The sequence below is a fragment of the Geodermatophilus siccatus genome (assembly GCF_900103785.1).
In the GTDB taxonomy this organism is placed as follows: domain Bacteria; phylum Actinomycetota; class Actinomycetes; order Mycobacteriales; family Geodermatophilaceae; genus Geodermatophilus; species Geodermatophilus siccatus.
Genome location: NZ_FNHE01000002.1, coordinates 458,442 through 513,588, shown reverse-complemented (window position 1 = coordinate 513,588; position 55,147 = coordinate 458,442). Strand labels below are relative to the sequence as shown.

The 55,147-nt window shown below is 76.0% G+C and carries 52 protein-coding genes and 2 pseudogenes (2 of these 54 only partly in view); 27 read left to right on the top strand and 27 right to left on the bottom strand.

Annotated features, from left to right (window positions below; genetic code table 11):
- Window positions 1-705 carry the 3' portion of an NAD-dependent epimerase/dehydratase family protein gene (locus tag BLS21_RS05590; RefSeq protein WP_091214902.1) on the top strand. 279 nt of this gene lie to the left of the window's left edge, so 705 of the gene's 984 nt are visible here — the last part of the coding sequence; its start codon lies off the left edge, out of view; it ends in the stop codon at window positions 703-705.
- 21 nt (window positions 706-726) lie between these two features.
- On the opposite strand, the gene BLS21_RS05585 is transcribed toward BLS21_RS05590, so the two are convergent.
- The 5 genes from BLS21_RS05585 to BLS21_RS05570 form a co-directional block, all read right to left on the bottom strand.
- Window positions 727-1,926, bottom strand: coding sequence for an MFS transporter (locus BLS21_RS05585; protein ID WP_091214899.1), 1,200 nt, complete (start codon window positions 1,924-1,926; stop codon window positions 727-729).
- Between the two features lie 18 nt (window positions 1,927-1,944).
- Window positions 1,945-2,502 carry a TetR/AcrR family transcriptional regulator gene (locus BLS21_RS05580; RefSeq protein ID WP_091214896.1) on the bottom strand — a complete coding sequence of 186 codons (558 nt, stop codon included), beginning with the start codon at window positions 2,500-2,502 and terminating at the stop codon, window positions 1,945-1,947.
- Window positions 2,499-3,095, bottom strand: a complete 597-nt coding sequence (locus BLS21_RS05575) for a sugar O-acetyltransferase (protein ID WP_091214895.1) — start codon at window positions 3,093-3,095, stop codon at window positions 2,499-2,501. The genes BLS21_RS05580 and BLS21_RS05575 overlap by 4 nt, the downstream gene beginning before the upstream one ends.
- 103 nt (window positions 3,096-3,198) lie before the next feature.
- Window positions 3,199-3,372: a hypothetical protein gene (locus tag BLS21_RS25010; protein WP_175479433.1), complete on the bottom strand. Its 174-nt coding sequence runs from the start codon at window positions 3,370-3,372 to the stop codon at window positions 3,199-3,201.
- Window positions 3,369-4,655 (bottom strand): glycerophosphodiester phosphodiesterase, encoded by a 1,287-nt coding sequence (locus BLS21_RS05570; protein ID WP_091214892.1) that lies wholly within the window; start codon window positions 4,653-4,655, stop codon window positions 3,369-3,371. The genes BLS21_RS25010 and BLS21_RS05570 overlap by 4 nt, the downstream gene beginning before the upstream one ends.
- A gap of 476 nt (window positions 4,656-5,131) precedes the next feature.
- Here BLS21_RS05570 and BLS21_RS05565 point away from each other — a divergent pair, with 476 nt between their 5' ends.
- Both BLS21_RS05565 and serA read left to right on the top strand, forming a co-directional pair.
- Window positions 5,132-5,878 carry an HpcH/HpaI aldolase family protein gene (locus tag BLS21_RS05565; protein ID WP_091214890.1) on the top strand — a complete coding sequence of 249 codons (747 nt, stop codon included), beginning with the start codon at window positions 5,132-5,134 and terminating at the stop codon, window positions 5,876-5,878.
- 97 nt (window positions 5,879-5,975) lie between these two features.
- A complete protein-coding gene (gene serA / locus BLS21_RS05560; protein WP_091214887.1) occupies window positions 5,976-7,184 on the top strand; it encodes a phosphoglycerate dehydrogenase in 1,209 nt (402 codons plus the stop codon).
- 198 nt (window positions 7,185-7,382) lie between these two features.
- Here serA and BLS21_RS05555 read toward each other — a convergent pair whose 3' ends face one another.
- Complete coding sequence (locus BLS21_RS05555; RefSeq protein ID WP_091214885.1) at window positions 7,383-7,652, bottom strand: DUF1876 domain-containing protein; 270 nt, start codon at window positions 7,650-7,652, stop codon at window positions 7,383-7,385.
- Window positions 7,653-7,939: 287 nt separating this feature from the next.
- Between BLS21_RS05555 and BLS21_RS05550 the strand changes: the two genes are divergently transcribed.
- On the top strand, window positions 7,940-8,224 hold the full coding sequence (locus tag BLS21_RS05550; RefSeq protein ID WP_091214882.1) for an SHOCT domain-containing protein: 285 nt from the start codon (window positions 7,940-7,942) through the stop codon (window positions 8,222-8,224).
- Between the two features lie 140 nt (window positions 8,225-8,364).
- Here the strand turns inward: BLS21_RS05550 and BLS21_RS26405 are convergent.
- The 3 genes and pseudogenes from BLS21_RS26405 to BLS21_RS26400 all read right to left on the bottom strand — a co-directional run.
- Window positions 8,365-8,481, bottom strand: a pseudogene (locus BLS21_RS26405) (PEP-utilizing enzyme); the annotation flags it as partial.
- Window positions 8,482-8,630: 149 nt separating this feature from the next.
- On the bottom strand, window positions 8,631-10,871 hold the full coding sequence (locus BLS21_RS05545) for a PEP/pyruvate-binding domain-containing protein (RefSeq protein WP_091214879.1): 2,241 nt from the start codon (window positions 10,869-10,871) through the stop codon (window positions 8,631-8,633).
- Between the two features lie 169 nt (window positions 10,872-11,040).
- A pseudogene (locus BLS21_RS26400) lies at window positions 11,041-11,589 on the bottom strand (CPBP family intramembrane glutamic endopeptidase); the annotation flags it as partial.
- Here BLS21_RS26400 and BLS21_RS05535 point away from each other — a divergent pair.
- Window positions 11,588-13,282, top strand: coding sequence for a flavodoxin domain-containing protein (locus BLS21_RS05535; protein ID WP_139177024.1), 1,695 nt, complete (start codon window positions 11,588-11,590; stop codon window positions 13,280-13,282). The pseudogene BLS21_RS26400 and the gene BLS21_RS05535 overlap by 2 nt on opposite strands.
- 40 nt (window positions 13,283-13,322) lie before the next feature.
- Here the strand turns inward: BLS21_RS05535 and BLS21_RS05530 are convergent, their stop codons facing one another.
- The 4 genes from BLS21_RS05530 to BLS21_RS05520 all read right to left on the bottom strand — a co-directional run bounded on the left by BLS21_RS05530 (window position 13,323) and on the right by BLS21_RS05520 (window position 17,129).
- Complete coding sequence (locus BLS21_RS05530; protein WP_217636001.1) at window positions 13,323-13,868, bottom strand: flavodoxin domain-containing protein; 546 nt, start codon at window positions 13,866-13,868, stop codon at window positions 13,323-13,325.
- Between the two features lie 64 nt (window positions 13,869-13,932).
- Window positions 13,933-15,069: an Acg family FMN-binding oxidoreductase gene (locus BLS21_RS25515; RefSeq protein WP_217636000.1), complete on the bottom strand. Its 1,137-nt coding sequence runs from the start codon at window positions 15,067-15,069 to the stop codon at window positions 13,933-13,935.
- A 308-nt stretch (window positions 15,070-15,377) separates the two neighbouring features.
- The gene (locus BLS21_RS05525) at window positions 15,378-16,157 is read right to left on the bottom strand and encodes a hypothetical protein (RefSeq protein ID WP_217635998.1); all 780 of its coding nucleotides are present in this window, start codon (window positions 16,155-16,157) and stop codon (window positions 15,378-15,380) included.
- 102 nt (window positions 16,158-16,259) lie between these two features.
- Window positions 16,260-17,129: a hypothetical protein gene (locus BLS21_RS05520; protein WP_091214871.1), complete on the bottom strand. Its 870-nt coding sequence runs from the start codon at window positions 17,127-17,129 to the stop codon at window positions 16,260-16,262.
- 176 nt (window positions 17,130-17,305) lie between these two features.
- Between BLS21_RS05520 and BLS21_RS05515 the strand changes: the two genes are divergently transcribed.
- The gene (locus BLS21_RS05515; protein ID WP_139177023.1) at window positions 17,306-17,809 is read left to right on the top strand and encodes a hypothetical protein; all 504 of its coding nucleotides are present in this window, start codon (window positions 17,306-17,308) and stop codon (window positions 17,807-17,809) included.
- A gap of 91 nt (window positions 17,810-17,900) precedes the next feature.
- Window positions 17,901-21,257 (top strand): cation-translocating P-type ATPase, encoded by a 3,357-nt coding sequence (locus tag BLS21_RS05510; protein WP_217635996.1) that lies wholly within the window; start codon window positions 17,901-17,903, stop codon window positions 21,255-21,257.
- Between the two features lie 333 nt (window positions 21,258-21,590).
- On the opposite strand, the gene BLS21_RS05505 is transcribed toward BLS21_RS05510, so the two are convergent.
- Window positions 21,591-22,190 (bottom strand): Rv1733c family protein, encoded by a 600-nt coding sequence (locus BLS21_RS05505; protein ID WP_091214866.1) that lies wholly within the window; start codon window positions 22,188-22,190, stop codon window positions 21,591-21,593.
- A 289-nt stretch (window positions 22,191-22,479) separates the two neighbouring features.
- Between BLS21_RS05505 and BLS21_RS25745 the strand changes: the two genes are divergently transcribed.
- From BLS21_RS25745 to BLS21_RS05490, 3 genes are read left to right on the top strand one after another with little or no spacing between them, the layout of a single operon-like run.
- On the top strand, window positions 22,480-24,048 hold the full coding sequence (locus tag BLS21_RS25745; protein WP_245700078.1) for a DUF4389 domain-containing protein: 1,569 nt from the start codon (window positions 22,480-22,482) through the stop codon (window positions 24,046-24,048).
- Window positions 24,045-24,329 (top strand): hypothetical protein, encoded by a 285-nt coding sequence (locus BLS21_RS05495; protein WP_091214861.1) that lies wholly within the window; start codon window positions 24,045-24,047, stop codon window positions 24,327-24,329. The genes BLS21_RS25745 and BLS21_RS05495 overlap by 4 nt, the downstream gene beginning before the upstream one ends.
- Before the next feature lies 1 nt (window position 24,330).
- Window positions 24,331-25,668, top strand: a complete 1,338-nt coding sequence (locus BLS21_RS05490) for a wax ester/triacylglycerol synthase domain-containing protein (RefSeq protein ID WP_091214858.1) — start codon at window positions 24,331-24,333, stop codon at window positions 25,666-25,668.
- A 56-nt stretch (window positions 25,669-25,724) separates the two neighbouring features.
- Here BLS21_RS05490 and BLS21_RS05485 read toward each other — a convergent pair whose 3' ends face one another.
- Entirely contained in the window at window positions 25,725-26,192 is a 468-nt protein-coding gene (locus tag BLS21_RS05485) for a pyridoxamine 5'-phosphate oxidase family protein (RefSeq protein WP_091214855.1), read from the bottom strand.
- Between the two features lie 289 nt (window positions 26,193-26,481).
- Window positions 26,482-28,896: a phosphoketolase family protein gene (locus tag BLS21_RS05480; RefSeq protein WP_091214853.1), complete on the bottom strand. Its 2,415-nt coding sequence runs from the start codon at window positions 28,894-28,896 to the stop codon at window positions 26,482-26,484.
- Window positions 28,897-29,174: 278 nt separating this feature from the next.
- Between BLS21_RS05480 and BLS21_RS05475 the strand changes: the two genes are divergently transcribed.
- Window positions 29,175-29,846: a response regulator transcription factor gene (locus BLS21_RS05475; protein WP_281241906.1), complete on the top strand. Its 672-nt coding sequence runs from the start codon at window positions 29,175-29,177 to the stop codon at window positions 29,844-29,846.
- 34 nt (window positions 29,847-29,880) lie between these two features.
- On the opposite strand, the gene BLS21_RS05470 is transcribed toward BLS21_RS05475, so the two are convergent.
- The 3 genes from BLS21_RS05470 to BLS21_RS05460 all read right to left on the bottom strand — a co-directional run bounded on the left by BLS21_RS05470 (window position 29,881) and on the right by BLS21_RS05460 (window position 32,952).
- Window positions 29,881-31,602 (bottom strand): GAF domain-containing sensor histidine kinase, encoded by a 1,722-nt coding sequence (locus BLS21_RS05470; RefSeq protein ID WP_091214850.1) that lies wholly within the window; start codon window positions 31,600-31,602, stop codon window positions 29,881-29,883.
- A gap of 124 nt (window positions 31,603-31,726) precedes the next feature.
- Window positions 31,727-32,149, bottom strand: a complete 423-nt coding sequence (locus BLS21_RS05465; RefSeq protein ID WP_091214848.1) for a pyridoxamine 5'-phosphate oxidase family protein — start codon at window positions 32,147-32,149, stop codon at window positions 31,727-31,729.
- A 134-nt stretch (window positions 32,150-32,283) separates the two neighbouring features.
- The gene (locus BLS21_RS05460; RefSeq protein WP_139177022.1) at window positions 32,284-32,952 is read right to left on the bottom strand and encodes a CBS domain-containing protein; all 669 of its coding nucleotides are present in this window, start codon (window positions 32,950-32,952) and stop codon (window positions 32,284-32,286) included.
- Window positions 32,953-33,197: 245 nt separating this feature from the next.
- Between BLS21_RS05460 and BLS21_RS05455 the strand changes: the two genes are divergently transcribed.
- The 4 genes from BLS21_RS05455 to BLS21_RS05440 are packed head-to-tail and all read left to right on the top strand — an operon-like array spanning window position 33,198 to window position 36,941.
- Complete coding sequence (locus tag BLS21_RS05455) at window positions 33,198-34,199, top strand: universal stress protein (protein WP_139177021.1); 1,002 nt, start codon at window positions 33,198-33,200, stop codon at window positions 34,197-34,199.
- A gap of 22 nt (window positions 34,200-34,221) precedes the next feature.
- Window positions 34,222-35,220: a zinc-dependent alcohol dehydrogenase family protein gene (locus BLS21_RS05450; RefSeq protein ID WP_091214839.1), complete on the top strand. Its 999-nt coding sequence runs from the start codon at window positions 34,222-34,224 to the stop codon at window positions 35,218-35,220.
- A gap of 46 nt (window positions 35,221-35,266) precedes the next feature.
- Window positions 35,267-35,752, top strand: coding sequence for a cation:proton antiporter regulatory subunit (locus tag BLS21_RS05445; RefSeq protein ID WP_091214836.1), 486 nt, complete (start codon window positions 35,267-35,269; stop codon window positions 35,750-35,752).
- 7 nt (window positions 35,753-35,759) lie between these two features.
- Window positions 35,760-36,941, top strand: coding sequence for a cation:proton antiporter (locus BLS21_RS05440; RefSeq protein WP_091214834.1), 1,182 nt, complete (start codon window positions 35,760-35,762; stop codon window positions 36,939-36,941).
- 13 nt (window positions 36,942-36,954) lie between these two features.
- Here BLS21_RS05440 and BLS21_RS05435 read toward each other — a convergent pair whose 3' ends face one another.
- Together BLS21_RS05435 and BLS21_RS05430 are read right to left on the bottom strand one after the other, a co-directional pair.
- Window positions 36,955-38,151: a dipeptidase gene (locus BLS21_RS05435; protein ID WP_091214831.1), complete on the bottom strand. Its 1,197-nt coding sequence runs from the start codon at window positions 38,149-38,151 to the stop codon at window positions 36,955-36,957.
- Between the two features lie 21 nt (window positions 38,152-38,172).
- Window positions 38,173-39,651 carry a DNA-binding protein gene (locus tag BLS21_RS05430; RefSeq protein ID WP_091214828.1) on the bottom strand — a complete coding sequence of 493 codons (1,479 nt, stop codon included), beginning with the start codon at window positions 39,649-39,651 and terminating at the stop codon, window positions 38,173-38,175.
- Between the two features lie 122 nt (window positions 39,652-39,773).
- On the opposite strand from BLS21_RS05430, the gene BLS21_RS05425 reads away from it, so the two are divergent.
- From BLS21_RS05425 to BLS21_RS05380, 10 genes are all read left to right on the top strand, one after another.
- The gene (locus tag BLS21_RS05425; protein ID WP_091214825.1) at window positions 39,774-40,934 is read left to right on the top strand and encodes a glutathione-independent formaldehyde dehydrogenase; all 1,161 of its coding nucleotides are present in this window, start codon (window positions 39,774-39,776) and stop codon (window positions 40,932-40,934) included.
- A gap of 164 nt (window positions 40,935-41,098) precedes the next feature.
- Window positions 41,099-41,563: an MSMEG_3727 family PQQ-associated protein gene (locus tag BLS21_RS05420; protein WP_091214822.1), complete on the top strand. Its 465-nt coding sequence runs from the start codon at window positions 41,099-41,101 to the stop codon at window positions 41,561-41,563.
- Window positions 41,564-41,577: 14 nt separating this feature from the next.
- Window positions 41,578-43,308, top strand: a complete 1,731-nt coding sequence (locus tag BLS21_RS05415; protein ID WP_091214819.1) for a PQQ-dependent dehydrogenase, methanol/ethanol family — start codon at window positions 41,578-41,580, stop codon at window positions 43,306-43,308.
- Window positions 43,309-43,313: 5 nt separating this feature from the next.
- Complete coding sequence (gene pqqA, locus BLS21_RS05410; protein WP_139177020.1) at window positions 43,314-43,436, top strand: pyrroloquinoline quinone precursor peptide PqqA; 123 nt, start codon at window positions 43,314-43,316, stop codon at window positions 43,434-43,436.
- A gap of 81 nt (window positions 43,437-43,517) precedes the next feature.
- Window positions 43,518-44,411 (top strand): pyrroloquinoline quinone biosynthesis protein PqqB, encoded by an 894-nt coding sequence (gene pqqB / locus BLS21_RS05405; RefSeq protein WP_091214813.1) that lies wholly within the window; start codon window positions 43,518-43,520, stop codon window positions 44,409-44,411.
- Between the two features lie 8 nt (window positions 44,412-44,419).
- On the top strand, window positions 44,420-45,124 hold the full coding sequence (pqqC, locus tag BLS21_RS05400) for a pyrroloquinoline-quinone synthase PqqC (protein ID WP_091214810.1): 705 nt from the start codon (window positions 44,420-44,422) through the stop codon (window positions 45,122-45,124).
- Entirely contained in the window at window positions 45,111-45,419 is a 309-nt protein-coding gene (gene pqqD / locus BLS21_RS05395) for a pyrroloquinoline quinone biosynthesis peptide chaperone PqqD (RefSeq protein ID WP_217635994.1), read from the top strand. The genes pqqC and pqqD overlap by 14 nt, the downstream gene beginning before the upstream one ends.
- The gene (gene pqqE / locus BLS21_RS05390; RefSeq protein WP_217635992.1) at window positions 45,412-46,521 is read left to right on the top strand and encodes a pyrroloquinoline quinone biosynthesis protein PqqE; all 1,110 of its coding nucleotides are present in this window, start codon (window positions 45,412-45,414) and stop codon (window positions 46,519-46,521) included. The genes pqqD and pqqE overlap by 8 nt, the downstream gene beginning before the upstream one ends.
- A 52-nt stretch (window positions 46,522-46,573) precedes the next feature.
- A complete protein-coding gene (locus BLS21_RS05385) occupies window positions 46,574-47,671 on the top strand; it encodes a sodium:calcium antiporter (protein WP_091214802.1) in 1,098 nt (365 codons plus the stop codon).
- Window positions 47,672-47,730: 59 nt separating this feature from the next.
- A complete protein-coding gene (locus BLS21_RS05380; RefSeq protein WP_091214799.1) occupies window positions 47,731-48,138 on the top strand; it encodes a YkvA family protein in 408 nt (135 codons plus the stop codon).
- Window positions 48,139-48,148: 10 nt separating this feature from the next.
- On the opposite strand, the gene BLS21_RS05375 is transcribed toward BLS21_RS05380, so the two are convergent.
- The 5 genes from BLS21_RS05375 to BLS21_RS05355 form a co-directional block, all read right to left on the bottom strand.
- Window positions 48,149-48,562, bottom strand: coding sequence for a GlcG/HbpS family heme-binding protein (locus tag BLS21_RS05375; RefSeq protein WP_091214796.1), 414 nt, complete (start codon window positions 48,560-48,562; stop codon window positions 48,149-48,151).
- 187 nt (window positions 48,563-48,749) lie between these two features.
- A complete protein-coding gene (locus BLS21_RS05370; protein WP_091214792.1) occupies window positions 48,750-49,454 on the bottom strand; it encodes a hypothetical protein in 705 nt (234 codons plus the stop codon).
- A gap of 11 nt (window positions 49,455-49,465) precedes the next feature.
- Window positions 49,466-50,227, bottom strand: coding sequence for an FAD-binding oxidoreductase (locus BLS21_RS05365; protein WP_091214789.1), 762 nt, complete (start codon window positions 50,225-50,227; stop codon window positions 49,466-49,468).
- Window positions 50,197-50,799, bottom strand: a complete 603-nt coding sequence (locus BLS21_RS05360; protein ID WP_091214786.1) for a molybdopterin-dependent oxidoreductase — start codon at window positions 50,797-50,799, stop codon at window positions 50,197-50,199. The genes BLS21_RS05365 and BLS21_RS05360 overlap by 31 nt, the downstream gene beginning before the upstream one ends.
- A 68-nt stretch (window positions 50,800-50,867) precedes the next feature.
- The gene (locus tag BLS21_RS05355) at window positions 50,868-53,681 is read right to left on the bottom strand and encodes a helix-turn-helix transcriptional regulator (RefSeq protein WP_091214783.1); all 2,814 of its coding nucleotides are present in this window, start codon (window positions 53,679-53,681) and stop codon (window positions 50,868-50,870) included.
- Window positions 53,682-53,950: 269 nt separating this feature from the next.
- On the opposite strand from BLS21_RS05355, the gene BLS21_RS05350 reads away from it, so the two are divergent.
- Both BLS21_RS05350 and BLS21_RS05345 read left to right on the top strand, forming a co-directional pair.
- Window positions 53,951-54,424 (top strand): DUF5709 domain-containing protein, encoded by a 474-nt coding sequence (locus BLS21_RS05350; RefSeq protein ID WP_091214780.1) that lies wholly within the window; start codon window positions 53,951-53,953, stop codon window positions 54,422-54,424.
- Window positions 54,425-54,457: 33 nt separating this feature from the next.
- On the top strand, window positions 54,458-54,754 hold the full coding sequence (locus BLS21_RS05345) for a DUF6510 family protein (protein ID WP_072913449.1): 297 nt from the start codon (window positions 54,458-54,460) through the stop codon (window positions 54,752-54,754).
- A gap of 64 nt (window positions 54,755-54,818) precedes the next feature.
- On the opposite strand, the gene BLS21_RS05340 is transcribed toward BLS21_RS05345, so the two are convergent.
- Window positions 54,819-55,147: the end of an alpha/beta fold hydrolase gene (locus BLS21_RS05340; RefSeq protein ID WP_091214777.1), read on the bottom strand. Its footprint extends 409 nt past the window's final position; only the last 329 of its 738 coding nucleotides appear in the window; the start codon falls outside the window, past its right edge — the gene reads right to left on this strand; the stop codon is at window positions 54,819-54,821.

The window sequence follows — 55,147 nt, the reverse complement described above, 5'->3', positions numbered from 1 at the left end:
CGGTGGACCAGCGAGTTCCCCGTGGTCACCGACGCCCTGGTCGACGCCGCTGCCCGCGTCGGCGCACGTCTGGTGTACGCCGACGACACCTGGATGTACGGGCGGGTCGACGGCCCGATGACCGAGGACACCCCGTGGCGGCCGGTCGCTGCCAAGGGCGTGCTGCGCGCCTGGATCGCCGAGCGGGTGCTCTCCGCCGGCGCGGCCGGACGTCTCCCGGTCGGCGTCGTCCGTGCGGGGGAGCTCTACGGGCCCGGCGTCCGGTCGGTCGTCGCGGGCAACGTGTTCCGCGCCGCGCTGCGCGGGTGGCCGGTGCAGTGGCTCGGGGACCCGGACCTGCCCCTGACGCCCACGTTCATCGACGACTTCGCCGCCACCCTGGCCGCCGTCGGGACGGGGGATGCCCCGGCAGCGGCGGTGTGGCACGTGCCGCACCCGGGCGTGACCACCGGCCGGGCGCTCGCCGCGGAGGCGTGCCGCCAGGCGGGCACCCGGCTGCGGCTGGTGCGGCACGGGAGCCGCCGGGTGCGCGCGCTGGGCTCCGTCGTCCCGCTGGCCCGGGAGGGAGCCGAGCTGGTGTACCAGTTCGAGCAGCCGTTCGTGGTCGACGGCAGCCGGGCCGCCGGGGCCTTCGGCCTCCGGGCGACCCCGTACGAGGAGGGGGTGCGCCGGACCCTGGCGGCGAGCTCCGCTCCCGGCCGCTGAGGCCCGGCCGGCGCTCCGGGTTCAGCCGCCGGGGCGGTCCGCGGGCGGCCGGCCCGGGAGGGCCCGGCCGAGCACGAGCGTGCCCACCCCGGCCAGCACGACGCTGAGCAGCGCGACCCGCAGGCTGGTGACGTCGGCCAGGGCGCCGACCAGCGGCGGGGAGACGAGGAAGCCGATCCGCAGCAGCCAGTTGATGACCGCGAGCCCGACCCCGTGCGGCAGCCCGGGCAGCTCGTCGGCCGCCTGGTAGACGGCCGGGACGAGGGTGGCGACGCCGAGCCCGGCGAGGGCGAACCCGGCCAGCGTGGCGGGCACCGACGGCAGGGCCAGGGCCAGGCCCATCCCCGCGGCGGTGAGCGCCCCGCCGGCCCGGGCCACCCGGCGCCGGCCGAACCGGTCGACGACCCGGTCGCCGGTCAGCCGCCCGACGGTCATCGCCACCGAGAGGGCCACGAAGCCCAGCCCGGCGGTGGCCGCGCCGGCCGCCAGCTCGGTGCGCAGGTACAGCGCGCTCCACGACGCGCCGGCGTCCTCGACGAACGCGCCGCACGCGGCGAGCACGCCGAGCACCGCGAGCGCCGGGACGGCGGCTCGCCGGCGCGGGCGCTCCCGCGGTGCGGCGGTGGTGACCGCGTCGGGCTCGTCGCGGCCGGGCAGCACCGCCCGCGAGGCGATCAGCGCGACGGCGCCGAAGACGACGGCCGAGGCGGCGAGGTGGCTCCCCAGCGGCACCCGCAGCCCCGCCGCGGCCGAGCCGAGCAGCCCGCCGACGACCGCGCCGACGCTCCAGACGCCGTGGAAGGCGTTGATGATCGAGCGGCCGTAGAGCCGCTGCACGCGCAACCCGTGCGCGTTCTGCGCGACGTCGACGACCGCGTCCAGCGCGCCGAGCACCAGCAGCGCCGCGGCGAGGCCGAGCCAGTTGGGCGCCACCGACACCGTCCACACGACGACGCCGAGCAGCACCAGGCCGTAGGAGGCGACCCGGCCGGAGCCGAACCGGCGGATGAGGGCGGCCGAGGAGAGGCCGGCCAGCAGCGCACCCAGCGGCACGGCCGCGAGCGCGGTGCCCAGCGCGGTGCTGCTCAGCCCGAGCTGGGCCTTCACCTCCGGCAGCCGCGGGACGAGGCCGGCGTAGAAGACGGCGTTGAGGAGGAAGCAGGCGGCGACGGCGGCGCGGGCCCGGCGCAGGGCAGCGGTGTCGGTGCCGGTGACGGTCACGGGGGTCCTCGGGAGGGGTCAGCCGGCGAGCCGGTGGAGGGCGGAGCGGATCTGGTCGGCGGTCATCGGTTCGGTGGACAGGGCACTGTGCAGCACCAGCCCCTCCACCAGCGCGTCGACCTCGCGCGCGGTCACCGGGTCGAGGTGGCGCTCCAGGCTGCGGCGGCTGCGCGACATCCAGTCCTGGGTGACCGCGCGCAGCGCCGGGTCGCGGGCCGCGGCGACGTAGAGCTCGACGGCGAGCACCAGGTCGCGCTGCGAGCCGAGCAGGTCGCCGGTGAGGTGCTCGACCAGCGCCTCGAGCGCCGCCGTCCGGTCCGGCGCGGCGCGCATGCGCTCGTCGAAGCGCTCGGCGACGGCGTCGACGTGCCGGGTGAACGCGGCGGCGAGCAGCTCGGCCAGCGAGGCGAAGTGGTAGGTCAGCGACCCCAGGGGGACGTCGGCGGCGCGGGCGATCGCCCGGTGCGTGGCGGCCGTGACGCCCTGCTCGGCGATGACGTCGAGCGTGGTGTCGACCAGCCGGTCGCGCCGTCCCGGGTCGTGCCGCCGGGCCCGCCGCGCCGGGGCGGAGGTCACCGGCCGGACCCGTCCAGGGTGCGGACGACGCGAGCGGGGTTGCCGACGGCGACCACGTTCGGCGGCAGGTCGCGGGCGACCACCGCTCCCGCGCCGACGACGGTGTTCTCGCCGATCGTCACGCCGGGCAGCACGATCGCCCCGCCGCCGAGCCAGACGTCGTCGCCGATGGTGATCGGCTCGGCCGCCTCCCACGTGGCCCGCCGCGGCTCCGGGTCGACCGGGTGGGTCGGGGTCAGCAGCTGGACGTTGGGCCCGATCTGGACGTCGTCCCCGATGGTGATGGGTGCGACGTCGAGGGCGACCAGCCCGACGTTGGCGAAGCAGCGGGCACCGATGCGGATGGAGCTGCCGTAGTCGACGGAGAACGGGGGCCGGATCTCGGTGCCCTCACCGACGGCGCCGAGCAGCTCCTCCAGCAGCCGGCGGCGCAGCGGGCCCTGGCGGACCGTCGTCGCGTTGTAGGCGTCGGCCAGGTCCAGCGCCCGGGTGCTGGCCTCGCCGAGCTCGGGGTCGTCGGCGATGTAGAGGTCGCCGGCGAGCATCCGCTCGCGCATGGTCCTGGTGTCGCCGGGGTCGGGCCGGAGGCTCATAGGAACAACCGTACACAACGGCCGTCGGCAGGGCCGCGGCACGCTCCGGGACCGCGTCGGCGACGGACGACCGTCCGGTGCAGCAGCGCCTGCACCCGCTGCCTCAGGCGGTGCGGTCGGCCTCGGCGGCGGCGACGGCGTCCTCGCGGCAGGGGAACGGCCCCCCGGTGCGGCCGTCGGCACGGCAGGTCCACCGGTAGCCGTCGGCGGTCTGCTCGATGAGGTAGCCCTCCGGGTCGGACGGACCATGGCCCGGGCGTTCCCACGGGTCGGTCATGCGAACTCCACGTTCTTGAAGCGCACTCCGGCGAACGCACCGCCGAGGTGGACGACGGGCACGGGGCGGTGGGTGACGTCCGCGACGGTGACGCCCTCGCCGCCGCCGGCGCCCGTGAAGCGCAGGCCCGAGCCGGTGACGGTGATCCGGAGCGGTACGTAGGCGCCCGTCCTCGGCGCCGGTCCCGCCGTCGAGGACGCCAGCGGGGTGGGGAGTCCCTCGACGACCCGGTGGACGTCCAGGGTGCCGTCCCCCCGCAGGAGGAAGAGGTAGCCGTCGGCGCCGGGTGACTGGTCGGACGACGGCCGGTACGGGTGGTCGTCGGTGCTCAGGAAGACGAACGCGCAGCTCGTGCGGCCGTCTGCGCCGGTCCCGTCCATGCGGAGCTCGAGGCGCAGCGTGAACGCGGCCGGGTCCGGCGGTGCCAGGAAGCCCATGAGCGTGCAGGTGGCGGTGCCGGAGGCGTCGAAGCCCCAGGAACCGTCGTCCGCGTGGAACCGGCCGCGACCGCTGTCCGGCAGCATCCCCGGCAGCCAGACCTGACGGGCGAACAGGTCCGAGGCACGCCGCCCCGCGTCCCCCGCGATGTAGACCGGGTCGTCGGAGAAGATCGCGTCCACGCCGTCGGCGACGAGGACGTCCCGCTGGTGCCGGCGGTTGACCGTGTGGCAGGCCACCTCGATCCCCTCGGCGTGCGCTCGGGCACACACCGCCGGGGTGACCGAGCCCGCCTCCGGGCCGATCCAGCCGATGTCCTCGGCGGCGGCCCGGACGACGTCGGTGCTGCCGAGCCAGATGACGTCCCAGCCCCGGGAGCGCGCCAGCCGGCACTCGGGGAGGGCGTAGGACTGGAGCAGCACGGACGCCGGGCGGACGCCACGTCGGTCGAGCGCGTCGATCACCGGCTGCATCGCGTCGCTGCTCTTGGCCTCGACGCAGAGGAGGACGCGGTTGCCGAACTCCACGAGCACCTCCTCGAACAGCGGAGGGCGCAGGCCGTCGGGCCAGCCTCCGCCGAGGATGGCCGAGGCGTCGATGTCGAGCTGCTTCCAGGACACCGACGTGTGGTCGGCGACGTTGCCGCTGGAGGTGGTCATGCGGTCCACCGTGCCGTCGTGCATGACGCCCAGGCCGCCGTCGGCGAGGGTCGACACGTCCTGCTCGATGACCGGCAGGCCCTGGCCCACCGCGACCCGGTAGCCCTCCATGGTGTGTTCGGGGACCTGCATGGCCCCGCCGCGGTGGGCGATGACGAACGGCCGGCTCAGGTCGGCGAAGTCCATGGGGTGATCCTGGGGCCCCGGCCGCGCGGCCGGGGCGGGAGCGGCCGCCGGGCCCCGGCCTCGTCCCCCGTCCGGTCGGGGGTCCGCCCGCCGGACCGGGCGGGTCAGCCGTGCAGCACGTCCTCCCAGCGCCCGGGCGTCGTGCACGCGGAGGAATGGACCGGTCGCCCGTCGAGGAGGGCCGCGGGCGTTCCCTGGGGGTCCTGCTCCTGGAACACCCGGTCCACCTCGACCACCCCGGCCTCGTACCGTCCCGTCCCTGACCCCGGTCAGGTGTGCCGGGTCGTCCAGGCCCACGCGCTTGCGGAGGACCAGCAGGTCCTCGGCGGTGGAGCCGCCGCTGTGCTCGGGGGTCGGCTCGCGCAGCCCCGTTCGCGCCGGACCGGGCACCGGAGCACGATCGTCCCGGCGGGGCTCCCGGGCGCCGGCCGACGACGCCGCCGGAGCCGGGGACCGGGGGAGAGGTGGGTGCCGGGATGGCGATCAGCGAGGTCGACCTGCGGCGGCGGTGGTCGGACGGGCAAGCCTGCCACGGCCTGTGGAGCACGTTGCCCGGCGCGGTGACCGGCGAGGTGCTGGCGCGCACCGGAGCCGACTTCGTCGTCGTCGACCTGCAGCACGGCGCCGGAGCGGAGGCGGAGCTCCCGGGCGTCGCGGCGGCGGTCACCGCGGCGGGCTCGGTGCCGCTCGTCCGGACCCGCAGCCCGGCCTTCGCCGACGTCGGACGCCCGCTGGACCTGGGTGCCCGCGGCGTGCTCGTGCCCAACGTGCGCGACGCCGACCACGCCCGCGAGGTCGTCGCCGCCTGCCGGTACGCCCCGGCCGGTGGCCGGTCGATCGGACGGCTCTCCGGCGGGGCGGACCAGCCCCTGGTGGTCGTGATGGTGGAGACCGCGACCGCGCTCGACGACCTCGACGCCGTCCTCGCCGTCGAGGGGCTGGACGGCGTGTACGTCGGACCGGGTGACCTCTCCCTGTCGCTGGGGCTGACCGGTGAGCAGCGCCGGGAGGAGCTGCGCGGCGTGCTGTCCTCGATCGTCGCCCGGGCCGGCGCCGCGGGCGTGCCCGTCGGCGTGCACGCCTACAGCGGTGCGGAGGCCGCCGGGTACGCCGCCGAGGGCGCGACGATCGTCACCGTCGCCGTCGACGCGGTGTCGCTGCGCGAGGCCGTGACCTCCCACCTCGGCGTCGCCCGCGGTGGCCCGGAGCCGGACGCGCGCTGACCGCCGGCCACCCGGTCGTTCCCGCCTCCCTCCCGCGACGGGATACTCGTCGCGACGTGGTCCGCCGGCGGTCGCGCGATCGAGGAGGTCCCTGAGCGTGCCGAGAGCCCTGCTGCTGGAGAACATCGACCCGGTGGCGGCCGACCTGCTCGGCACCGCCGGCTACGAGGTCGAGTCGCTGCGGGGAGCGCTGGACGAGGCCGACCTGGCCGCCGCGCTCGACGGCGTCGACGTGCTGGGCATCCGGTCGAAGACCCGGGTGACCGCCGAGGTGCTGCGCCGCCGTCCCGGCCTGGCCGCGGTGGGGGCCTTCTGCATCGGCACCAACCAGATCGACCTCCCCGCGGCCGCGACGGCGGGGGTGGCGGTGTTCAACGCGCCGTACTCCAACACCCGCAGCGTGGTGGAGATGGCGATCGCGGAGATCATCTGCCTGGCCCGGCGGCTGGTCGACCGCGACCGGTCGCTGCACGCCGGGACGTGGGACAAGTCCGCGGCCGGCAGCCACGAGATCCGCGGGCGCACGCTGGGCATCGTCGGCTACGGCAACATCGGCAGCCAGCTGTCGGTGCTGGCCGAGGCGCTCGGCATGCGGGTGCTGTTCTACGACCTGGAGGACAAGCTCGCGCTCGGCAACGCGGAGGCCTGCGGCAGCCTCGAGGAGCTGCTCGAGCGCGCGGAGACGGTGACCCTGCACGTCGACGGGCGGGCCGGGAACGCGGGGCTGTTCGGCGCCGAGCAGTTCGCCCGGATGCGGCGGCGCAGCCTGTTCCTCAACCTCTCCCGCGGGTTCGTCGTCGACCACGAGGCGCTGCGCGAGCACATCCTCAGCGGGCACATCGCCGGGGCCGCGGTCGACGTGTTCCCGGAGGAGCCGCGCGAGCAGGGCGATGAGTTCACCTCCGTGCTGCGCGGGCTGCCCAACGTCATCCTGACGCCGCACGTCGGCGGGTCGACCCAGGAGGCCCAGCACGACATCGGGCGGTTCGTCGCCGGCAAGCTGGTCGACTACACCGCATCGGGGACGACGACGCTGAGCGTCAACCTGCCCGCGGTGGCCCTGCACGGCTCCTCCGCGGCCCGGTTCGCGCTGCTGCACCGCAACGTGCCCGGCGTCCTCGCGCACGTGAACGCGCTGGTCGGCGAGCACGAGCTGAACGTCGACGGCCAGGTGCTGGCCACCCGCGGCGAGCTGGGGTACGCGGTCACCGACATCAGCGCGGCGCTGCCCGCGGACCTGCTGGCCGCGCTGGACGGGCTCCCGGAGACGCTCCGTCTGACGACCTTCGGGAGCCGGACCGGCTGATCCTCCGCCCGGTGCGGGACGTTCGACCTCGGGACCGGAGGAGCAGCTGCTCCGCTGCAGCGCAGCCGCGCCGCCGCCAGGTCCCGAGGACCTCGGGGCCGCCGTGCCGGAGCGCGACGACCGCTCTCCCCGTGACCGGTCCGGGGAACGCCACGCGGGGCGCGGCGCTGCCCGGCACGCGGTTGCCCCGGCCGGCCGTCACATCCGCAGGTGGGCCGGCTCGCCGGTGGACGCCTCGACGTCCTCCGCGGCGGTCTGGAGCAGCCGGTGGCCCAGGTCCGACAGGGCCCGTGCGACGGCGATCTCGTCGCCGATCTCGGGCACGTCCCGGTCGGCCGGGTCGAGTCGGGCGAGCCCGACGCCGACCATCCGCTCGGTGGCCCGGATGTGCAGCCGGGCCACCGCGCGGGTGTGGCCGTCGTGCTCGTCGATGTCGATGGTGACCGTCCACCGCGCGACCTGGTCCACGTCGTCCTCCCTCGTCGGGTGTCCGCGCACCGACCATCCAGACCGCGCCGGGCCGCGACACGGCCGAACGGCCACGCGACCGAGGCCCTCGTGCCCTCAGCGCACCCGGCTCTGCAGCGGACGTGGTCCGCGGCGGTCCGATCGCCGGCTGCGGGCCGGACGAGGACGTAGGTCGCTGGTGGGAGGGACCTCTGCTCGGTGCGCCGCGGGAGCCCGCTGCCCGAACATCGGGCGCGCCGGGGCTCCGGGAGCGGCTCGGGGCCCGGCCGATCGAGGAGTGGGTCCGCATGATGGGCTGGAACGGCTGGGGTCACATGACCGGCTGGGGCTGGGCGGCCACCACGCTCGCCAGCCTGCTCTTCCTCGCGCTGCTCGGACTCGTCGCGTGGGTGGTGGTCCGCGCCGTCCGGCGCCCCGGGGACGGCCCCTCCCGGGCGCCGCGCACAGCCGGGCCGGACACGGCGGAGCGACTGCTCGCCGACCGGTTCGCCCGGGGTGAGATCGACGAGGACGAGTACCGCAGGCGGCTGGCCACGCTGAGGAGCGTCGGCACGGTTCCCGGCACCTGGTGAGCCGGGCTGCCGCAGCGCCTCGGCCACGCCTCAGGAGCCGTCCAGGACGGTGACCGTCCCCGCGCCGCCGTCCACCCGCACCCGCTGGCCGGTGCGCAGCCGCCGGGTCGCGTCGGGCACCGTGGCGACGCCGGGATGCCGTACTCCCGGGCCACGATCGCCCCGTGGGAGACGACGCCGCCGACCTCCATCACCAGGGCCCCGGCGAGGTGGAACAGCGGGGTCCAGCCGGGGTCGGTGCTGGCGGCGACGAGCACCTCACCGGGAGCCAGCGCGGCGCCCACGGGGGAGTCGAGGACCCGCACGACGCCCTCGTGCACCCCCGGGGACACCCCGGTGCCGACGAGGGTGCCGGGTGCGCTCCCCGCGGGTGCGGTCGGGGCGTACACCGTCTCGCCGTCGCTGGTCAGGACCGACGGGACCGCCCGCCGGCCGAGCTCCCGCTCGTACTCCCGACGCCCGCGCTCGGCGCGCCGGCGCAGGCCCGGCGCCGTCCCGTCCACCCCGGCGCGCAGGTCGGCCGGGTCGAGGAAGAAGACGTCGTCGGCGTCGTCGAGGTGGCCGGCCGCGACGAGGGCGGCACCGACCTGCTGCAGCAGGCTGCGGCCCTCGGCGAGCACCCGCACCAGGTCGAACTTGGCCGCTCCCGCAGGCCGCCGAGGGCCCGGTACCGGGCGAGCACCGCGCGCAGCACCAGCGCGCGGACCGGGCCGCGGGCGCGGCGGACCGCGGCGACCAGGTCCCGGACGGCGGCGTCGGCCTCCTCGGCACCGCGCCGGTGCCGGGCCAGCAGGTCGGCCGGGTCGCCGGCCGCGAGGTAGCCGCGGACGAGCTGCACCACGTAGGACGGGTCGTCCCGGAAGCGTGGCAGGCCCAGGTCGATCTCCCGGTCCGGCGCCCGGTGCCCGAAGGTGTCCAGGAACTCCTGCATGCCCGGCGCGGTCGGGAACGGTTCTCCGCCTGCCTCCCGGCAGGTCCGCGCCAGGCGGGCCAGCGCGGCACCCATGGCGACCGTCGGGTCGTGGGGCAGCCAGCGGCGCACCGGCTCGAGCCCGGCGGAGGACCCCAGCCACCGCTCGCAGAGCCAGGCGGCCAGCGCGCCGGCGAGCAGGCCCACGTACACGGGCGGCAGCTGGGCCCAGGCCACGTCGAGGGTGCGCCTCGGCAGGGCCCGGAGGACGAACTCCACCTGCTCCCGGGGCCCCGCCAGGCCCGCGGCCTCCCGGCGGAACCGCTCGACCTGGTCCTCCACCTGGGCGAGCAGCCTCCGGCGTGCGCGGTCCGGGGCGACGGCCGCCGCGAGCAGCCCGGGGACCTCGCGGGCGACCCACACCGCCAGCCCCGCCGGCAGGGCCACCCCGCGCGGGCGGTCCAGACGGGAGCCCTCCCGGTCGAGCCACTCGTGCAGGGCGGCCGAGGTCGCGGGGTCCTTGAGCGCCATCCGGTCCGCCAGGCGCCGGCCCAGGCGTGGCGAGGCCAGGAGCGGGGTGACGTCGTAGAAGAGGCGCCCGGCGGCCAGGGAGACCCACGGCGGCAGCTCCTGGCGCGGACGGCTCCGGAGGGACCAGAGGGACGACACGGCCGTGGCCAGCCCGGCGAACACCGCGGTGCCGGCGGGGGTCAGGGGCTCGGCGATGCCCTGCGAGGCGAGCGTCAGCGGGATGTACACCCGCAGGCCCGGGCCGGCCGGCGGTCCGGAGGGCAGGGGGAAGAGGGTGGTGATCGGCCGCGCCTGCAGGAGCCAGCAGCGCTCGCCGGCGGTGGCCCACTCCACGTCCTGGGGTCCGCCGGACAGCGTGGCAGCGGCCAGACCGAGTCCCGCCAGCTCGCGGAGGCGCTCGCCGTCCAGCAGGTGCCGGCCGGCGCCGTCGGGTGCATCCAGGACGGCGCGCGTGCCGGCGTCGAGGACCCACCGCTGGGGAGTCACCCGGCCGCTCACCAGCGCGTCCCCCAGTCCGCGCACGGCCTCGACCACCACGCGGTCGCGGCGCCCGGTCAGCGGGTCGGCGGTGAACAACACCCCGGCGACGTCCGCCGGCACCATCCGCTGGACGACGACGGCCACGGCGGTCTGCGCGTGCGGATCTCCCTGCCGGGTGCGGTAGGCCAGGGCCCGCGCCGTCCACAGCGACGACCAGCAGCGCCGGACGGCGTCCACCACCCGCTCGGCGCCGGTGACGTCGAGCAGCGTGTCCTGCTGGCCGGCGGAGCTGGCACCGGGGAGGTCCTCCGTGGTGGCCGAGGAGCGCACCGCCACGGCCTGCCCGCCCAGCCGGCGCCAGGCCGCGACGATCGGGCTGGCGACGTCCTCGGGCACCGGCGCGGCCTCGAAGGCGGCCCGCAGCCTCGCCGAGGCGGCCGTCATCCCATCGGTGTCCCGGGCGTCGAGGTCTGCCGTGACCTGCTCGACGAGCGGGGCGAGGCCGGCGGTGGCAACGAAGTGCCGGTAGGAGTCCGTGCCGACGACGAAGCCGTCGGGCACCGGCAGGCCGGCCTGCCGGAGCCGGGCCAGGCGGGCGCCCTTGCCGCCGGCCAGGGCGAGGTCCGCCGAGCGCGGGTCGTCCAGCCAGGTGACCGTTCCCGGCGGGACACCGGTGGCCCCGGGTGCAGGCGACGGTGCGTGCAGGACCAGGTGCGGCTCGGTCATGGCGTCGGCTCCCTGTGCGCTCGCGGATCCCCCGGCCCCACGGTGGACCCGGCCGGCGGACCGTCCACAGGGCCCGAGGTCCGCTGTCCGACCAGAGGAGCGAGCCGGTCACCACCGGGTCGTAGTGCGAGCCGCAGCGGGGGAAGGCCGCGACCGTGAGGTTCGCCGACGCGTGCATGGCGGCGGCCACCGGCAGGCTCCGGCCGGAGTCGGTGTGCACCCGGACGATCAGCACCCGGAGAGCGACCGTCAGGAGGCACTGGAAGGCCGGCCACGTCGGTCCGTGACCCGCCTGCACGTAGGGCACCAGGTGCCAGGCCGCCCACACCAGTCCCACGGCCAGCGCCGTGGGCAGCGCGCCCCAGCGCTGCAGCCAGGCGTCGAGGAGGTAGCCGGTCCAGCCCAGCTCTTCCGCGACCGCCGCGATCCCGAGCAGGACGAGCAGTCCGGCCGCGGTGGCGAGGGGGAGCTCGGCCCGGGGCAGCTCCTGGCCGAGCGTGCGCTGGAGCGCCCCCCTCGCAGGTGCATGTCGACCCCGGCTGCCGGCCAGCCGATGGGCGCCCAGCACACGGAGGTGGCACAGCAGGCGGCCGGTCACCGGACCGCGCCGTGCCGGGAGGGCACCCGTGGACGGGACCTCCGACCCCACCCCGCCCGTCGACGCCGGTGCCAGCCTGGTCCCTGCGTCCCGCCGACCCTCGAAGGGGTGTCCGACCATGACGTCGTCCCGGCTCCTCGGCGCGCGCCCGGTGGTGCTGTCCCTGAACGTCGGGTCCAGTTCGCTCAAGGCGGCGGTGCGTGACCCGGCGCTGCGGCTGCGGCTGGATGTCGCCGGCCTCGACCGGGGTGCCGGACGCGTCACGGTGGAGGTCCCCGGCTCGCCTGCGGAGGACGCCGGTCCCTGCGCCGGGTGGGACGACGTGCTGACCGTGGTCGCCGCGGCGCTCGCCCGGCGCGGCCTGCGTCCCGACGTCGTCGCCCACCGGATCGTCCACGGCAGCCCGCTGCTGCACGGCGCCGTCCCGGCCGGGGGCGCGCTGCTCGCCCGGCTGCGCGCCGAGGCCGACCTCGACCCGCTGCACCTGCCGCGCCAGCTGGACGTGGTGGACGAGGCGTGCCGGCAGTGGCCGCAGGCGCAGGTGGTGCTCGTATCGGACAGCGGGTTCCACGACCGGCTACCCGACGAGGCCGTCGCCCTGCCGCTGCCGGAGGAGGTCCGCAGCGCCGGGCTGCGGCGGTGGGGGTTCCACGGGCTGGCCGTGCAGAGCGTCGTCGACCTCGTGCCCGGTCTCGGGCGCGCCGTGGTGGTGCACCTGGGCAGCGGCTGCAGCGTCACGGCGGTCGACGCCGGGCTCCCGCGGCACACGACCATGGCGCTCAGCCCCGCCGGGGGTGTGCCGTCGTTGACCCGCAGCGGGGACCTCGACCCGGAGGTCGTGCTCCGGCTGGTGGGGCGGGAGGGGTCTGCCGGCGCCGTCCGTGACCTGCTTAACCGGCGGTCGGGCGTCGCCGGGCTCTCCGGCGGCCGGACCGACCTGCGGACGCTGCTCGAGGCAGAGGACTCCGCCGCCGACCTGGCCGTGCGGGTCTTCGTCCGGGACGTCGCCATGGCCGTGGCCGCGGCCGTGACGACCCTGGACGGCTGGGACTCACTGGTGTTCACCGGGGGCATCGGGGTCCACTCGGCCGCGGTCCGCGAGCGGGTCTGCGCCCGGCTGCTGCCGGTGCGCCCGGGCGCCGCAGCGTTGCACGGGTCGCCGAGCGAGCGGCTGGTGGCGACGGGGCTGCGCGTGCTCGCCGTCCCCGTCGACGAGGAGGCCGTCGTGGACCGCCTCGCCCGGACCGCCGCGGCCCGGGAGGACGAGCCTCCCCCCGGACGGGCGGACCGGGACGGAGGGAGCGGCCCGATCCGGGTGCTGGTCGCGGTCGCCAGCCGGCACGGGGGGACGCGGGGCGTCGCCGAGGCGGTGGCCGACGGGATCCGGCGGGCCGGGAGCGCCGACGTCGAGGTCCGGGACGCCGCGGAGGTGGACTCGGTCCGCGACTGCGACGCCGTCGTGGTCGGCAGCGCCGTCTACCAGGGGCACTGGCTGCCCGTGGCCCGCGACCTGGTCCTGCGCACCGCGATCGACCTGTGGGACCGGCCGGTCTGGGCCTTCTCCAGCGGCCCGGTCGGGACGCCGGGGCGGCCACCGGAGGAGCTGCTGGACGTCGGCGAGATGCTCACCCTGACGCGGTGCCGGGAGCACCGGGTGTTCCCCGGGCGGCTCGACCGCTCCCTCCTCGGCCTCCCGGAGCGGGCCGTCGTCGCGGCGCTGCGCGCGCCGGAGGGCGACTTCCGCGACCTGCCGGCGGTCACGGCCTGGGGCGAGACCATCGGCGCGTCGCTGGCCGCCGCTCCGCGCGTCTGACCTGGCCCGGTGCGGTGCAGCACGGCGTCGGCCTCCGCGGTCACCGCATCCCCTCCTCGGCCGGGAGGGCCGCGCTGGTGAGCGCCGTCGCGATCTCCACCGCCCAGCTCCGGACGGCGTCCCAGTCGCGGAAGTCGCCGACCGGTGCCCGCATCGCGGTCACCACGGCCCGTTCGGGGGCGCTCAGCCGCGACGGCTCCAGCCGTCCGGGGAACACGCGGTGGCCACGGGGAGCGAGCAGCCCGGTCAGCGTGGCGGCGTCGTACGGCTCGTCCGGCGGGTACGGCGGCTCACCGATGGGACCGCTGGAGAACAGCCACACCGGCCGCGCGCGCAGGACGGCGGCGTGCCGGTGGGCGAGCTCCCGGGCCGGCTCCAGCCAGCTGCCGTGGTAGACGGCACTGCCGAGGACGACGGCGTCGAACCCGGCCGGGTCCGGACGGTTCTCCGCGTGCAGGGCGGCCGCGGTGAGTCCCCGGTCCCCGGCAGCCTCCTGCAGCCGACGCGTGAGCGCGTCGGCGATCTCGTGGGTGGACCCGTGCCTGCTCGCCGCCGTCACGAGCACCCGCGGCCGCGCCGGCGTCACCGACTGCACCCTCGACGTCGCACCGGGCCGCGGTGTCCGGGCTCGGTGGGCCGGCTCGGGGACGTCACAGCCACGTCGTCCCCCCGCGGCCGTCCGACACCGGGCGGGGCGCGGGCCGGGGGTCCCGTCGTCCCGGTGGCCAGCTCGTCGGCGTCGGGACCGCCCGGGTGCGCCGTGGCTCGGGCAGCCGGGTGCTGTTGCGCACGACATCGGCGCGGGACCGGCGCGGAGCCGCCGCCAGGTCGTCGGCGTGCCCGATCCTCAGCAGCACCTGGGGGTGGGCGTCCCAGGTCAGAGCCGCCCTCAGCTGGGTACGGGTGAGCGGGACCTCGATGGCTTGCGTGACGGGGCTGGCCACCCATCCGCGCCGGGTCAGCTCCAGGAGCACGTGCTGCAGCGCCTCGCCGCACCTCAGCCAGTCGAGGGGGGAGTCGGTGCGGGTGGCCAGCAGCGCCAGCGTCCGCTCGGCGCTGTCGCCGGGATCCTCGGGCAGCCGCCCCTCGCCGCGGGTGTCGAAGTCCCGCTGCGGCATGTCGACGGGGAACCGGCCCTCCATGCGCGGGACCGCGGACGCCGGCACCCCATCGCCCTCCTCGGCCGGCCGGGTCGTCCAGTGCCGGATCTCGGCCCGGTAGGCGCGGTCGGCGTTCTGCAGCTCGTCGGCCTGCTGGGTCAACCGCGCCACCAGGTGGCGGTGGTCCTGCCGGAGCACCGGCACCAGCACGGTGCCCTCGGCCGCGGCGAGGGCCGCCAGCTCGCGGAGCAGCTCGTCGGGGACGGGGTCGCCGGTCAGCGGGCGCCGGTTGGTCCGGCGACGGGGGATGGTCTGGTCGTATCCGGCGAGGGAGACGTCGGGAGCGCCGGCGACGGCGCGCACGACCGCCAGCAGGTCGGGGTCGTCGGGCCGCGGGAAGCGGTTCACGGCCACGGCCCACCCGCGGGCCGCGAGGGCGACGCGCAGGTTGAACAGCGCCGCCCCGACGCTCTGCACCAGCTCGCGGCCGAGCGGGTCGATGACGGTGAGCTGCCTGGTGCGGTCGGCGCGCACCTCGACGCGGTCGGGACCCAGGACGAACGTCCACGGCTGGGTGTTGTGCACCGAGGGCGCGCGAACCGCCCGGTCGACGGCTGCTTCGAGCGCGACCGCCCGGGCCTGCGCCGCGGGGGCGTGCGGGCGCGATGCGTCGGTGGGGTGGTCCATGGGAGCTCCTGACGGTCGGTAGGCGAGGAGCCTCGGCCGGCAGTGCGGTCAGGCGCAGGGCCGTGGGTCCCGGGTGCGAGCGACCAAGGTCCGTCCGTCGTCGGGCTGGGACTCCGCAGGACCCGGCTGGCGCGGGCCCACCACGGACGGGCGTGCAAGGCCACAGCCACTCGCCCGGTCCGCCTCCGCGGCGTTCCGTGCACCCGACCGGGCAGGAGACGCTCGACGTCTCCGTCGCCTCCCCGCCGGTCGTCCGCGCGGAGCCCCCGAGGCCGGGACGGCACCGGAGCGGTGATCCGGCGTCGTCCTCAGCCGCCGACCTCCTCGCGCCGCGGCTCCCCGTCGGCGCCGCGTGGCGAGGCCGGGTCGCCGCCGGACGCCATCGCCTGCACGACCTCCTCGATGCGCCCGCGGGTCACCCGCCAGCGGCGTTCGTTGTCGTGCACCAGCTCGGCGGACTCGCAGCACAGGTCCGCGGCCCGGGAGACCACCTCGGCCGCGGCGTACAGCCGGCCCGGCGCGACGCGGGCGCCGGCGAGATCAGCACGCAGGGCGGCCGGGGTGAGCTCGACGCGGTCGAGCATGTCGGCGGCGCGGACGAGCAGGACGGCGATCAGTGACTGCTCGTGCGCGGCCAGCCAGTCGTTGGCGATGATCCGATGCCGTTCGCCCATGACGTCGGCGAGGGCATCGATCTCCAGCAGCGCCGCGGCCACGTTCCACGACGCCTGCATCGCGTCCGCCAGCCAGTTCCCGCCCGCGGCGAACGCGTCGGCGTCGGCACGCAGCGCGCCGATCATCGCGGTCATCTCGGCCGGGCGGCCCTCGCCCTCCAGGAAGAGCACGCCCTCGAGGGCGGTCGCGGCCTCGCTGTTGAGGTCCTCGGCGCCCGCGTGGGGACTCGGCGCCGGGTGCTCCGAGGGCACGGCGGCGGTCCACCGGTCGGCCAGTGCCTGCAGGGCGCGGGCGTGCCGCTGCAGCCGCAGCGCGGTCTCCAGCGGCGAGGAGGCGTAGAACCGCTCGTGCTCCTTGTGGAAGCGGGACAGGTTCAGGGCCGCCTCGAGCAGCGGCATCCGGTCGGCGGGCACGGCCCCACGGTGGCCGGGACGGCTCGTGATCGTGAGGGCCGATCGTCCCGGTGCCGCAGGACCCACCGCCCGGGCGGACGTTCGGAGCGGGACGCCGAGGAGTCAGGCCGTGGTCGCCGCCAGGAGCTCGAGCGTCACCGAGGGATCGCGCCGCAGAGGTCGGTCGAGGACGGCCCGCAGCACCCAGCGCACCGCGAAGTCCGGTGTCCGCACGGTCGGCGCCGGGAGGCGGTCGGGCACGTGCAGGGTGAACGGCAGCCGCAGGGCCTGACCGGGCACCAGCTCCACGTGCTCCGCCGGCGACACGGAGGCCATGACGGTCGACGCGTCGAGGTCCTCCTGCAGCGGCTCGCCGCCGGCGGCGGACACCCGCTCCACCATCAGGAGGTCCACGCGCACCCCGCGCGCGTGCCCGCCGACCAGTGGGTCGAGAGTCACCGTGCCTCGCACCGGGACCCCGCCGTACAGCCGGGGTCGCGGTACGTCCTCGATGCCCAGGACGGCGGTCCCGGCGTCCTCCCGCACGGCGGGTGGCAGCGCCGAGGAGGACGGGTCCGGCGTGGAGGGGACGTGGACGTCCCTCGTCGCCGCGACGACGTGCTCCCCGGTGCGGCACCGCACCCGCACGGCGTACCCCTGCTGGACAAGCCGGCCGGCGACCGAGGCCTCGCCGGTCCTCGGCACGGGCACGACCGCGTGCAGGTGCTCGGTCTGGCCGGCGACCAGGGAGCCCGCCGCGTCGAGGTCGACCCGGCCGAGCACGGACTCGGTGCGTCGACCCACGGTGGAGCCGGCACCGTTCCAGTTCCGTTCACGATGGCTGAGGGCCAGCGTGCGGACCAGGTCGACCTGACCGCTGTCGACCACCACGTCGTGGGCCGCCGTGAGCGACACGACGACGTCCACCCGGTCGGCCTCGACGACGTCCGCCCGCACCACGTCGACCTCCAGCGCCCCCGTGTGGGTCCTCATCCCGCGCGTCCCCTCCCTCGCCGTCGGCCGGTCGGCGGTGCCCTCCGGCCCATGCTGGGGTGGCGGTGCGGATCCCGGCGTCGGTCGAAGGACGTCCGCGGTCGGGACCTCCGGCCCGTACCGGAGCTGCCGGTGCAGTGCCAGCGTGGCCGGGACCGCCGACACCGGGAGTGCAGATGACCGAGCCCCGACCCACGTCCGACCGCCACGATCGGCAGGTCCTCACGTTCGCCCCGCCGTACGAGCGGGACGGGACGAGCGTGATCACCGCGACGGCGGCCAGGAGCCACACCGCGACCCGCCGTGCCGGGGTCGGGCGAGAGGACCGCGGCTTCGACGCCGAGATGTCCGGCAGCCGGCCGATGGGGGCCTTCGTCCTCCGCGACGGCCGGGTGCGCTGGCACCCCGTCGTCGACGTCACCAGGGTCCTCACCACCGCGGAGCTCGTGGTCGGCGGCGTGCTGACAGCCCGCCGCCTGGCCGCCCGGCCCAGCGCGGCCAAGGCCACCGTGACCATGGGCCCCGGCGGCTGGGTCAGCATGAAGGGCGGAGTGATGGCGGTCCGTCCGGCCCGGCGGGCCTGGCGTCGCACCCGCCCTGCGGGAGCCGGCCCGCTCCCGCGACGGCCCTGGTGGGCCCGGCTGCTCGCGGCGACCGCACTCGAGTCGGTGCTGGGTTGACCCGTCGTCCGCTCCGTGCGGGCCGCCCGTCCCGTCCCCGCGGGACCTCCTGCCCTGAACCGGGCCCTGCCGGGAGCCGCAGGCTCGGCACGTGAGCACCGGCACCGCACCCCCGACCACGGACCGTGCTGTCCCCACGGGACGGCCGCACGGTCGCCGCGAGCTGCTGCGGCGGTGGGTGGCGGCCACCTGGCTGGGTGAGACCGCCGGTTTCCTCCTGCCGACCGCCGCCGTCCTCGCCGGCGCCGACGACCCCGGGGACCTGCTCGCCGCCGCCGTCCTGGTGGCGGCCGGAGCCGGGGAGGGCGCAGTGCTGGGCTGGGCGCAGGCCGGCGTGCTGGGCCGGGTGCTGCCGGGCTTCCCCCGACGGGACTGGGTGGTGCGGACGGCCGCCGCCGCGGCGGCCGCCTGGGCCGTCGGGCTGACCCCGGCCGCTCTCGGCGGCGCGGTGGGGCAGTGGCCGATCGGGCTCCAGGTCGCCGGGGGGCTGGCCGGAGGGGTGCTGCTCCTGACCGTCCTCGGCGGAGCGCAGTGGTCGGTGCTCCGGCGCCTCGTGCCCCGGAGCGCACGGTGGATCGGCTGGACCGCGGCCGGCTGGCTGGCCGGCCTGGGGGTGTTCACGGCGGTGACCACGCCGCTGTGGCAGCCGGGCCAGGAACCGGGCGTCGTGGCGCTGGTCGGGGTCGTCGGCGGCTGCGCGATGGCCGCCACCGTCGCCGTCGTGACCGGCTGGGGGATCGTGCGGGTCCTCGGGGTCCGCGCTCCCGCGGCCCCGCAGGGGGTGACACCCGCGCCCCGGGCCTCGGCACCGTGGGCGCTCCCGGCCGAGCAGGTCGCCGCCGAGCTGGGGGTCGACCCGGCCACCGGGCTGGACGACGCGACGGCGGCCGCGCAGCTGGCGACCGACGGCCCGAACGAGGTGCGGACCCGCCGGCCGGTGTCCCTCGCGCGCTCGGTGGCCGACCAGCTGCGGGACACGCTGATCCTGGTGCTCCTCGCGGCGGCGGTGCTGACCGCCGTGATCGGGGACCTGGTCGACCTGGCGGTGATCCTCCTGGTGGTCGTGGTCAACACCGCCCTGGGCGTGGTGCAGGAGCGCCGGGCCCTCCGGGCGACGGCCGCGCTCGGCGAGCTGGTCGCGCCCAGCGCCCGGGTGGTCCGGGGCGGCCGGGACCTGTGGGTGCCGACCCGCGAGCTGGTGCGCGGCGACGTCCTGCGGCTGACCGCGGGGGACGTCGTCGGCGCCGACGCCCGGCTGGTGCGCAGCACCAGGTTGCAGGTCGACGAGTCCCCGCTCACCGGGGAGTCACTGCCGGTGGACCGGTCGGCCGGCACGGTGTCCGCCGCCGGGACGGCCCTGGGCGACCGGGCGGGGATGGTGCACGCCGGGTCCACCGTGGTGCGGGGCACGGCGGAGGCCGTGGTCACCGCCACCGGGGCGGACAGTGCGGTCGGCCGGGTGTCCTCGCTGGTGCAGGGGGCGGCGCAGCCGCTGACCCCGCTGCAGCGGCGGCTGGCGAGGTTGGGGCGGCAGATCGCCGGAGCCGTGACGGTCGCCTGCCTGCTGTTCGTGGCCTCCGGGCTGCTGCGCGGCCAGCCGTGGGAGACGACGGTCGTGGCGGCGGTGGCGCTGGCCGTGGCCGCCGTCCCGGAGTCGCTGCCAGCGGTGGTGGCCCTGGCGCTCGCCGGCGGGGCGTCGCGGATGAGCCGCCGGGGTGCCGTCGTCCGGTCGCTGCCGGCGGTGGAGACGCTGGGGTCGGTGACCCTGCTGGCCACGGACAAGACCGGGACGCTCACGGCCGGGGCGATGGTGGCCGACCGGGTGTGGACCCCGGACGACGGCGCGGCGCGGGTGGCGGCCGAGGCGTCGCCGGCCGTCCGCCGGGTGCTCGAGGCGGCGGTGCTGTGCAACGACGCCGACCCCACGGGCGCGGGCGCGGCGGGGTCGGCGGGGACGGCGGACACCGAGACCGCGCTGGTGCGGGCGGCCCTGGGCGCCGGGGTCGACGTGGCGGCCGTGCGGGCGGCGTACCCGCGGCTGGCGGAGGAGCCCTTCGACGCGGTCACCCGGCGGATGTCGACGACGCACCGCGGTCCCGACGGGCGCACGACCGTGGTGACCAAGGGAGCCCCGGAGGCCGTGCTGCCGGGACTCCCCGGCGAGGAGGCCGCCGCCGTCGTCGCCGCCCGCTGGGCCGCCGAGGGCACCCGGCTGCTGGCCGTCGCGCGGGACGGCGTCCTGCTGGGGCTGGTCGGGATGGACGACCCGGTGCGACCGGGGGCGGCCGCGGCGATCGCCTCGTGCCACCGCGCGGGCATCCGTCCGGTGCTGGTGACCGGTGACCACGCCGGCACGGCCGAGGCCGTGGCGCGGGCGGTCGGGCTGGTCGACGAGCGCCACCCGGTGGCCGACAGCGTGCTGGCCCGCGTCGAGCCGGAAGGCAAGCTGCGCCTGGTCACCGGCTGGCAGGGCGACGGGCACGTGGTCGCCATGACCGGCGACGGGGTCAACGACGCCCCGGCCCTGCGCGCGGCCGACATCGGCGTGGCGATGGGGCAGCGCGGGACCGAGGTGGCCAAGGAGGCAGCCGACCTGGTGCTCGCCGACGACAGCCTGGCCACCGTCACCGCGGCGGTCGCCGAGGGACGGCGGGTGTTCGACAACGTCCGCCGCTTCGTCGGCTACGGCGTCGCGGGCGGCGCGGCCGAGGTGCTGGTCATGCTCGGCGGGCCGTTCCTCGGGCTGGCGCTCCCGCTGCTGCCCGCGCAGGTGCTGTGGGTCAACCTCCTCACCCACGGGCCGGTCGGGGTCGCGATGGGCAGCGAACCCGCGGGGCCGGACGTGCTCGCCCGCCCGCCGCGGCGCCCCTCCTCCGGCGTCTTCGACCGGCGCCTGGTGGCCCAGGTGGGCGGCCTGGCGCTCGCCGTGGCGGCGGTGTGCCTCGGGGTGGCGGTGGCCGCCCGTGCCGGCAACGGGCCGTGGCAGACCCAGCTGTTCGTCACGCTGGCCGTCGCCCAGCTGGCCCTGGCCCTGGCGCTGCGGCCGCGGGGCGCCTGGCGGTCCGGGCGCAGCGGGGTCTGGGTGCCGGTCGCCGTCGGGGCCAACGCCGTCCTCCTGCTCGCGGCCGTCTACTCGCCCGGGTTGAGCACCCTGCTGGGCACCGAGCCGCTGACCGCGGTGGAGCTGGCGGTCTCCGTCGTCGTTGCGCTCGTGCCGGCCGCCCTGCTGCTCGTGGTGCGCGCCGCCCGTCGCGGCGGGCGCGCCCGGCCCGGTCCAGCGTCCTCCCCACCGCCCACCCGGCCGACCGAGGACCTCCCCCGCTCGGGGCGCGAGCTGTTCCACCTCAGCGCGACCGAACGCAGCGCCGCCCGCACCGTGGCCCGCCGGCGGTCACCGCCGCCCACTCGCGCGCGTCGGTCGGGATGGTGCTGCGCCGTCCGGAGCTGACCTCGTCGAAGCGGTCCATCGGCATCGTCCTTGCCAGCGGCGCCAGCTCGACCTCTTCCCGACGAGTTGATCATGGGGCTGTTGCGCGGGGGCACGCGCAGACACGGCGCCGGCCGGCGCAACGAGCCCGTGATCACCTGCCGAGGAGTGGCTGACCACCCGCTCAGCTCCGCCGGAGCCCGGCACACGTGGTCGGTACCTCCAGCGGCTGGCGCACCGGGTCGGTGGCCAGGCCGAACCGGATGGCTGCGCCGGCTCTTCCGGCGCCAGGGGGGCGGTCGGCTCCGGTGGCCCGGGTGGCCCGGGCACCTGGCCTGGTCAGGCACGGAGCCCTCAGGGCACGCGGCGGCTCCAGGTCGGCTCGATCTCGGCCCACTCCCGCGTCCAGCGCCAATCCCGGTGCCGGTCCAGGACCCAGCACAGCACCGCGTACGCCGTCCCCGTCACGAGCACTGAGGCCGCCCAGCCGATGGTGACGAAGACGATCGTGCTGCGCACCACCTGCAGTGCAGTCATGGGGTCGGCCGCTGGTCGGCCGTCGGCGGTCGTCCACGCGCGGACCCGGTCCCCGGCGCGCGTGCCGGCCGGGGCCCAGACCTGCACCTGCACGGGCACCCCGTCCGGGGCCACCCACTGCACCGTCGTGCCGGGTCGCCCACGACCGGGCCGGATCTCTGCCGCGGACGGCGCGTCCTCGAGCGCCACCGCGGTCACACGGGTCAGCCCGGCTGCTTGCTCTCGCGCGACCGCCTGCAGCCGCTCGTGGACGACAGTGCCGACGGCGAGCGCCACCGGGATCGACACGAGGACGACCAGGACCAGGACCAGCCGTGCGGCGAACTGCACGCGGTCGGAGCCGCGCTTGAGCGGACCGCGGCCCAACGTGAACGCCCGCAGCGTTCGCCAGGCGGGGAACGGGACCTCGGCACCCATCACGCGCTCCTCCCCCTGAGCTCGCCGCAGGGGACACCCGGCAGGTACCGAGCATCCGGCCACGGCGGGCCGCGATCGAGGGGCGCAGGTCCCGTCGGCGGCGGCGGCCCCGTTCCGTCCGGCCGCAGTCCCCTGTGCCGCACGCCCGGATCGGCCAGGGACCTCCGTCCCGCCGTCCCGTGGACCGATGGCGGTGTCGGACCCCGGGGGACCGCCGGAGGCTCGGTACAACCCCACCGCCGGCCGGTGCTACCGCGCGGCCCGAGTGGGCGAAGCGGAGGTCGATGCCGTGACCGAGACCCATCCGCCCTACCCGGTGCGGGTCGACGCGTCGCTGGACGTGCCGCTCTCGCGCTGGCTGTGGCTGGTCAAGTGGTTCCTGCTGATCCCGCACTTCGTCGTGCTGGCGTTCCTCTGGATCGCCTTTCCCGTGCTCACGGTCGTCGCCTGGTTCGCGATCCTGTTCACCGGGCGCTATCCGCGGGCGCTCTTCGACTTCGACGTCGGGGTGCTCCGCTGGAGCTGGCGGGTCCACTACTACGGGTACGCCGCCCTGGGGACCGACCGGTACCCGCCGTTCACCCTGGCCGACGTGCCGGACTACCCGGCCCGGCTCGACGTCCCGTACCCGGAGCGGCTGTCCCGGGGGCTGGTGCTGGTCAAGTCGTGGTTGCTGGCGCTCCCGCACTGGCTGGTGGTGGCGCTCTTCGCCGGCGGCGGCCTCTGGATCAGCACGTCGCCCGCGGACGACGTGCGGTGGGACGACAGCTGGGGAGCCGGCGGGCTGGTCGGGCTGCTGGTGCTGGTGGCCGCGGTCGTGCTGCTCTTCACCGGCCGGTACCCGACCCCGCTGTACGACTTCGTGCTCGGCATGGACCGGTGGGTGCTGCGGGTCGCGGCCTACGTCGCCCTGATGACCGACCGGTACCCGCCGTTCCGGATGGACCTGGGCGGCGCCGACCCCGGCTCACGTCCGGTGGGCCCGCACGGTCCGGTGCCGCAGCCCTCGGCCGGCACCCCGCCGATGGCGGTCCGTGGGCACCCGGGTCGGCAACCGTGGAGCGGGTGGAGTGCGGGTCCGGTGCTCGCCGTCGTGACCGGCGCGGTCCTGCTCCTAGCCGCAACCGGCCCGATCGTCGGCGGCGCAGGGCTCGCGTGGGCCGACACGACCCAGCGCCAGGACGGCTACGTGTGGTCCGCAGCCGACGACCTCTCGACCGCCGGGTACGCGCTGACCACCGACGACGTCACCCTGGACACCGCGGGGGAGGAGTGGGTGGTCGACGAGTTCGTCGGCGACGTCCGCGTCGAGACCACCGCGGCCGAGCCCGCGACCGGGGTCTTCGTGGGCGTGGCGCGATCCGCGGACGTCGACCGGTACCTGGCCGGGGTCGAGCACGGGCGGGTCGGCGATCTCGGTCCGGACGGCGGACTCGGCACCACCGCCGAGATCCGCGGCGGAGCGCCGGCGTCCCTCCCCGTGGACGAGGACTTCTGGGTCGCCTCGGTGCAGGGGCCGGGCACCCAGACCCTGCAGTGGACGCCGTCGGACGGCGACTGGACGGTCGTCGTGATGCGGGCCGACGGCTCGGCCGGCGTGGACGTCGACGCGCGCGCCGGGGTCACCGTGCCGGCGCTCCCGTGGCTGTGGGCCGGCCTGCTCGTCCTCGGCGGGGTGCTGGCCGTCGTCGGGGCACTGCTCGTGGCCCTGGGCGTGCACCGGGCCCGCTCGGGTCCGGCCGGGCCCGTGTACCCGCAGTACGCCCCACCGCCCGGACCGGTCGCGCCGCCGCCGCCGCCGCGCCCGGCGCCGGCGGACACCCCGCAGGTCGGCACGACCCCGGGGAGCGAGCGGTGACCCGCAGCGTCCGGAGGCGGCCCCAGCAGCCGGCCGCGCGAGCGGTGGCCCTCCGGTCCGCCGCCACGGGGGCGTTGGCCACGGGGGCGCTGGCCGTCGGCGGGCTGGCCGTGGGGTCCTTCGCCGCCGGCGCCCTGACGGTGGGCGCGCTGACCGTGGGCCGCCTCGCGCTCAAGCGGGGGGAGATCGAGGACCTGCGCATCGCCCGACTCCACGTCGGCGAGCTCACCCTCGACCAGCCGCTGCGCGGGCCGGGAGCGGCCGGCGCAGCGGCGGGCTGACGTGGAGGGCGCCGGCGTCCCGGTCGACCGGGCGAGCTCGGCCGACCTCGCCATGCGGGCCATCGACACCGGCGGCACCGTGCCCATGCAGTTCGCCGCGGGGCTCGTGCTCGGTCCGGGCTGCACCCCGGACGACGCGCTCGGCGCAGTGGTGGCCGAGCGGCTGGGCCGGGTGCCGCGGTTGCGGCAGCGGCTGGTCGGTGCGCCACCGGGCGCCGGTCGCCCGGTGTGGGTCGACGACCCGCACCCCAGCACGGCCGCTCACGTCTCCGTGCTGCGCTGCCCACCACCCGGCGACGAGCAGGCGCTGCTCGACCTGGCCGCGGAACTGGTCAGCACCCGGCTGCCCGCGGACCGGCCGCGGTGGAGCGCGACCGTCGTCCGCGGACTGCCCGAGGGCCGCACCGGTGTCGTCGTCGTCCTCTCGCACGTGCTGGTCGACGGCGTCGGCGGGCTGGCGCTGCTGGCCTCCGTGGTGGACGGCGCCGGCGCACCCGAGCCGCGCGCTCCGCGGCCGCGCCCGTCGTACCGGCGACTGGTGGCCGAGGCGTGGGGGGTCCGCGTGCGGTGCCTGACCCGCTGGCGCTCGGGGCTCTCGGCGGTTCGGGACGCCCTGCGCGCCGGCGGGGGGCTGCACGCACCCCGGGCGGCACCCTGCTCCCTGCTGGCCCCCACGGGGCCGCACCGGCGGGCCGCGGTCGTGCGGGTGGGGCTGGAGGCGCTGCGGCGGGCGGCCCACCGGGCAGGTGGCACGGTCAACGACGCGCTGCTGGTCGCGGTGGCGGGTGCCCTTGGTGCCCTCCTGGAGGGGCGGGGGGAGACGGTCGACCCCCTGGCCGTGACCGTCGTCGTCTCCGGACGCCGGTCGGCCGCGGGGAGCGACCTCGGCAACGCCAACACGCCGCTCGTGGTCGCCGTGCCGGTCGTCGGAGATCCGGCCGAGCGGCTGCGTCGGTTCGCCGGCACCGTCCGCGCGGCCCGGGCGGCGGCCACCGCACCGCCGCTCATCGCCCTGTTCGGGCCGGTGTTCCGGGCGCTCGCGGCCGCCGGCGGCTACTCCTGGTTCCTCGCCCACCAGCGCCGCTTCCACACGCTCGTGAGCAACGTGCCCGGACCGGACGGGCGGCTCACCCTGGCCGGGAGGACGGTGGAGGCGATCCTGCCAGTGGCCGCGGGTGAGGCCGGCAACGTCACGGTCTCGTTCGACGCGCTCTCCTACGCCGGCACGCTGGCCGTGACCGTCATGGCCGATCGCGACCGGGTGCCGGACCTCCCGGTCCTGACGGCTGCGCTCAGGGCCCAGTTCGCCGCGCTGGTCGAGCCGGCTCCGGTGGGCTGAGCGGGCGCGGCCTGCGGGGAGCTGAGCGGGCGCGGACGGGCGCTGCGACCGATCGGTCAGAGGTAGGCGCGCGGGTCGACCGCCGGTGGCAGCTCCCCGGGCACGACCCGTCGCCCCGTGACGTGGTGCGGGATGAGCCGCAGCCAGTGGCCGTGCTCCCCGGGCGCCCAGGGGTGGACACCGACGTCGTGGGTCCGCCGCACGAGCTCGGGGCCGTGCGCCTCGGTGACCTCCTCGGCGAGACCACGGACGAGCACGCTCCACCCGCTGCGCGCGAACTGGTCGATCTCGTCGACCTCGAAGGTCACGTTCGCGTGCTGGGCCGCGCTCAGTTTCGTCCCCGGTGAGGTCCGGATGACGATCGTCTCGCCGTCCATGCCGTAGTTGACCGGGAAGATCAGCGGGTAGTGCTCGGCGTTCACCCCCAGCCGGCCGACCTGCTGGGTGCGCAGGAGCCGGTAGCACTCGTCGACGGGGATCTCGGTCCCGGTCGCATCCGTCCCCCGGGTTCCCGAGTCGGTCATCGTCGCCCCGCCTCCCTCGTCCGGTCGGGGACCCCGAGCGCCTCGACCACGCGCTCACCATGCCGCCGTGGTGGCTCCCGGCACAACCGGGGCCGGTCGGGCCGCGGCGCCGGGACGCCGATCAGCGCGCGGTGATCCCCCGCACCTCCCCGGCGACGACGGCGAAGCCCCGGCCGGCCTCGACGCGACCCACGGTGCCCGTTCTCGGGCGTGCGCGAACCGGACCCGAGCCGACCGCCCGGGGGGCCTCGACCGCGGGCGGTGACCTCGGTCCCGCCGGCGCCAGGGGTCAGCGCTGCCAGGTCCAGTCGCGGACCTCGGGCAGGTCGTCGAGCGCCACGACGACGTGCTCCCGGTGCCGCCGCAGCTGCTCCCGGCACAGCCGGGCCAGGGCGTCGCCGCCCTCCGGGACCCGACGGGACCGGCGCAGCGCCTCCAGGACCAGGTCGTAGCGGCTCATCCGGTTGACCACCACCATGTCGAACGGCGTGGTGGTGGTGCCGTGCTCGGTGAACCCGCGGACGTGGAAGCGGTCGACGTCCGGCCGGCCGTGCACCAGCGGGTGGATCGCCCGCGGGTGGCCGTGGAAGGCGAAGACGACGTCGACGGTGTCGGTGAACAGGTCGCGGAAGCGCTCCGGCGAGAACGCCGCCGGGTGCTCGCCGGGTGGCAGCAGGCCCATGAGGTCGACGACCTCCACCACCCGGACGCGCAGGTGCGGGACGTGCTCGCGCAGCAACTGCGCCGCGGCGAGGACCTCCATCGTCGGGACGTCACCTGCGGCGGCCAGGACGACGTCGGGTGAGTCGGTGCGGGCGCGGTCGGGGTCCTCGGTCCCGGCCCACTCCCACACCGCCGCCCCGGCCGACACCAGGGTGCGGGCGGCGTCCAGGTCCAGGTACTGCAGGTGCCGCTGCTTGTCGACGACGACCAGGTTCACCCGGCCGCGGCTGCGCAGGCACTCCTCGGCGACGACCAGGGTGCTGTTGGCATCCGGCGGGAACCAGATGCGGGTCACGTCCGGCGCCAGCGGCGCCACGGTGTCGATCAGGCCCGGGCCCTGGTGGGAGAAGCCGTTGTGGTCGTTGCGCCAGGTCGTGCTGGTGAGCAGCACGTTCAGCGAGGGCACCGGGCTGCGGCCGGGTTCGGTGGCCGCCGTCTGCAGCCACTTGGCGTGCTGCACGACCATCGAGGCGCTGACCATGGCGAACGCCTCGTAGGTGGCGAAGAGGCCGTGCCGGCCGGTGAGGGTGTAGCCCTCCAGCCAGCCCTCGCACAGGTGCTCGCTCAAGACCTCCACCACCCGGCCGTCGGGTCCGATCGCCTCGTCGCCCGGCTGCAGGGGCAGCATCGAGCACCGGTCGGTGACCTCGAAGACGGCGCCGAGCCGGTTGCTGTTGGTCTCGTCCGGCGAGAACAGGCGGAAGTCACCACCGCCGTCGGCGCGTCCCGTGCGGACGAGCAGGTCGCGCAGGTACCCGCCCAGCGGCCGGGTGGTCTCGTGCTGCAGCACGCCGGGGACGGGGACCGGCAGGGCGTGGTCGGCCAGGTCGGGCAGGGGCAGCGGGCGGACCCGGAAGCGCGGGCCCCCGGCCCGCGGCGTCGCGGACAGGCGCAGATCGCCGTCCGGCACCAGCGCGGCCAGCTCGGGCACCAGCCGCCCCTCCGCGTCGAAGGAGTCCTCGGGCCGGTAGGAGCGCAGCCACCGCTCCAGCTGGGCCAGGTGCGCCGGGTCCTCGCGCACCCGGCTCAGCGGCACCTGGTGGGACCGGTGCGTCCCCTCCACGGGGACCCCGTCCACGGTGCGCGGCCCGGTCCAGCCCTTGGGCGTGCGGAGCACGACCGCCGGCCAGCGCAGCGGCACCCGGCCCCGGCCCGCGCGCGCCTCGGCCCGGAGGGCGCGGATCCGCGCGTGAGCGGTGGACAGCGCGGCGTCGAGCTCGCGGAACACGGCGCGCGGCTCGTCGCCGGCGACGACGACCGGGTCCCAGCCCTGGCTGTGCAGGTAGGCGCCGAGGTCGGCGTCGCTGCTGCGGCCCAGCACCGTGGGACCGGAGATCTTGTAGCCGTTGACGTGCAGGATCGGCAGGACGGCGCCGTCCCGGCGCGGGTTCAGGAACGCCGGCAGGCGCCACGAGGCGGCCAGCGGCCCGGTCTCGGCCTCGCCGTCCCCGACCACGCAGGCGACCAGGAGGTCCGGGTCGTCGAAGGCGGCGCCCGCCGCGTGCAGCAGGGCGTACCCCAGCTCGCCGCCCTCGTGGATGCTGCCGGGGATGTGGACGCCGGCGTGGCTGCTCACCCCGCCCGGCGTGGAGAACTGCCGCACCAGCCGGGTCAGCCCGGCCACGTCGGCCGAGACCTCGGGGTGCACCTCGCTGTAGGTGCCGTCCAGGTAGGCACCGGCCAGGACCGCCGGGCCGCCGTGCCCGGGGCCGGTGACGAGGAGCGTCTCCTGGCCGGTGCGGCGGATCAGCCGGTTGAGCAGCGTGTGCACCATGGTCAGCCCGGGACTGGTGCCCCAGTGGCCGAGCAGCCGCGGCTTGACGTGCTCCGGGCGCAGGGGCTCGCGCAGCAGGGGGTTGGCCAGCAGGTAGATCTGGCCGGCGGTCAGGAAGTTGGCCGTCGCCCACCACCGCAGGTCGAGGTCCAACGCCTCGTCCGGATAGGGCCGCGCGCCGGCCCTGGGGGTCTCGACGGTGGTCATCGTGGGGCTCCAGGGTGGTGTCGGGGACTGGTCCCGATGCTGCGGACGTCGGCGCCGCGGCGACGGGGGCCTAGGTCCCGGATCGACGTGCCCTTCGCTCCGCGACAGCCGCCGGTCTTGGAGCACGCCGGCGTCCCCTCCGGGTGACCAAGGCCCCGGCGAGCGGGGCCTTGGTCCCTGCCGTGCGGACCCGGTGGTGCGCCTAGCCTGTCGCGACGGCCGCGCGGCGGCGTGCCGGCGGAGGCGGGGCTGCGGTGGCGCGAGGGAGTGGGTGGCTGGTGACCGAGGGAACCGGGGTGGTCAGGGTCTTCCTGCTGGACGACCACGAGGTGGTCCGCCGTGGCGTGGCGGACGTGCTCGCTGCGGACCCGGGCATCGAGGTCGTGGGCGAGGCGAAGAACGCCTCGGAGGCCCTGGCCCGGGTGCCCGCGCTGAAGCCGGACGTCGCCATCCTCGACGTCCGGCTGCCGGACGGGGACGGCGTCACGGTCTGCCGTGAGCTGCGGTCGAGGATGCCGCAGCTCAAGGTGGTCATGCTGACGAGCTACAGCGACGACGAGGCGCTCTTCGAGGCGATCATGGCGGGCGCCTCGGGGTACCTGCTCAAGCAGATCCTGGGCCAGGACCTGGTCACCGGCGTGCGGACCGTGGCGGCCGGTGGTTCGCTGCTGGACCCCATGGCGGCGACCGCGGTGATGGAGCGGCTCCGCCGGGCCGCGGAGCCGGCCGGTCCGCTGGCCAGGCTCAGCGAGCAGGAGCGCACCGTGCTGGACCTGATCGGGGAGGGGCTCACCAACCGGCAGATCGGCGAGCGCATGTTCCTCGCCGAGAAGACGGTCAAGAACTACGTCTCCCACCTGCTGGCCAAGCTGGGCCTGGAGCGCCGCACCCAGGCGGCGGTCCTGGCCACCGAGCTGCGCGGCGGCACGGCGCCCCCGCGCAGCGGCTGACCGCTCCGGCGACCGGTCGACGCCGGGTCCACTCTCAGCGCAGCGGAGCCCACCACCGCAGCCGGGTGCCCCCCTCGGGCAGCGCCTCGACGCTCGCCCCGCCGCCCCGACGGACGGCACGCTCCTCGAGGTTGCGCAAGCCGCTCCGTGCAGCGTGCGGGTCGATGCCCCGGCCGTCGTCGGTCACCTCCAGGACGACCTCGTCGGTGACGTCGAGGGTGACGGTGACGTGGTCCGCGCCCGAGTGGCGCGCGGCGTTGCTCACCGCCTCCCGGGTCACCGCCTCGACGTCGGCGGCGAGGTCGCCGGTCACCAGGCTGTCCACGGCACCGGACATGCGCACGGTCGGGTGCAGGTGGGGTCCCGCGGTCTCGGTGACGATGTCCAACACCCGGCGGCGCAGGCTCGCCGACCGGTCGACGTCCTCGGTGCTGTGCAGGTCGAAGATCGTCGTCCGGATGTCGCGCACGGTCTCGTCGAGCTGACCGATGACCTCGCCGATCCGGCGCCTGGCGTCGGGGTCCGGGACGCGGGGGATGACCGACTGCAGGCTCAGGCCGGCGGCGAACACCCGCTGGATGACGTGGTCGTGCAGGTCACGGGCGATCCGGTCGCGGTCCTCGTACACGTCGAGCCGGCGCGCGAACCGCTGGCGGGCCGCGAGGTCGAGCGCGGCGGCTGCCTGGTCGACGAAGGCGGCGATGAGCGGAGTCGTGGTCGCGTCGAACGCCGGGGTCCCGGCACGTCGGGCGGCGATGACGACGGCCTGCTCGCTCTCCGTACCGCGGAGGGGCACGGCGATGCAGGGCCCCCAGTCCACGTGGGCGGTGGGTCCCCGGTGGTCGGTGCCCCGCAGGTCGACGGTGACGACGCCCTCGGTGGCCGCCACGGCCTCCAGGACCGGGGTGTCCTCGGTCGTCAGCCGCTGTCCGGTCAGGTCGTCGAGCCCCTCACCGACCTGGACCCGGACGTCGAAGGCGCCGTCGGCGGAGGAGGGGCCGGCCACGATCCACACGCCCTCGGCCCGGGTGAGCTCGCCGACCCGCGTGGCCACCAGCCGCAGTGCCTCGTCGGGCGACGGGGCGTCGAGCAGGCCGGCGCGCACCTCGGAGATGGCGGTCGTCCACCGCCGCCGCTCCTCGGCCTCCTGGTACAGACGGGCGTTGTCGATGGCGATGCCGGCCGCGCCGGCGAGGGCGGTGAGGACCGCCTCGTCCTCGGCGGTGAACTCGCCGTTCCGCTTCTCCGTCAGGTAGAGGTTGCCGAACACCTCGCCACGGACCAGGACCGGGACGCCGAGGAAGGTGTGCATCGCGGGGTGGTGCGGGGGGAAGCCCACGGAGGCCGGGTGCCGGCTGAGGTCGGCGATGCGCAGCGGGTAGGGCTCGGTGATCAACTGGCCGAGCACGCCCTTGCCCTCGGGAAGGTGGCCCATCCGCGCGGCCAGGTCGTCGTCGATGCCCACGTGGATGAACGCGGCCAGCCCGCCCTCGGGCGCCAGCACACCGAGCGCCCCGTAACGCGCGTCGACGAGGTCGGTGGCCGCCTCGACGATGCGTCGCAGGGTCGCCTCGAGGTCCAGCCCGGTCGAGACGGTGAGGAAGGCGTCGAGCAGGTGCTGGATGCGGGTCTGGCTCTCGGCCACGGTCGCCAGGCGTTCCTGGACCTCCTCCAGCAGCTCGGCGAGCCGCATGCCGGCCAGCGGCGAGTCCGCCGTGCGGCTGCTCGAGCGAGTGGTGTGCTGCCGGGTCGGCATGGTCGGGTCACCCCCTCCGATCGAGCCTGGCACGCACGGCCGCTCGGTGGAACCCGCGTTCCCAGGGACGGTGTGAGCCCGGTCGCCGGCGCTCGTCGGGAGGCGTGGCACTGCGCCGTCGGGGTCAGGGAGCCCGGGTCTCGGTCCGCCACCCGCTGAGCAACCCGATGCGGACCGCGACGTAACGACGGACGCGCGTCGCCCCCGGGACGGGCCAGGGGAGGGCGTCGAGGACGGTCACCTCGGCCGGCTCGTCGATCGATCGGGAGGGGCCGACCACGGTGACGCTCCAGCCGGTCAGGGTCGAGTCGTCGTAGGAGTCGACGCCGAGGGCGACCACCGCGCCCCACCGCCGGGGTGCGAAGGGGCTGTCCGGGAGGGCCGGGATGACGACCTCGTCGTCGTGCACGCGGTAGGAGACGGGCTGGATCGCCGGCAGGGCGTTCCGCGTGAAGGCGAGCCGGCCGATCCGGCCGCCCAGCAGCAGAGCCCGGCACTCGGCGTGGTCGAGCGGCACGAGGGTCCTGTCCGCGTCGCTGGTGCGCATGGTGGTCCTCTCCGCTCGACGGTCAGCAGGAGGGCCCAGCGCCCACGGCCCCGGGACCCGCCCGGCCGCCGTCCGAGCCGTCGACGCCGACGACCACGGGACCGGGGGAGAGCGATGTCGTCATGGTCGTGGACTCAGGGAGGCGTGGGGACCGCGGTGGTCACGTCCGAGGCCCGGACGTCGCCGGCCGGCAGGACCCGGGCCCCCACGACCCCGCCGACCGTCCGGGCGAGCGCGGAGAGTGCCTGCTGCTCGACCTCGGCCGTCGGCTCCGGGCGGCCACGGGTGCGCCGGATGGTGGCCACCCCCTCGCTGACCGTGACGTCCCATGCGTCGAGCGCACCGGTGTAGCCCTCCACCAGTCGCAGCAGCTCGTGCCGGATCTCCTCGTCCGGACGGACCAGGACCCGCAGCAGGTCGCGACGGCTCACGATGCCGACCAGTCGGTCGCGGTCGACCACGGGCACGCTGCGCAGTCGCTCGTCGACGAAGAGCCGCGCGACGTCGGCGACATCGGCCGTGGCCTCGACCGACCGGACGTCGCCGGTCATCACCCCGTGTACGAGGACGGACGGGGCTGCTGCCGGCGCCTCCCCGTCGCGGCGCAGGTGGAGCCGGGGGTCCGGCGGCATGCGGTCCCGGAGGACGTCGGCCTCGGCGACGATGCCGACGAGCCGGTCGTCCTCGTCGACGACGGGCAGTGCCGCGAAGCCGTGCTCGGCCATCACCTCCGCCGCGTACCTGGCGGAGGTCTCCGGTCCGACGGTGACGACCTGGCGGGTCATGACGTCTCTGGCCTGCACGGCTCCTCCTCCACGGCGGGTCCTCGTGCCGGACGCTAGAAGCCGGCCCGGCGGTCCCCCAGGGTCGGCGGGCGCACCTCGGACGGGACCTCCGTCCCTCCCCGGCGGAGGGACGGGAGCCCCTGCCCACCGAGGGTCGGGTCGAAGGTCCCCCGGGGCCGGGTCGACCGACCGCGGTCCCGGCCGGGCGTGCCGGGCCAGGCTCGACCCGGCAAGCACCGGACCAGCGGGCAGGGGTGGACGGCATGACAGGTGAGGCGACGGGCACGGGGACGGCCGGACGCGCGGACGACGGGGGTGGCGCACCGGGCAGCGCCCGGGTCGTGGTCGGTGTCGACGGCTCGCCCGGCGCCTTCGCCGCTCTGGTCTGGGCCCTCGCGGAGGCGGCCCGCTCGGGCGCGGACGTCGAGGTGGTCAGCGCCTTCCCGGTCGGCGACCACTGGAACGACCCGCTCCTGATCGACCCCCGCCGGGTCGAGACCCTCCGGTCGGACACCGAGGCGCGCGCCCGCGCCTTCGTCGCCCGGGCGATGAGCGACCCGGCGGTGACCGCGGTGCCGCGCGCCGCGGCGGTCGAGGTGTCCTTCACGATCGCCGCGGGGGAGCCCGCCGAGCACCTGGTGCACCTGGCCCGGGGTGCGCGCCTGCTCGTCGTGGGCAGCCGCGGGCGGGGCGGCGTCCGCAGCACCCTGCTGGGGTCGGTGGCCCTGCACTGCTCCACCCACGCGCCCTGCGCGGTCGTCGTCGTGCACGCGCCGCTGCAGCCGGCCGCCGCGCGCGTGGTCGTGGGCTTCGACGACTCACCGGTGGCCCGCACCGCGCTGGCGCGGGCGGCGGAGGAGGCCGGGCGCCGGGGGGCGGCCCTCGAGGTGGTCGCCGCGTACCAGCCGGTCGTCTACTGGAGCGACGTCGTCGCCGTCGTCCCGCCGCCGTTCGACGAGTCCGTGCCGGAGTTCCGGGGTCGCGTCGAGCGCCTCGTGGCCGAGGTCCTCGGCGCGCCCCTCGGCCAGGACGTCTCCGTGGTGGCCGAGGTGGGCCCCGCCGGCGAGGTGCTGGTGCGCCGGGCGGAGGGCGCCGAGCTGCTCGTCGTGGGCAGCCGGAGCCGGAGCCGCCTGGCCGGCATGGTCCTGGGCTCGGTGGCCCTGCACTGCGTGGTGCACGCCTCCTGCCCGGTGCTGGTGGTCCGTCCGGAGCCGTCCGGCGTGGTCGTGCCCGAGCAGGCAGCCGGCGTCCCGGCCCGCGCCTGACCCGCCGGCCGGGGGATTGGCGGTGCGTGCCTGGGTGGTCGGTACGCCGGGCCAGGTCGACAGCGGGCCCCTGCGGCGGGTCGACCGGGAGGAGCCGGTGCCCGGGCCGGGGCAGGTGCGGGTCGACGTGTCCTGCTGCGGCGTGTGCCGCACCGACCTGCACCTGGCCGAGGGGGACCTGCCGCCCCGGCGGGCCGCGGTGACGCCGGGGCACGAGGTGGTCGGGCGCGTCTCGGCCCGCGGCCCGGGCGCCACCCGGTTCACCGTGGGGCAGCGGGTCGGGGTGCCCTGGCTGGGCAGCACCGACGGCAGCTGCCGGTTCTGCCGGCGCGGCGAGGAGAACCTCTGCACCGCGCCGGTCTTCACCGGCTGGGACGTCGACGGCGGCTACGCCGACGCCTGCCTCGTCGACGAGTCCTTCGCCTACCCGCTGCCGGACGGGCTGGGCGACGAGCGGGCCGCGCCGCTCCTGTGCGCCGGGATCATCGGCTACCGGGCGCTGCGGTGCGCCGACGTGCCACCCGGGGGCCGGCTCGGCGTCTACGGCTTCGGCGGCAGCGCCCACCTCACCGCCCAGGTCGCGCTCGCGCAGGGGCTGCGGGTGCACGTCCTCACCCGCGGCGAGCACAACCGGCGGCTGGCCGAGCAGCTCGGCGTGGACTCGGTGGGGACGGCGACCGACCCCCCACCCGAGCCGCTGGACGGCGCGATCCTGTTCGCCCCGGCCGGCGAGCTGGTCCCCGTGGCCCTGCGCGCGCTGGACCGCGGCGCCACACTGGCCGTCGCCGGCATCTGGCTCTCCCGCATCCCCGCGCTGGACTACGCCGCCGAGCTGTTCGGCGAGCGCCGGCTGCGCAGCGTCACGGCCAACACCCGCCGCGACGGCGAGGAGTTCCTCCGGCTGGCCGGCCGCCTCGGCGTCCGCGCCACCACCGTCGCCTACCCCATGGACGACGCCCCGCGGGCGCTGTCGGACCTGGCCCACGGACGGTTCGGCGGGGCGGCGGTCCTGCACACCTGAGCACCGGCCGCCCGGTACGCAGCCGCTGGTCTGCCACCATGCGGCTGTGGACCTCGAGGAGACCATGCTGCCGGGCGTCGGCGTCCGTTACCGGCTGCGGACCCGCTCCGGCGAGGTCCTCGCCATCGTCCTCGACCGGGAGGGCACGGCCGAGGTCGCCGTCTACGACCGTCGCGACCCCGACCGGGCGCGGGGCGTGCTGCGGCTGGAACCGGACGAGGTCGACGCCGTGGCCGAGGTGCTCGGGGCTCCCCGGCTGACGCAGCGCTTCGCGGACCTGTCCCGCGAGGTCCCGGGGCTGGAGTCGGGACGGTTCCCGATCCGCGAGGGCTCGCGCTTCGCCGGCCGGCCGCTGGGGGACACGCGGGCCCGCACGCTGACCGGCTGCTCCGTCGTGGCGATCGTGCGGGACGCCGACGTCGTCCCCTCCCCGGGGCCGGGCGACCTGCTGCACCCGGGGGACGTCGTCGTGGCCATCGGGTCGGCGCGCGGGCTGGCGGACCTGGAACGGCGCCTGGACGAGCCCGCGTAGGGCGTCGATGGACCACGTCGCCCAGCTGCTGCTCGAACTGGGCCTGCTGTTCGTCGGGCTGTCCCTCATCGGGCTGCTGGCCCGCCGGCTGGGCCTGTCGTCCGTGCCGTTCGTCCTGCTGGCCGCGCTCGCGCTGGGGGAGGGCGGCATCGCCCCGCTGACGACCTCGGAGCCGTTCATCGAGGCGGCCGCGGAGGTCGGCGTGGTCCTGCTGCTGCTCGCCCTCGGTCTGGAGTTCACCGCCGACGAGCTGTTCGCCTCGCTGCGGCACCACGGTCCGTCCGGACTGGTGGACCTGCTGCTCAACGCCCCGCCGGGCTTCGTGGCGGGGCTGCTGCTCGGCCTGCCGTGGCAGGGTGCGCTCGCGCTGGCCGGGGTCACCTGGATCTCCTCGTCGGGGATCGTCGCCCGGTTGCTCGGCGACCTCGGGAGGCTGGCCAACCGGGAGACCCCCGCGGTGCTGTCCGTGCTGGTGCTGGAGGACCTGGCGATGGCGCTGTTCCTCCCGCTGCTCGCCGTCGCGCTCGCCGGTGGTGGGCCGACGACGGCCGTGGCGGGCATCGCGCTGGCAGGGGGCGCCGTCGGGCTGGCGCTGCTGGCCGCCCAGCGGCAGGGCCACCGGCTGGGCCGGCTCCTGGCCTCGGACGACGACGAGCAGGTGCTGCTGCGCCTGATGGGTCTGACCCTGCTGGTGGCCGGGCTGGCCCAGGCGGCGGGGGCGTCGGCCGCGGTGGGGGCCTTCCTGGTCGGGCTGGCGCTGCCCACCGCGGTCGCCGACCGGGCGCGGGCGGTCCTGGGGCCGCTGCGCGACCTGTTCGCGGCGATCTTCTTCGTCGCCTTCGGGCTGTCCACCGACCCGGGCGCGGTGCTGCCCGTGCTGCCCGCCGTCCTGCTGCTGGCCCTCGTGACAGCAGGGACGAAGGTCGCCACCGGCTGGTTCGCCGCCCGGCGGGACGGGGTGGCCGTGCCCGGCCGGCTGCGCGCCGGGACGGCCCTGGTGGCCCGGGGCGAGTTCTCCGTCGTCATCGCCGGCCTGGCGGTGACGGCGGGGGTGACCGAGCTCGGGCCGCTGGCCACCGGCTACGTGCTGGTCCTCGCCGTGGCCGGTCCCGTGCTCACCCGCCTCGCCGAGCCGCGTGCTCGGCCCGCCCGCCCGCGCCCGCCGGCCCCCGGGCGGGCGGCGGCCTGACCCCGCCGGTCGGTCAGGCGCGGTCGAGGTCCTCGATGCGCGCCGTGGACGGACCTCGGCGGGCGGACGCCGACCGCGCCAGCGCCTCGGCCTCGCGGAGGACCCGCAGGACGTTGCCGCCGACCAGCCGGGCGCACTCGTCCCGGCGCCACCCCCGATCGAGCAGCTCGGCGATCAGCGCGGGGTAGCAGGAGACGTCCTCCAGCCCCTCCGGCAGGTCCTCCGCGCCGTCGTAGTCCCCGCCGAGGCCGACGTGGTCGACGCCGGCCACCCGCCGCACGTGCTCGACGTGGTCGGCGACCTGGGCCAGCGTCGCCCGCGGACGGGGGTGGTCGGCGAGGTGCTCGCCCGCCACCGCGGCCCGCACGGCGGCGTCCCTCGGGTCGAGCCCGCGGCGCTCCACCTCGGCCCGGAGCCCGAGCGCCCACGCGCGGCACCCCGGCGACACGAAGTCCGACACGAACGTCACCATGCACACCCCACCGTTGGCGGCCAGTCCGCGGAGGAGGTCGTCGGGGACGTTGCGCGGGTGGTCGCACACCGCGCGGGCGCCCGAGTGGGAGAAGACGACCGGCGCCTCCGTGACCCGGAGCGCGTCGCGTGCGGTGCTGTCCGCCACGTGGGACAGGTCGACCAGCATGCCGAGCCGGTTCATCTCCCGGACCACCTCCTCGCCGAACGCGCTGAGCCCGCCGGTGGCGGGGACGTCGGTCGCCGAGTCGGCCCAGGGGACGTTCACGTTGTGCGTCAGCGTCAGGTAGCGGACGCCGAGCCGGTGCAGCATCCGGAGGACGCCCAGCGAACCGGCGATGGAGTGGCCGCCCTCGGCGCCCAGCAGCGAGGCGATCCGCCCGCGGGCGAACGCGCCCTCGACGTCGTCGGCGCTCAGCGCCAGCTCCAGGTCGTCCGGGTGCCTGCCGATCATGCGGTGCACGAGGTCGACCTGTTCGAGGGTCGTGGCGAGCGCCGCCTCGCCCTGCAGCGCACCGGGCACGTAGACCGACCAGAACTGGGCGCCGACCCCACCCCGCCGCAGCCTCGGCAGGTCGGTGTGCGTGCCCACCACCGGGGCCGCGAGGTCCACCCGGCGCAGGTCGAGACCGGACCCCTCGCGGATCCGCCACGCCAGGTCGTTGTGGCCGTCGACCAGCGGGTGGTGGCGCAGGAGGTCGCGTGCCGTCGTCAGTGCGGCGGGGGGTGCACTCGCCATCCCGGTCCTCCGAGGACGTGCCTACAGCCCGAGGGCCTGGCGGACGGAGGGCGCGTGCCGGCGGGAGACCGGGACGGTCTCGTGGACGCGGGTGTCCGTGGCGAGGAACAGCGTCCCCTTGAAGCCCGGCTCGATCTCCCGCACCCGGCCCAGGTTGACGAGGAAGCGGCGGTGGACCCGGAGGAACCCCTTGTCCACGAGGTCCTGTTCGAGGCGGTCCAGACCCCGGGCGGCGGCCTGCAGCCGTCCCTGGTCGGTGGTGAGCCAGACGTTGTTGTGGTCGGTCTCGGCGAAGCGGATCTCGCGCGGGTCGAGCAGGACCCACCGGTCCTCGCGCAGGGCGACGACCCGGCTGGGCAGGCGGGGGCAGGGGAGGGAGGCGCCGGGACGCCCCGGGGGCGTCGCCGCGTCCGGCGCCCCGGTGTCCGGCACGCCGGCGTCCGACCCGCCCACGTCGGACCCGTCGGCGGAGCCGAGGGCCAGCAGCGCGCCGATCACCTGGGTCCCGGTGAGGACCGGGCGGACGGCGACCGGCAGGGGGGTCCCGAGGAAGGGCACGTAGACCCGCGTCGACCCGCGCCAGCAGGGGTCCTGCCGGGCGCGTTCGGTGACCCAGCGCACCAGCTCGGGCACCCCGGGCACCTGCGGGGTCCACCGCTGCGCCGGGGCGTAGGCCGGGGTGTCGGCGGGTGTGCCGATCAGGACGGCGGCCGCGCTGTTGGCCAGCACGACCTTCCCGGCCGTGTCCACGGCGGCCAGCGGCGTCGCGGACGGCACCCGGGCGTCGGCGAAGGCGGCGGCCAGGAGGGTGCCGGTGTGCCGCGCCCGCTGGCGCAGCTTGGCCTCGGTGGCCGCGGCGACCCGGCTCAGCCACGGCAGCACGGCACCGGGTTGCGGCGTGCGCCAGCAGGAGACGTTGAGCACGGCGAGCGGCTCGTGCGTGACCACGTCCCGCACCGCGACGCCGGCACACGTCCAGGGGTCGAAGCTGCGGCACCAGTGCTCGGGGCCCCGGACCAGGACCGGGCGCTGGCTCTCCAACGAGGTCCCCATGCCGTTGGTGCCGCTGGTCCGTTCCGCCCAGATCGACCAGGCGGCGAGGTTGCTGTCCGCGGCGAGGCGGAGCAGCCGCCGACTGCCCCAGGAGGCCAGGACGCGGCCCTCGCAGTCGGCCACGGTGACCAGGCCGTCGAGGCCGTCCACCTCCCCGGCGGCGCAGGCCGCCCACCCCCCGAGCTCGGCGAACACCACGTCGTGCCCCATCGAGTGCGCGCTGCCCTCCGCCGCGGCAGGGGCGCGTTCCAGGCCCGGGTCGACCTCGTACTCCTCGCGGCACCGGTACCAGGACACGAGGATCTCGGAGCGGACGCCGTGGACGGTGTCCGCTCCGGCGGCGAAGCGCTCCCGGGCGGTGGCGATCCGTTTGAGGTCGTCGTCGGAGAGCACGGCTCCGTTCGTGGCCGGGAGCGCGCCGTTCGTCAGGCCTTTCGCGCCGTTCATCCCGTTCCCCTTGGGCTGTGGGGGGACGCGTCCCAGGCTCGGGCCGCGGTCGAGGAGCAGCAGGCTAGCGGGCCGGGCGCGGTTCCAGGGCGCACCCGGCAGCCGGAGGGGGGCGGGCGGCCATGCGGGCGGTGGTCTACCGGAGGCCCTTCGAGGTGGCGGTGGAGGAGGTCCCCGACCCTCGGATCGAGCAGCCGAACGACGTGATCGTGCGGGTCACGTCGACGTGCATCTGCGGAACGGACCTGTACCTGTACGAGGGGCGGGCGGGCGTCGAGCCGGGCACGGTGGTCGGCCACGAGAACCTGGGCGTCGTCGAGGAGGTCGGCGCCGGCGTCACCGCCCTGGAGCAGGGCGACCGCGTCGTGATGCCGTTCACCGTGGCCTGCGGCTTCTGCAGGAACTGCCGGGCGGGCTCGAGCGGCTCCTGCCTCACGGTCACCCCGGCCGGTCGTGCGGGGAGCCCCTACGGCGGCAGCCCCTACGGCGGCGTCACCCCGGCCCCGTGTGCCGGCGGGCAGGCGGAGTACCTGCGGGTCCCGTACGCGGACGTCAACTGCCTGCCGCTGCCCGCCGGCACCGACCACGAGTCCGACTACGTCCTGCTCTCCGACGTCTTCCCCACCGGGTACCACGGCTGCCGCCTCGCGGGGCTCTCGCCGGGAGGGACCGTCGCGGTCTACGGCGCCGGGCCGGTGGGACTGATGGCGGCGTACTGCGCGCTGCTCTGCGGCGCGTCGGGCGTCTTCGTGGTCGACGGCCGTCCCGAGCGACTCGCCATGGCACGGGACATCGGGGCCGTCGCCGTGGATCCCTCCGCCGGCGACCCGGCGCAGCAGATCAGGGACCTCACCGGTGGTGAGGGCACCGACACGGGGGTGGACGCCGTCGGCTTCCCGGTCCCCACCGAGACCGGCGACGGCGAGGAGCCCGCGGCGGTCCTGGACCAGCTCGTGCGCACGGTGCGGCCCACCGGCGGGCTGGGCGTCCCCGGCCCGTGCGTGCGCCGTGGACCGGACGGGGTCGTCCCGGACGCCGGGCCCGGCACGCTGCTCGTCACGATCGGCACGCTGGTCGACAAGGGCCTGCGGCTGGGCACCGGGCGGGCGGACGCCAGGCGCTACGACCGGCAGCTGCGCGACCTGATCACCGAGGGCCGGGCCAGACCGAGCTTCGTGGTGTCCCACGAGCTGCCGCTCGACGAGGCGCCGAACGCGTACCAGATGGTCGACCAGCGCGTCGACGGCTTCACCAAGGTCGTGCTCAGGCCCGATGCCGCCTGATCGTCGCGCGGCTGCAGGAACCGGAGGGGGAGGAGGTGCCATGGCCACCCAGGTGCCGGCCGAGCGCGGGACGGCGGGCCGTCGTCCGGGGGCCTGGCCGTGACCGACCCCGGCACGGCAGGCACCCCATCAGTCCGCTTCGACACAACCAGGAGGGAAGGTCGATGACGACCACCGCATCGGAGCGATCCTCGGCGCTGCGCGAGCTCGGCCTGGACGGGCAGAACCAGGCGACGATCGGCCGGCTGCTGGCCACCGGGAACATCGGGCACGCCGAGGAGGGCGACGACGGCCGGATGCGCGCGCGGATCCGCATCGTGCCCGACCAGCTGATCTGGGACCCCTCGGTCCTCGTCCTGCCCCACGGGGGGCACCTGGACATCGAGTTCGTCAACGACGACCAGAACACGCACTGCGCGCTCGTGCCGAGCAACGGCGACAGCAAGTGGATGTGGTTGCCGAACTACTCGCGCGGGACCATGTCCGTCACCCTCGACGGCCCTGGTTACTACTGGTTCAGCTCCAACATCGGCAACGACGAGGGCCGGGGCCTGATCGGGGCGATCGTCGTCAGGGGCGACGTCCCGGAGTCCGCTCGGCTCGACCGCCCGAAGCAGCCCCGACCGTAGACAGGACTGGGTCAATGACCGACATCCAGGACAGGACCGACATCGAGTACGGAGAGGCCCCGCCGCCGGTCGACTTCGGGTCGCTGACCACAGCGCCCGGGACCGCGCCGCCGGTGGCCCAGGACGTCACGTACGAACGCATCCTCGACGCCCGCTCGGAGCCGCAGAACTGGCTCACCTACTACGGCGCCTACGACGGGCAGCGGTACAGCCCGCTCGACCAGATCACCACCGAGAACGTCGTCCGCCTGACCCCGGCCTGGGTGTTCAGCTTCTCGCCCCACGGGCTGCACGCCGGCCAGTCGACCTACGCCTTCGAGAACTGCCCGATCGTCGTCGAGGGCGTCATGTACGTCTCCGGGTGGGACGGGTGGGTCTGGGCGCTCGACGCCAAGACCGGGCAGCTGCTGTGGCAGTACAAGCACGCGATCCCGTTCGACGTCTCGCTGTGCTGCGGCAACGTCAACCGCGGGGTCGCCGTGGCCCACGGCAAGGTCTTCGTCTGCACCCTCAACGCCCACGTCCTCGCGCTCGACGCCACCACCGGCGAGTGCCTCTGGGACGTCACCAGCGGGGACGTGCGCGCCGGGGAGAGCCTCACGGTCGCCCCGCTGGTCGTGAAGGACCGGATCGTCGTCGGCAGCTCCGGCGGCGAGTTCGGGGTGCGCGGCCACCTCGACGCCTACGACATGGAGACCGGGGAGCGGGTCTGGCGGTGCTACACGATCCCGAAGCCCGGCGAGCCGGGCTCGGAGACCTGGCCGCAGGAGGGGGAGGCCTGGGCGCGGGGCGGCGCCAACGGCTGGATCACCGGCACCTTCGACCCGGAGACCAACCTCCTGTACTGGGGCACCGGCAACCCCGCGCCCGACTTCGACGGCGAGGTCCGGCCGGGCGACAACCTCTACACCGACAGCGTCATCGCGGTGGACGCCGACACGGGGGAGATCCGCTGGCACTACCAGTGCACCCCGCACGACCTGTGGGACTACGACAGCAACATGGAGTGCATCCTGTTCGAGCAGGACGGGCGCAAGCTCCTGGCCCACTTCGACAAGAACGGGTACTGCTTCGTCCTGGACCGCACGAACGGCGAGCGGGTGCGGATCTTCCCCTTCGTCGACCGGATCACCTGGGGCGAGATCAGCCCCGACGGACAGGTGACGCCACGGATCTACCCCGACAAGGAAGGCGAGGAGGTGCACTTCTACCCCGGGCCGGCCGGGGCGAAGGAGTGGACCCACGCGGCGTACAGCCCGAGGACGGAGCTGTTCTACGTCCCGGTGCAGGACACCGGCGCGACGGTCGCCCGGCGGCGCCGGGAGTTCAAGGAGGGCATCCCCTACTGGGGCGCCGCCGTGACCGTGGACGCGAAGGACATGGCGGGGTCGGTGTCGGCGTTCAACGCCTCCGGCGAGGAGGTGTGGCGCTGGCGCAACGACCTGCCGATGTGCGCCTCCGTGCTGGTCACGGCGGGCGACGTCGTCTTCGCCGGCACGCCGTCCGGGACGTTCGTGGCCCTCGACGCCCGCAGCGGCGAGTTCCTGTGGCAGTTCAACTGCGGCAGCGGCCACCACAGCAGCCCGATCACCTACAGCGTCGAGGGCAAGCAGTACGTCGCCGTCCCGGTGGGCTGGGGCGCCTGGGTCGAGGGCTTCCTGCCCGGGATGATGGGCGGCCCGCACGGCCAGGCGATGTTCGTGTTCTCGCTGCCCGAGGACATCGACTCGGCAGGGGGGAGGTGACGGCGATGGACCAGGAGCTCTGCGTCTCCCCGCTCCGCACGGAGGAGTGGGAGACCCCCTCCTTCGAGGAGATCCGGGTGTCCGCTGAGGCGACCGCCTACATGGGCGTCCAGGAGGACTGGGACTAGACGGATCCGGGCGGAGAGGCGTCGGGCGGTGCGGTCCGGCGCCTCTCCGTCTCCGCACTACCGGGAGGACCACCGATCGACATGTGGGTGCGGGTGCTGGGTTCGGCGGCGGGCGGCGGGTTCCCGCAGTGGAACTGCGCCTGCCCCCCGTGCCGGGCGGTGCGCGAGGGGTCGCGGCCGGCCCGTCCGCGCACCCAGTCGTCGGTCGCGGTGAGCGCGGACCGCCGGCGGTGGTCCCTGCTCAACGCCTCACCCGACGTCCGTGCCCAGCTCGAGTCCTGCACCGACCTGCACCCCGACGGGGCGGGGGAGGTGCCGCTGCAGGCCGTGCTGCTCACGGACGCGGAGCTGGACCACACGCTGGGACTGCTGCTGCTCCGCGAGGGGGGTGGCCTCGTCGTGCACGCCACCGAGGCGACCCGCGACACGCTGCACGACGGGACGGCGCTGCTGCGCACGCTCGAGGCCTACTGCCCGGTCGAGTGGCGGCCGGTCGTGCCGGGCGCGGACGTGCCGCTCGGCGACGGGCTGTCGTACCGGGCCTTCGACGTCCCCACGACCAAGCGCGCGCGCTTCGGCTCCGGTCCCCGGGAGGGGCGGGTCGTCGGCTACCGCCTCACCGACGAGCGCAGCGGCCGGGCGCTGGTCCACCTGCCGGTGCTGCAGGCGCTGACCCCGGAGGTGTGTGCCCAGCTCGAGGACTGCGCCTGCCTGCTGGTCGACGGCACCTGCTGGTCCGACGACGAGCTCATCCGGCTCGGGCGCGGCGGCCGGACGGCCCGCGAGATGGGGCACCTGCCCATCAGCGGCCCCGGGGGCAGCCTCGAGCAGCTCGCCCCGCTGCCCGTCGAGCGCCGCATCTACGTCCACGTCAACAACACCAACCCGATCCTCCTCGAGGACTCGCCCGAGCGGCGCGCGGTCGAGGAGCACGGCCTGGAGGTCGCCGTGGACGGGCTGGACCTGGAGGTGTGAGGCCCCTCATGACGCTGATCGACACGACCGGCACGGCGACCGACGAGTTCGTGGCCGCGCTGCGCGAGCACTCGCGGCGCTACCACGACCAGCACCCCTTCCACCGCAGGATGAACGCCGGGGAGCTGGACGCCGAGCAGATCCGCTGCTGGGTCGCCAACCGCTTCTGCTACCAGGCCGCCATCCCCCGCAAGGACGCCGCGATCATCGCCAACTGCCCGGACCGCGAGGTCCGCCGCCGCTGGCTGCGGCGCATCGTCGACCACGACGGCACGGCCGACGGTGACGGGGGCATCGAGGCATGGCTGCGCCTCGGCGAGGCGGTCGGGCTGACCAGGCCCGAGCTGGAGGACCAGCGGCACGTCGTCCCGGGTGTGCGCTTCGCCGTCGACGCCTACGTCACCTTCGCCCGCACCCGGCCGTGGGTCGAGGCGGTGGCCTCCTCGCTGACCGAGCTGTTCGCGCCGGACCTGATGGCCGAGCGCCTGGCCGCCTTCGAGCGCCACTACACCTGGATCGACCCGCAGGAACTCACCTACTTCCGCGCCCGCCTGACGCAGGCCCCCCGCGACTCCGCGCACGCCCTGGAGGTCGTGACGGAGCACTGCCGGACGCCGGAGCAGCAGGCGGCCGCCCTGGCGGCCCTGTCCTTCAAGTGCGACGTCCTCTGGAGCATGCTCGATGCGATCGACCGCGCCTGTGCAGACCGCTGACGGCACCGACCGCCCCCGGCTGGCCCGGCACGTCCGGATGGGGTTCGACCCGGCACGCGGGCAGCACGTGCTGCTGACGCCGGAGGCGGTCACCGTCCTGAACCGCACGGGCGCGGCCGTCCTGGAGCTGTGCGACGGGCAGCGGACGGTGACCGAGATCGTGGCCGAGCTGCGCGGGCGGTACGCCTCCGTGGACGACGACGAGGTCCGCGTGTTCCTCGACCGCCTCGCCGCCCGGCGGTGCCTCGAGACCGGGGACGCGGAGGCCGGCCGCGGACGGGCCCGCCGTGCCTAGCGCCGTGGAGCGGCCGTTCGGGCTGCTGGCCGAGCTCACCTACCGCTGCCCGCTGCACTGCTCCTACTGCTCCAACCCGCTCGACCTCGCCGCCTACGCCGACGAGCTGACCACGGCGGAGTGGCGACGGGTGCTGACCGAGGCCCGGGAGCTGGGCGTGCTGCAGCTGCACCTCTCCGGCGGTGAGCCGCTGCTGCGCCGCGACGTCGCCGAGATCGTGCAGTGCGCCGGCGAGCTGGGCCTGTACACCAACCTGATCACCAGCGGGCTCGGGCTGACGCCCCACCGCGCCGAGGAGCTGCTGGCCGCGGGCCTGGACCACGTGCAGATCAGCCTCCAGGCCGACGAGGCGGCCCTGTCCGACCGCATCGCCGGGGTGCGGTCGTTCGAGCACAAGCTGGCGGCCGCCCGGCTGGTGAAGCAGCTGGGCTGGCCCCTCACGCTCAACGTCGTCCTGCACCGGCACAACGTCGACCGGCTCGCCGGCATCCTCGACCTGGCCGAGCAGCTGGAGGCCGACCGGATCGAGCTGGCCCACACGCAGTACTACGGCTGGGCCCTGCACAACCGCGGCGGGCTGCTGCCGAGCCGGGCCCAGCTGGAGCGCGCCCAGGAGGTGGTGCGGGCCGCGCACGCGCGTCTGCAGGGACGGGTGGACGTCGTCTACGTCCTGCCCGACTACTTCAGCCGGTACCCCAAACCCTGCATGGGCGGCTGGGGCCGGCGCCAGCTCACCGTGGTGCCCGACGGTGGCGTCCTGCCGTGCCCCACCGCGCACACCCTGCCCCTGCCCCGGGCCAGCGTCCGGGAGCACTCCCTGGCGTGGATCTGGGAGCGGTCACCGCTGTTCCAGCGCTTCCGCGGGACGGACTGGATGCCCGAGCCCTGCCGCAGCTGCGACCGCCGCGAGGTGGACTTCGGCGGCTGCCGCTGCCAGGCCTTCCAGCTCACCGGCGACGCCGCCCGCACCGATCCGGTCTGCCACCTCTCGCCCGACCACGGGCTCGTGGCCGAGGCGGTGGCCGCCGCCGACGAGGGCGCGCGGTCCGGCGAGGTCGTGCTGACCCCCCGGCGGCACCCCGCTGCCGGGCGCAGCCGGTGACCGCCCGCCGACACCCCCCACCCACGGCCGGTCGCGAGGAGGGCCCCACGACATGACCTCGGTGTTCGTCTTCATCTCCGGGGCGACGCTGCTCGTGGTCAGCGCCGAGAAGCTCATCACCCACCTCGTCGGGGCGGCGAGCGGTCTGCGGATCCCGCTGTTCCTGCTGGCGGTCGTCTTCACCGGCGTCGAGTTCGACGACATCGCGCTCGGCGTCGGGCTGAACCTCGAGGACCTCAGCGGTGTCGCGCTCGGCGTCGTGTTCGGGACGGCGCTGTCGTTCACCGGGGTCGTCCTCGCGGTGGCCGCGGTCATCCGGCCGAGCCAGGTCGCCATCCCGCGCGACTACCTCGTCCTGTTCGCCGCCGCCCCGCTGGTGATGGTCGCGGTCACGCTCGCCGGACCGCTCACGGTGACCGACGGACTGCTGCTCCTCGGGCTGTTCGTCCTGTTCGTCACCTACGTCGCCGCCCGGGAGCTCCGCAGGAGCGTGGCGGTCTTCCGCGACGTGGAGGTGTACGAGGCCGCCGTCGCCGAGGCCGGGGACGACGTCCCGTCCCTGCGCGCGGCGGGGACGGACGTGCGGCCGGCCCCGGCGGTCGGGGCGGGCGCACGGGCCGGCGCCGAACGGACGCAGCAGGTCGTCGAGGAGGCGCCGCGCACCGACGAGCGCGACCTGCCCGGCTGGGCCCACCTCGGACTGGCGGTGGTCGCGCTCGCCGGCCTCGTCGTCGGCGCCGCGACGGTGAGCACCGGGACCGAGGGGATCCTGGCGGCCTACGGGCTCGAGGGCACGGTGTTCGGCGCCACGATCGCCACGGCCGTGCTCACCATGGAGGACGTCTTCCTGACGGTGGAGCCGTTCCGCAGGGGCGTGCCGGAGATCGGGGTCGGCAACGTCATCGGCAGCGTCGTCTTCTCCGTCACCGGGAAGCTGGGCATCACCCTCCTGGCCGGCGGCATCGTCGTCGGCCGGGACGTGTTCACCTGGCACCTGCCGGCGCTCGTCGTCCTCACCGCCCTGGCTGCGTACCTGCTCTCCACCGGCCGGCTGACGCGGTGGCACGGCGGCACCCTGCTGGCGCTCTACGGCGTGTACTGGGTGGTCAGCCTCGTCGCGTTCGGTGAGGTCCCGGTCGAACTCGGGTGAAGGCGGACCCTCTCCAGGACGATGCTCGGGGTGCGGGGCGGCGGAGAGGTGGCGGCGGGATGCCGGACTGGGCGTGGACGCTGGTCGGGGTGCTGGGTGGCCTGCTGCTGTGCTGGCTGGTCCTGATGGCCGTGCTGTGGGCGACCCGCCCGGACGACCTGCGGCTGCGGGAGCTGCTGCGGCTGCTGCCCGACGTGCTCAGGCTCGTGCACCGGCTGGCCGGCGACGGCACGCTGCCGCGCGGCGTCCGGGTGCGGCTGTGGCTGTTGCTGGGCTACCTGGCGCTGCCGTTCGACCTGGTGCCCGACTTCGTGCCGGTGCTCGGCCACGCCGACGACGCGATCGTGGTCGCCCTCGTGCTGCGCTCGGTGGTCCGCCACGCCGGGGCGGCTGCGCTCGACCGGCACTGGCCCGGTACGCCGGACGGACTGGCCGCGCTGCGCCGGGCCGGCCGGCTGCCGGCGTAGGGGCCGGACGTCAGAGGCCGGCGGTGGCCGCCTCGCAGACCGTCGTGTCCTGCTCGCCGGTGCCGCCGCTCACCCCGACCGCGCCCACGACGACCCCGTCGACGAGCACCGGCGCGCCACCGGCGAAGACCATCACCTTGCCGTTGTTGGACGCCTGGATGCCGTAGAACGGGCCGCCCGGCTTGGCCAGGTCGGCCAGCTCGGCGGTGGCGATGTCGAACGCCCGGGCGGTGAAGGCCTTGTTGATGGCGATGTCGACGCTGCCGCGCCAGGCGCCGTCCATCCGGACGTGCATGACGAGGTCACCCCCTGCATCGACGACCGCGATGTTCATCGGCTGCCCGATCTCCGCGGCGCGGGCCTCTCCGGCCGCGACGATGCGGCGGGCGTCGTCCAGGGTCAGGGTGGTCAGCTGCTGGGTCACAGGGATCCCTCCCCGATCGGAGCGTGGCCAGGGGCCGAGGCTCGTCAGCCCCTGCTCCGGTCCGGCGGGCCGGAACGGGACGGAGGTACCCGCGTCGCCGCCGTTCCCAACTCCGCGCCCGGCCGGCCGCCGTTCCTCCGGACCCGCGGCACGACGCGGGGCCCCGGGGCCGCGCCGTCGCCGACCGCTACTCCAGGACGCCGAGCACCGTTCCCCAGAGCTGCCGGTCGGGCACTGCGCGCCCCGCCGGGTCCGCATGGCCGCAGGAGTGCAGGCGGCTCACGTGGATCTGCGGAGCCGGTTCGTCGGTCGGGGCGGCGTCGGCCGGGTAGGTCATCGCCAACGGGTGGGTGACGTCCGTCGTCGAGCCGTTGACGAGGGGGGAGTACCCGTCGGCCGCGGTCGCGGGCGAGTCCGCGGTGTCGACGATCCACACGGTCGTCCCCGGGACGCTGCACGGCTGCAGGCCGAGCGGCTCGTCCTCGTACGCGGTGCCGGCCAGGCCCACGCACAGGCCGCTGGCGACACCCGAGGGCGCGTACTCCAGCTGCGCTGCGCGCAGGCTGCCGTAGTGACCGTTCACCGCGGCGGAGACCATGCCGGTCGCGAAGAAGTCGGAGACCAGGCCGCCGCGGGGCAGGAAGTCCTGCGACGGGTCAGAGCTGCCGGCGCGCTGCAGGACGAGGGGCTGGCCGACCGTGCCCACCCCGTCGAGCACCGCCTCCACGAACTGGGGGTCGCCGTGCGTGCCGAACTCAGGGCTGAAGACCGCGATGCAACCCGGGCCGCAGGCCGGGGTGGCCGCGCTCGCCGGGGGCATCGCCACCGTGCCCGTACCGACGACCGTGGTCGTCGCCGCGGCAACGGCCAGTACCCGGCTCCTGACGGACATGCGCCGCTCCTCTACGACGGATCGCCGGACCCGCCGAAGCGCTCGAGCCTGATCCACGACGGGTCGTGACCGAGGTCGACGAGCGTCGTGGCGGTGCTCTCGACGAAGGACGTGGGGCCGCACACGAAGACCCGCGGCCGGGTGGTGGGCGCGAAGGTCTGCGCCTCCAGCATGCGGCGGTCGATCCGGCCGGTCAGGCCCCTCCAGTCCGACGGCGCCTCCCGGGTCAGCGTGATCGTCGTCTGCGGGCCCAGGACGTCGGGGGCGAGGACGTCGTCGGCCGTGCGTGCCGAGTACAGCAGCCGCACCGGTGTGGACCCGCCCGTGCGCCGGTGGTGGTCCAGCATGGCGAGGAACGGGGCGACGCCGGCGCCACCCGCGACGAGCTGCACGGGGCGGCGGCCCTCGGCCCGCCCCCCGTCCCGGTCCACGGCGGACGACCAGACGAAGTACCCGCCGATGGGGCCGCGCAGCTCCAGCAGGTCACCGGAGCGCAGTTCGTCGGTGAGGTACGGCGACACCTCACCACCCTCGAACCGCTCGACCAGCAGGTGCAGCCGGGGGTCCTCGGGGGCGGAGGCCACCGAGTAGCTGCGCTGGGCCGTGTAGCCGTCCTCGGCGGTCAGCCGCAGGTCGACGTGCTGGCCGGGCAGGTGGCCCGGCCAGCCGGGGACGTCGAGGAGGAGCCGGTGGACGCGAGCGGTCTCGGGGCGGTTCTCGAGGACCGTGGCGCGCAGCCAGTTCAGTCGCCGCTGTACCGCTGCTCGAGCCATGGGTCCCCGCGATCGTGGTAGCCGAACGTCTCCCAGAACCCCGGCTCGTTGAACTGGCTGAGTGCGAACCCGCGGAGCCACTTGGCGCTCTTCCAGAAGTAGAGGTGGGGGACCAGCAGCCGGACCGGCCCTCCGTGCTCGGGTGCGAGCGGCTGCCCGTCGTAGGTGTCCACCACCCACGCCCGGCCGTCGGTCAGGTCGCTCAGTCGGTGGTTGGTGGTGTACCCGCCGTCGCAGAAGGCGAGGGCGTACGCCGCCTCGGTCCGGACGCCGGCCAGCAGCGTGTCGACCGCGACGCCCTCCCAGCGGGTGTCGAACTTCGACCACTTGGTGACGCAGTGGATGTCGACCGAGACCGCCTCGCGCGGCAGCTCCCGGAACTCGTCCCAGGTCCAGCGCCGCAGGCCGTCCACCTCGCCCTGCAGCGTCAGGTCCCACTCGCCCAGCGGCGTCCGCGGCGTCGGGCCGGCGGACAGCACGGGGAAGAGGTCGCCGGCGTCGTACTGGCCCGGGGGCAGTCGCTCGTCCCGGCGCTGCTCCCGGCGTCCGAACCCTCGAGAGACCAGTGACATGACGGCTCCTCCCCGGCGTCACCTCCAGCGGTGCCGACTCTCCCCGCCACGGCGGACCGGGGCATCAGTCAAAGGACCACGGCCGCAGCCTCCGCGGCCGCCTCGCGTGCGGTGCCGCTCAGGGCGTCCCGCAGCGCGGCCCGGGAGGTGATGCCCAGCTTCGGGAAGACCCGGTAGAGGTGGGCACCGACCGTCCGGGGCGAGAGGTACAGCCGGCTGCCGATCTGCTTGTTGGACAGACCCGAGGCGGCCAGCATGGCGATCTGGTGCTCCTGGGCGGTCAGTGCGCCGGCGCCCCGGTCACCGGTCGCGCCGCGGTGGGTCAGCCCGGTCGCCCGGACCTCGTTGGCCGCCCGCGTCGCCCACGGTCGCGCCCCGAGCTGCCGGAACCTCTCCAGCGCCGCCGTGAGCTGCACGCGGGAGGCGTTCGTCGCGCGGCTGCGGCGCAGGTGCTCCCCGTAGGCGAGCTGGACCCGCGCGCGTTCGAAGGGGTACTGCTCGGCCCCGGGGACGGCCAACGCCTCCTCGAAACGCCGGGACGCCTCCTCACCCGGTGCCACGAGAGCTGCGGAGCCCGCCTTCACGAGAGCGAGCTTCGGCCGGCCGGTGAAGATCGGGGCCCGCTCCATGGCCGCCACGTGCGCCGCGGCCTCGGGACGGCGGCCCGTGCGCACCGCGGCCTCCACCAGGTCCATGGCGACGGTGAGGCCGACCGGGGCGTACGGGGCGAAGCCACCGGGCTGGCTGACGGCGCTCAGCTCCCGGTAGGCGTCCTCGAAGTTCCCGCGTCCCAGCGCGGCCAGCCCGCGGACGCGGTGGGCGAAGTCCTCGAGCAGACGGACCGCTCTCGGCGCCGACCACGTGACGAGCTCGTCGGCCAGGGTCTCCGCCGTCCCGTCATCCCCTCGCGCGGCCGCCAGGAGGGCCGAGCAGTAGACGCCGGACAGGGTGATGAGCCGGTAGCCCAGCTCCTCACCCCACGCGCGGCCCTCCTCGGCCGTGCGTCCGGCCTCCTGCCAGCGACCTCCGTCGAAGGCGTCGTGGCACAGCAGCATCAGGGCGTTGACGGCCGAGGCGGCCGCGCCGCCCTGCCTCCCGTCCCTGACCACCCTCCGGAGCGCCTGCCGGCAACCGGAGAGGCGATCGGCGTACAAGGCGGCCATGCCCACGCGGACCACGTGGGTGGGATCGACGCCGGTGTGCGCGGAGACGATCAGCTCGTCGAGCCGCTCGAGCGCCGCCGGCGCCGCGCGGACGGGGTCGGCGAACACCGTGCGCGACACCGACAGCACCGGCGGGAGGTCCGGCCCCAGGGCCTCGAGCGCCCACTCGAAGGGGCGCCAAAGCTCGTCCCGGCCGCCGAAGTGGCACACCAGCATGAGGCTGTGCAGTGCGTCCTCGACCGTGGCCGCGCCGGATCCGTGGTCGAGCGCGTACTCGACGGCCCGCACGAGCATGCGGTGCGCCGTCTCGACGTCACCCTCCCCGTTGAGCAGGTGGTGCGCGGCGGCCACCGCGACCTCGAGGGACCCTGCCGTCCGGGGGTCGGCCGTGCGGGCCGCGGACAGCAGCTGGGGCACGTTGCGCAGGTCCCCGGTCGTGTCGGCACCCACGAACGCGGCGGCCGCCAGCCGGCGGGCTCGGTCCGGACCGCTCGGGGTGAGGTCTGCGGCCCGGAGGAGGGCGTTGACCGCGTGCACCGCGTCGCCCTTGTGCCGTGCGCGGTGCGCCGCGGTCTCGAGGAGGTCGGCGGCGCGGGCGTCGGCGCCCACGACGGCCTCGGCGAGGTGCCAGGCGCACTCCTCCGGTCGGTCGACCAGGACGTGGGCCAGGGCGCCGTGTGCCCGCCGCAGCTCACCGCTCGTCGACAGCTGGACCGCCGCTGACCCGATGAGCGGGTGCCGCAGGGTCACGCGTCCCGCGGCGAGGTCGATGCGCAGCAGCCGTGCTCGCTCGGCCGGGGCCAGGTCGTCGAGCCACCCGTCGGTGGCTGCCGCCGCACGCAGTGTCCGGAGGTCCCCCGTCCCCTCGAGGGCGGCGAGGAGCAGCAGTTCCCGGGTCCGCTCGGGGAGGGCGGCGAGCTGCTGGGCGAAGACCCGCTGCAGGTGGCTGCTCAGCGGAAGCGCCGACGGGAGGGGGTCGGACCCGGTGCGCTGGGCCTCGGTCATGACCGCGGGGAGCTCCAGCAGGGCGAGCGGGTTGCCCTGGGACGCCTCGAGGACGCGCCGGCGGATCTGCGCGTCGAGCACGGGGAAGCGGGCCCGCAGCAGTTCCGTGGCGGCGTCCTCGCCCAGCGGGGGCACCTCGAGCTGGGGCAGACCCGCCTGGAGGAGGACACAGTCGCTGCCGGTCCGCGCCGCGGCGATCAGGCCGATCCGGCTGCGGTCCAGCCGGCGGGCGACGAAGCCGAGGACCCGCTCGCTCGGCCGGTCCACCCACGGCACGTCGTCGACGACGACCAGCACCGGGCGGGACTCCGCCGCCCGCGTGAGCAGACCCAGGACGGCGGCCGAGACGAGCAGCCGGTGGGATGGCGGCCCCGCACCCAGGCCGAGGGCCACGACCAGCGCCTCGCGGTGCGGCTCGGGGAGCGTCTCCAGGTCGTCGAGGAGGGGCAGCAGGAGCTGGTTGAGGCCCGCGAAGCCCACCTCGGCCTCGAACTCGACGCCGGCAGCGTGGACGACCGTGGCACCGGAGGCCGCCGCGTCCCGCGCGGCCGTCTCCAGCAGCAGGGTCTTGCCGACGCCGGGTTCCCCGGTCACCAGGAGGACGGCGCCGGTGCTCAGCGCCCGGTCGAGGAAGGAGGCGAGTGCCGCACACTCGGCCGACCGGCCGATCAGGCCCGCGTCCGCGGTGCGGACGGGGGCGAGCGCTTCTGGCAACGGAGTCCCCTCCCGCGCGCACCCGGCGGTGCCGGTAGGCGAGCCCTCGGTCGTGGAGGTCGCTGGTCCGGTCGTCCGTGTGTCGGTGAGAGTGTCTCTCACCCTCGGGCGGGCCACCAGGGACCTCGGGCCCGGGGAGCGGCGACCTCCAGTCGGATGACCGATGCGTCGACGTGGTCGGTCCTGCCACGGTTCCCGACGGGAGGCGGGTGAGCGGCCCGCTGGTGAGCGCTCGCCCCTGCTCCGGCCCGGGGTCGAGGAGGTGTGCGGTGGACCCGTTCGTCTTCGGCACCGACGGGACCGATCCCGAGGAGGACTCCGGCGTCCTGGAGCCGCAGGACACCCTGGAGGACCTCGGCGGCGTCACCGACGTGCTCGACACCGGTTGGTCCCCGGCCGAGCGCCCGTGGGCGGTCACGGACTGGGGGACCACCGAACGCGAGGAGCTGGCCGGGGAGAGCCTGGCGGGTCGACTCGCCCGTGAGGTCCCGGAGCAGCAGCAGGTCGAGGGGGACGGACTGGGGGACGCCTCCGACACCGACGGGGAGCTCATCGACGACGAGGTCGGCGGCCGCCGCGCGGGGCGGCTGGTGGAGACCGCCGAGCGTTGGGGGGACGTCGAGCCGGAGCTGTACGCCCTCGACGTGGGCATCGACTCGGGGGCGGCCTCCGCCGAGGAGGGAGCGGTGCACGTCGTCCCCGACGAGGACGACGCCTGGTCCCCCGGCTGGACGGATCGATGACGCGCAGGTCGGAGTGGATCGGAGGTGTGTCCCGTGACCGGTGTCCCGGAGACGGGTGATCGGCGGCTGGACGGCAACGCGGCGGGCGGGGTCCTGCGTGAGGTCTTCGCGGTGGACCCGACGACGGCCGTCTCGACCTGCGCGCACTGCGGACGCCCGGCGCCCCTGGGGGAGCACCTGGTCTACGCCGACGCGCCTGCGCTCGTCGTCCGGTGCCCGGGCTGCATGCAGGTCGTGCTCCGCTGCGCCTCCGACGCGGCGGGCCTGCGACTGGAGATGACCGGGGTCCGGCTGCTGCGGATGACCCCCGCGGAGGGCGCGTCCGGCTGAGCCGGGCGCGGCCGGGCCGTCGGGACCGGGACGCGGTCCCGACGGCCCGAGCGGCCGGCGAGCGCTACGCCGGGACGGCCCGGAGCGCCTGCCGGACGACCTCGGTGACGACCTCCGGCCGGGAGATCATGATCACGTGGGAGCCCTCCACCTCGGTCACCGTGGCGCCGGCTCGTGCCGCCATGGTCCGCAGGACGTCGCTGCCGACCGCCTTGTCGCCGGTGGGGACGACGGCCCAGGACGGCAGGTCCTTCCACGCCGGCGCCGTGGTCGGCTCACCGAAGGCCAGGGCGGAGACGGGTCGCTGGGTGGCCGCCATGACGCGGGACTGCTCCTCCGGCACGTCCGCGGCGAAGGCGTCGTGGAACCGGTCCGGGTCGATCGCGAACTCGG

Bases quoted from the DNA above. Each gene is read 5' to 3' on its own strand.
- BLS21_RS05575 (WP_091214895.1), bottom strand. From the start codon at position 3,095: ATGAGCCTCCGGCCCGACCCCGGCGACACCAGGACCATGCGCGAGCGG.
- BLS21_RS25010 (WP_175479433.1), bottom strand. From the start codon at position 3,372: ATGACCGACCCGTGGGAACGCCCGGGCCATGGTCCGTCCGACCCGGAG.
- BLS21_RS05570 (WP_091214892.1), bottom strand. From the start codon at position 4,655: ATGGACTTCGCCGACCTGAGCCGGCCGTTCGTCATCGCCCACCGCGGC.
- BLS21_RS05565 (WP_091214890.1), top strand. From the start codon at position 5,132: ATGGCGATCAGCGAGGTCGACCTGCGGCGGCGGTGGTCGGACGGGCAA.
- BLS21_RS05550 (WP_091214882.1), top strand. From the start codon at position 7,940: ATGATGGGCTGGAACGGCTGGGGTCACATGACCGGCTGGGGCTGGGCG.
- BLS21_RS05545 (WP_091214879.1), bottom strand. From the start codon at position 10,871: ATGACCGAGCCGCACCTGGTCCTGCACGCACCGTCGCCTGCACCCGGG.
- BLS21_RS05535 (WP_139177024.1), top strand. From the start codon at position 11,588: ATGACGTCGTCCCGGCTCCTCGGCGCGCGCCCGGTGGTGCTGTCCCTG.
- BLS21_RS25515 (WP_217636000.1), bottom strand. From the start codon at position 15,069: ATGGACCACCCCACCGACGCATCGCGCCCGCACGCCCCCGCGGCGCAG.
- BLS21_RS05520 (WP_091214871.1), bottom strand. From the start codon at position 17,129: ATGAGGACCCACACGGGGGCGCTGGAGGTCGACGTGGTGCGGGCGGAC.
- BLS21_RS05515 (WP_139177023.1), top strand. From the start codon at position 17,306: ATGACCGAGCCCCGACCCACGTCCGACCGCCACGATCGGCAGGTCCTC.
- BLS21_RS05505 (WP_091214866.1), bottom strand. From the start codon at position 22,190: ATGGGTGCCGAGGTCCCGTTCCCCGCCTGGCGAACGCTGCGGGCGTTC.
- BLS21_RS05485 (WP_091214855.1), bottom strand. From the start codon at position 26,192: ATGACCGACTCGGGAACCCGGGGGACGGATGCGACCGGGACCGAGATC.
- BLS21_RS05480 (WP_091214853.1), bottom strand. From the start codon at position 28,896: ATGACCACCGTCGAGACCCCCAGGGCCGGCGCGCGGCCCTATCCGGAC.
- BLS21_RS05470 (WP_091214850.1), bottom strand. From the start codon at position 31,602: ATGCCGACCCGGCAGCACACCACTCGCTCGAGCAGCCGCACGGCGGAC.
- BLS21_RS05465 (WP_091214848.1), bottom strand. From the start codon at position 32,149: ATGCGCACCAGCGACGCGGACAGGACCCTCGTGCCGCTCGACCACGCC.
- BLS21_RS05455 (WP_139177021.1), top strand. From the start codon at position 33,198: ATGACAGGTGAGGCGACGGGCACGGGGACGGCCGGACGCGCGGACGAC.
- BLS21_RS05440 (WP_091214834.1), top strand. From the start codon at position 35,760: ATGGACCACGTCGCCCAGCTGCTGCTCGAACTGGGCCTGCTGTTCGTC.
- BLS21_RS05435 (WP_091214831.1), bottom strand. From the start codon at position 38,151: ATGGCGAGTGCACCCCCCGCCGCACTGACGACGGCACGCGACCTCCTG.
- BLS21_RS05430 (WP_091214828.1), bottom strand. From the start codon at position 39,651: ATGAACGGCGCGAAAGGCCTGACGAACGGCGCGCTCCCGGCCACGAAC.
- BLS21_RS05425 (WP_091214825.1), top strand. From the start codon at position 39,774: ATGCGGGCGGTGGTCTACCGGAGGCCCTTCGAGGTGGCGGTGGAGGAG.
- BLS21_RS05420 (WP_091214822.1), top strand. From the start codon at position 41,099: ATGACGACCACCGCATCGGAGCGATCCTCGGCGCTGCGCGAGCTCGGC.
- BLS21_RS05415 (WP_091214819.1), top strand. From the start codon at position 41,578: ATGACCGACATCCAGGACAGGACCGACATCGAGTACGGAGAGGCCCCG.
- pqqA (WP_139177020.1), top strand. From the start codon at position 43,314: ATGGACCAGGAGCTCTGCGTCTCCCCGCTCCGCACGGAGGAGTGGGAG.
- pqqB (WP_091214813.1), top strand. From the start codon at position 43,518: ATGTGGGTGCGGGTGCTGGGTTCGGCGGCGGGCGGCGGGTTCCCGCAG.
- pqqC (WP_091214810.1), top strand. From the start codon at position 44,420: ATGACGCTGATCGACACGACCGGCACGGCGACCGACGAGTTCGTGGCC.
- BLS21_RS05385 (WP_091214802.1), top strand. From the start codon at position 46,574: ATGACCTCGGTGTTCGTCTTCATCTCCGGGGCGACGCTGCTCGTGGTC.
- BLS21_RS05380 (WP_091214799.1), top strand. From the start codon at position 47,731: ATGCCGGACTGGGCGTGGACGCTGGTCGGGGTGCTGGGTGGCCTGCTG.
- BLS21_RS05370 (WP_091214792.1), bottom strand. From the start codon at position 49,454: ATGTCCGTCAGGAGCCGGGTACTGGCCGTTGCCGCGGCGACGACCACG.
- BLS21_RS05365 (WP_091214789.1), bottom strand. From the start codon at position 50,227: ATGGCTCGAGCAGCGGTACAGCGGCGACTGAACTGGCTGCGCGCCACG.
- BLS21_RS05360 (WP_091214786.1), bottom strand. From the start codon at position 50,799: ATGTCACTGGTCTCTCGAGGGTTCGGACGCCGGGAGCAGCGCCGGGAC.